52 protein-coding genes and 3 pseudogenes (1 of these 55 only partly in view) are annotated in these 56846 nt (G+C 73.0%); 32 read left to right on the top strand and 23 right to left on the bottom strand.

All coding sequences use genetic code 11. From position 1 onward, the window contains the following. Positions 1–953, top strand: partial view of a winged helix DNA-binding domain-containing protein gene (locus tag ACZ619_RS25330; RefSeq protein ID WP_469603076.1) — the 3' portion only. Its footprint begins 166 nt before the window's first position; 953 of the gene's 1119 nt are visible here — the last part of the coding sequence; its start codon lies beyond the left edge, outside the window; its stop codon occupies positions 951–953. 79 nt (positions 954–1032) lie between these two features. Here the strand turns inward: ACZ619_RS25330 and ACZ619_RS25325 are convergent, their stop codons facing one another. The 3 genes from ACZ619_RS25325 to ACZ619_RS25315 all read right to left on the bottom strand — a co-directional run bounded on the left by ACZ619_RS25325 (position 1033) and on the right by ACZ619_RS25315 (position 5820). Further along, positions 1033–1824 carry a S1 family peptidase gene (locus ACZ619_RS25325; protein WP_469603074.1) on the bottom strand — a complete coding sequence of 264 codons (792 nt, stop codon included), beginning with the start codon at positions 1822–1824 and terminating at the stop codon, positions 1033–1035. 202 nt (positions 1825–2026) lie between these two features. Next, a complete protein-coding gene (locus ACZ619_RS25320; RefSeq protein ID WP_469603071.1) occupies positions 2027–4837 on the bottom strand; it encodes a helix-turn-helix transcriptional regulator in 2811 nt (936 codons plus the stop codon). A 143-nt stretch (positions 4838–4980) separates the two neighbouring features. Further along, positions 4981–5820, bottom strand: coding sequence for a helix-turn-helix transcriptional regulator (locus ACZ619_RS25315; protein ID WP_469603069.1), 840 nt, complete (start codon positions 5818–5820; stop codon positions 4981–4983). 122 nt (positions 5821–5942) lie between these two features. On the opposite strand from ACZ619_RS25315, the gene ACZ619_RS25310 reads away from it, so the two are divergent. Together ACZ619_RS25310 and ACZ619_RS25305 are read left to right on the top strand one after the other, a co-directional pair. Next, a complete protein-coding gene (locus ACZ619_RS25310) occupies positions 5943–7616 on the top strand; it encodes an AMP-binding protein (protein ID WP_469603066.1) in 1674 nt (557 codons plus the stop codon). Continuing rightward, positions 7613–9226, top strand: a complete 1614-nt coding sequence (locus tag ACZ619_RS25305) for an AMP-binding protein (RefSeq protein WP_469603063.1) — start codon at positions 7613–7615, stop codon at positions 9224–9226. The genes ACZ619_RS25310 and ACZ619_RS25305 overlap by 4 nt, the downstream gene beginning before the upstream one ends. An 11-nt stretch (positions 9227–9237) precedes the next feature. On the opposite strand, the gene ACZ619_RS25300 is transcribed toward ACZ619_RS25305, so the two are convergent. Next, positions 9238–10080: a hypothetical protein gene (locus ACZ619_RS25300; protein ID WP_469603061.1), complete on the bottom strand. Its 843-nt coding sequence runs from the start codon at positions 10078–10080 to the stop codon at positions 9238–9240. Between the two features lie 198 nt (positions 10081–10278). Between ACZ619_RS25300 and gcl the strand changes: the two genes are divergently transcribed. Then, the gene (gcl, locus tag ACZ619_RS25295) at positions 10279–12063 is read left to right on the top strand and encodes a glyoxylate carboligase (protein ID WP_469603059.1); all 1785 of its coding nucleotides are present in this window, start codon (positions 10279–10281) and stop codon (positions 12061–12063) included. Positions 12064–12210: 147 nt separating this feature from the next. Here gcl and ACZ619_RS25290 read toward each other — a convergent pair whose 3' ends face one another. The 3 genes from ACZ619_RS25290 to ACZ619_RS25280 all read right to left on the bottom strand — a co-directional run bounded on the left by ACZ619_RS25290 (position 12211) and on the right by ACZ619_RS25280 (position 14706). Further along, positions 12211–12453, bottom strand: a complete 243-nt coding sequence (locus ACZ619_RS25290; RefSeq protein ID WP_469603056.1) for a hypothetical protein — start codon at positions 12451–12453, stop codon at positions 12211–12213. A gap of 493 nt (positions 12454–12946) precedes the next feature. Further along, complete coding sequence (locus ACZ619_RS25285; protein ID WP_469603054.1) at positions 12947–13837, bottom strand: 2-hydroxy-3-oxopropionate reductase; 891 nt, start codon at positions 13835–13837, stop codon at positions 12947–12949. Positions 13838–13875: 38 nt separating this feature from the next. Further along, positions 13876–14706 carry a TIM barrel protein gene (locus ACZ619_RS25280; RefSeq protein ID WP_469603051.1) on the bottom strand — a complete coding sequence of 277 codons (831 nt, stop codon included), beginning with the start codon at positions 14704–14706 and terminating at the stop codon, positions 13876–13878. Positions 14707–14950: 244 nt separating this feature from the next. Here ACZ619_RS25280 and ACZ619_RS25275 point away from each other — a divergent pair, with 244 nt between their 5' ends. The 8 genes from ACZ619_RS25275 to ACZ619_RS25240 all read left to right on the top strand — a co-directional run bounded on the left by ACZ619_RS25275 (position 14951) and on the right by ACZ619_RS25240 (position 21395). Then, on the top strand, positions 14951–15469 hold the full coding sequence (locus ACZ619_RS25275; RefSeq protein ID WP_469603286.1) for an alpha-L-rhamnosidase C-terminal domain-containing protein: 519 nt from the start codon (positions 14951–14953) through the stop codon (positions 15467–15469). Positions 15470–15632: 163 nt separating this feature from the next. Beyond that, the gene (locus ACZ619_RS25270) at positions 15633–15887 is read left to right on the top strand and encodes a YkoF family thiamine-binding protein (protein WP_469603048.1); all 255 of its coding nucleotides are present in this window, start codon (positions 15633–15635) and stop codon (positions 15885–15887) included. Next, complete coding sequence (locus tag ACZ619_RS25265) at positions 15884–16252, top strand: helix-turn-helix domain-containing protein (protein ID WP_469603045.1); 369 nt, start codon at positions 15884–15886, stop codon at positions 16250–16252. Before ACZ619_RS25270 ends, ACZ619_RS25265 begins: the two co-directional genes overlap by 4 nt. Before the next feature lie 170 nt (positions 16253–16422). Next, positions 16423–16932, top strand: a complete 510-nt coding sequence (uraD, locus tag ACZ619_RS25260; RefSeq protein WP_469603042.1) for a 2-oxo-4-hydroxy-4-carboxy-5-ureidoimidazoline decarboxylase — start codon at positions 16423–16425, stop codon at positions 16930–16932. Between the two features lie 40 nt (positions 16933–16972). Then, positions 16973–17365 carry a hydroxyisourate hydrolase gene (gene uraH, locus ACZ619_RS25255; RefSeq protein WP_469603039.1) on the top strand — a complete coding sequence of 131 codons (393 nt, stop codon included), beginning with the start codon at positions 16973–16975 and terminating at the stop codon, positions 17363–17365. A gap of 3 nt (positions 17366–17368) precedes the next feature. Further along, entirely contained in the window at positions 17369–18283 is a 915-nt protein-coding gene (gene pucL / locus ACZ619_RS25250) for a factor-independent urate hydroxylase (RefSeq protein ID WP_469603036.1), read from the top strand. 130 nt (positions 18284–18413) lie between these two features. Beyond that, positions 18414–19790: an 8-oxoguanine deaminase gene (locus tag ACZ619_RS25245; RefSeq protein ID WP_469603033.1), complete on the top strand. Its 1377-nt coding sequence runs from the start codon at positions 18414–18416 to the stop codon at positions 19788–19790. A gap of 276 nt (positions 19791–20066) precedes the next feature. Then, complete coding sequence (locus tag ACZ619_RS25240) at positions 20067–21395, top strand: nucleobase:cation symporter-2 family protein (protein ID WP_469603283.1); 1329 nt, start codon at positions 20067–20069, stop codon at positions 21393–21395. Here ACZ619_RS25240 and ACZ619_RS25235 read toward each other — a convergent pair. The 6 genes and pseudogenes from ACZ619_RS25235 to ACZ619_RS25210 form a co-directional block, all read right to left on the bottom strand. After that, complete coding sequence (locus tag ACZ619_RS25235) at positions 21380–22186, bottom strand: chitosanase (RefSeq protein WP_469603030.1); 807 nt, start codon at positions 22184–22186, stop codon at positions 21380–21382. The genes ACZ619_RS25240 and ACZ619_RS25235 overlap by 16 nt on opposite strands. Positions 22187–22326: 140 nt before the next feature. Next, positions 22327–22503 (bottom strand): annotated as a pseudogene (locus tag ACZ619_RS25230) (thioesterase); the annotation flags it as partial. Between the two features lie 40 nt (positions 22504–22543). After that, a complete protein-coding gene (locus tag ACZ619_RS25225) occupies positions 22544–23182 on the bottom strand; it encodes a hypothetical protein (RefSeq protein ID WP_469603028.1) in 639 nt (212 codons plus the stop codon). Positions 23183–23286: 104 nt separating this feature from the next. Continuing rightward, a complete protein-coding gene (locus ACZ619_RS25220; RefSeq protein WP_469603025.1) occupies positions 23287–23898 on the bottom strand; it encodes a histidine phosphatase family protein in 612 nt (203 codons plus the stop codon). A gap of 3 nt (positions 23899–23901) precedes the next feature. Beyond that, positions 23902–24432 carry an HAD domain-containing protein gene (locus ACZ619_RS25215; protein ID WP_469603023.1) on the bottom strand — a complete coding sequence of 177 codons (531 nt, stop codon included), beginning with the start codon at positions 24430–24432 and terminating at the stop codon, positions 23902–23904. A gap of 48 nt (positions 24433–24480) precedes the next feature. Further along, positions 24481–25689: a pyridoxal phosphate-dependent aminotransferase gene (locus ACZ619_RS25210; RefSeq protein WP_469603021.1), complete on the bottom strand. Its 1209-nt coding sequence runs from the start codon at positions 25687–25689 to the stop codon at positions 24481–24483. Between the two features lie 81 nt (positions 25690–25770). On the opposite strand from ACZ619_RS25210, the gene ACZ619_RS25205 reads away from it, so the two are divergent. Next, positions 25771–26397: a winged helix-turn-helix transcriptional regulator gene (locus tag ACZ619_RS25205; RefSeq protein WP_469603020.1), complete on the top strand. Its 627-nt coding sequence runs from the start codon at positions 25771–25773 to the stop codon at positions 26395–26397. Positions 26398–26457: 60 nt separating this feature from the next. Here ACZ619_RS25205 and ACZ619_RS25200 read toward each other — a convergent pair whose 3' ends face one another. The 3 genes from ACZ619_RS25200 to ACZ619_RS25190 all read right to left on the bottom strand — a co-directional run bounded on the left by ACZ619_RS25200 (position 26458) and on the right by ACZ619_RS25190 (position 30148). Beyond that, the gene (locus tag ACZ619_RS25200) at positions 26458–27267 is read right to left on the bottom strand and encodes a hypothetical protein (RefSeq protein ID WP_469603018.1); all 810 of its coding nucleotides are present in this window, start codon (positions 27265–27267) and stop codon (positions 26458–26460) included. After that, the gene (locus tag ACZ619_RS25195; protein WP_469603015.1) at positions 27267–28538 is read right to left on the bottom strand and encodes a VWA domain-containing protein; all 1272 of its coding nucleotides are present in this window, start codon (positions 28536–28538) and stop codon (positions 27267–27269) included. The genes ACZ619_RS25200 and ACZ619_RS25195 overlap by 1 nt, the downstream gene beginning before the upstream one ends. A gap of 104 nt (positions 28539–28642) precedes the next feature. Beyond that, positions 28643–30148: an IucA/IucC family protein gene (locus tag ACZ619_RS25190; RefSeq protein ID WP_469603013.1), complete on the bottom strand. Its 1506-nt coding sequence runs from the start codon at positions 30146–30148 to the stop codon at positions 28643–28645. A 94-nt stretch (positions 30149–30242) separates the two neighbouring features. On the opposite strand from ACZ619_RS25190, the gene ACZ619_RS25185 reads away from it, so the two are divergent. Both ACZ619_RS25185 and ACZ619_RS25180 read left to right on the top strand, forming a co-directional pair. Further along, on the top strand, positions 30243–31751 hold the full coding sequence (locus ACZ619_RS25185; RefSeq protein ID WP_469603010.1) for an IucA/IucC family protein: 1509 nt from the start codon (positions 30243–30245) through the stop codon (positions 31749–31751). 265 nt (positions 31752–32016) lie between these two features. Next, positions 32017–32577 carry a GbsR/MarR family transcriptional regulator gene (locus ACZ619_RS25180; protein ID WP_469603007.1) on the top strand — a complete coding sequence of 187 codons (561 nt, stop codon included), beginning with the start codon at positions 32017–32019 and terminating at the stop codon, positions 32575–32577. A gap of 7 nt (positions 32578–32584) precedes the next feature. On the opposite strand, the gene ACZ619_RS25175 is transcribed toward ACZ619_RS25180, so the two are convergent. From ACZ619_RS25175 to ACZ619_RS25165, 3 genes are read right to left on the bottom strand one after another with little or no spacing between them, the layout of a single operon-like run. Further along, positions 32585–33649 carry a FecCD family ABC transporter permease gene (locus tag ACZ619_RS25175; RefSeq protein ID WP_469603005.1) on the bottom strand — a complete coding sequence of 355 codons (1065 nt, stop codon included), beginning with the start codon at positions 33647–33649 and terminating at the stop codon, positions 32585–32587. Further along, on the bottom strand, positions 33646–34644 hold the full coding sequence (locus ACZ619_RS25170) for a FecCD family ABC transporter permease (RefSeq protein ID WP_469603002.1): 999 nt from the start codon (positions 34642–34644) through the stop codon (positions 33646–33648). Before ACZ619_RS25170 ends, ACZ619_RS25175 begins: the two co-directional genes overlap by 4 nt. Beyond that, a complete protein-coding gene (locus ACZ619_RS25165; RefSeq protein WP_469602999.1) occupies positions 34641–35678 on the bottom strand; it encodes an iron-siderophore ABC transporter substrate-binding protein in 1038 nt (345 codons plus the stop codon). Before ACZ619_RS25165 ends, ACZ619_RS25170 begins: the two co-directional genes overlap by 4 nt. 81 nt (positions 35679–35759) lie before the next feature. On the opposite strand from ACZ619_RS25165, the gene ACZ619_RS25160 reads away from it, so the two are divergent. Both ACZ619_RS25160 and ACZ619_RS25155 read left to right on the top strand, forming a co-directional pair. Further along, entirely contained in the window at positions 35760–36665 is a 906-nt protein-coding gene (locus ACZ619_RS25160; protein ID WP_469602996.1) for a HipA family kinase, read from the top strand. Next, entirely contained in the window at positions 36662–36946 is a 285-nt protein-coding gene (locus tag ACZ619_RS25155) for an Rdx family protein (protein ID WP_469602994.1), read from the top strand. Before ACZ619_RS25160 ends, ACZ619_RS25155 begins: the two co-directional genes overlap by 4 nt. Here the strand turns inward: ACZ619_RS25155 and aceB are convergent. Both aceB and ACZ619_RS25145 read right to left on the bottom strand, forming a co-directional pair. After that, positions 36943–38565 (bottom strand): malate synthase A, encoded by a 1623-nt coding sequence (aceB, locus tag ACZ619_RS25150; protein WP_469602991.1) that lies wholly within the window; start codon positions 38563–38565, stop codon positions 36943–36945. The two genes, ACZ619_RS25155 and aceB, sit on opposite strands and share 4 nt — an antisense overlap. 184 nt (positions 38566–38749) lie before the next feature. Then, positions 38750–39349, bottom strand: coding sequence for a nucleotidyltransferase family protein (locus tag ACZ619_RS25145; RefSeq protein ID WP_469602988.1), 600 nt, complete (start codon positions 39347–39349; stop codon positions 38750–38752). A 182-nt stretch (positions 39350–39531) separates the two neighbouring features. On the opposite strand from ACZ619_RS25145, the gene ACZ619_RS25140 reads away from it, so the two are divergent. Next, positions 39532–39816 carry a DUF5955 family protein gene (locus tag ACZ619_RS25140; RefSeq protein ID WP_469602985.1) on the top strand — a complete coding sequence of 95 codons (285 nt, stop codon included), beginning with the start codon at positions 39532–39534 and terminating at the stop codon, positions 39814–39816. Between the two features lie 30 nt (positions 39817–39846). Here the strand turns inward: ACZ619_RS25140 and ACZ619_RS25135 are convergent, their stop codons facing one another. Further along, positions 39847–40635 carry an IclR family transcriptional regulator gene (locus tag ACZ619_RS25135; RefSeq protein ID WP_469602982.1) on the bottom strand — a complete coding sequence of 263 codons (789 nt, stop codon included), beginning with the start codon at positions 40633–40635 and terminating at the stop codon, positions 39847–39849. Between the two features lie 272 nt (positions 40636–40907). On the opposite strand from ACZ619_RS25135, the gene allB reads away from it, so the two are divergent. The 6 genes and pseudogenes from allB to ACZ619_RS25105 all read left to right on the top strand — a co-directional run. Next, a complete protein-coding gene (allB, locus tag ACZ619_RS25130) occupies positions 40908–42245 on the top strand; it encodes an allantoinase AllB (RefSeq protein ID WP_469602980.1) in 1338 nt (445 codons plus the stop codon). A gap of 50 nt (positions 42246–42295) precedes the next feature. Further along, positions 42296–43408, top strand: a complete 1113-nt coding sequence (gene alc / locus ACZ619_RS25125) for an allantoicase (RefSeq protein ID WP_469602978.1) — start codon at positions 42296–42298, stop codon at positions 43406–43408. 77 nt (positions 43409–43485) lie between these two features. Then, complete coding sequence (locus tag ACZ619_RS25120; protein WP_469602976.1) at positions 43486–44301, top strand: AIM24 family protein; 816 nt, start codon at positions 43486–43488, stop codon at positions 44299–44301. Between the two features lie 96 nt (positions 44302–44397). Next, positions 44398–45027: a dihydrofolate reductase family protein gene (locus ACZ619_RS25115; RefSeq protein ID WP_469602974.1), complete on the top strand. Its 630-nt coding sequence runs from the start codon at positions 44398–44400 to the stop codon at positions 45025–45027. A gap of 85 nt (positions 45028–45112) precedes the next feature. Then, entirely contained in the window at positions 45113–45508 is a 396-nt protein-coding gene (locus ACZ619_RS25110) for a ribonuclease domain-containing protein (protein ID WP_469602971.1), read from the top strand. A gap of 268 nt (positions 45509–45776) precedes the next feature. Beyond that, positions 45777–45924, top strand: a pseudogene (locus ACZ619_RS25105) (sensor histidine kinase); the annotation flags it as partial. 16 nt (positions 45925–45940) lie between these two features. Here ACZ619_RS25105 and ACZ619_RS25100 read toward each other — a convergent pair. Next, positions 45941–46969 carry a Gfo/Idh/MocA family protein gene (locus tag ACZ619_RS25100; RefSeq protein ID WP_469602969.1) on the bottom strand — a complete coding sequence of 343 codons (1029 nt, stop codon included), beginning with the start codon at positions 46967–46969 and terminating at the stop codon, positions 45941–45943. 130 nt (positions 46970–47099) lie between these two features. Between ACZ619_RS25100 and ACZ619_RS25095 the strand changes: the two genes are divergently transcribed. The 8 genes and pseudogenes from ACZ619_RS25095 to ACZ619_RS25060 all read left to right on the top strand — a co-directional run. After that, complete coding sequence (locus tag ACZ619_RS25095; protein WP_469603280.1) at positions 47100–47837, top strand: GntR family transcriptional regulator; 738 nt, start codon at positions 47100–47102, stop codon at positions 47835–47837. A 199-nt stretch (positions 47838–48036) separates the two neighbouring features. Further along, a complete protein-coding gene (locus ACZ619_RS25090; RefSeq protein ID WP_469602967.1) occupies positions 48037–49041 on the top strand; it encodes a sugar ABC transporter substrate-binding protein in 1005 nt (334 codons plus the stop codon). Continuing rightward, the gene (locus ACZ619_RS25085) at positions 49038–50078 is read left to right on the top strand and encodes an ABC transporter permease (protein ID WP_469602964.1); all 1041 of its coding nucleotides are present in this window, start codon (positions 49038–49040) and stop codon (positions 50076–50078) included. Before ACZ619_RS25090 ends, ACZ619_RS25085 begins: the two co-directional genes overlap by 4 nt. Next, positions 50075–50839, top strand: coding sequence for an ATP-binding cassette domain-containing protein (locus ACZ619_RS25080; protein WP_469602962.1), 765 nt, complete (start codon positions 50075–50077; stop codon positions 50837–50839). The genes ACZ619_RS25085 and ACZ619_RS25080 overlap by 4 nt, the downstream gene beginning before the upstream one ends. Before the next feature lie 112 nt (positions 50840–50951). Further along, positions 50952–52097: an ROK family glucokinase gene (locus tag ACZ619_RS25075; protein ID WP_469602959.1), complete on the top strand. Its 1146-nt coding sequence runs from the start codon at positions 50952–50954 to the stop codon at positions 52095–52097. Further along, positions 52094–52675 carry a sugar kinase gene (locus tag ACZ619_RS25070; RefSeq protein ID WP_469602956.1) on the top strand — a complete coding sequence of 194 codons (582 nt, stop codon included), beginning with the start codon at positions 52094–52096 and terminating at the stop codon, positions 52673–52675. The genes ACZ619_RS25075 and ACZ619_RS25070 overlap by 4 nt, the downstream gene beginning before the upstream one ends. A gap of 97 nt (positions 52676–52772) precedes the next feature. Then, entirely contained in the window at positions 52773–55580 is a 2808-nt protein-coding gene (locus ACZ619_RS25065; protein WP_469602954.1) for a DEAD/DEAH box helicase, read from the top strand. Further along, positions 55577–56846 (top strand): annotated as a pseudogene (locus ACZ619_RS25060) (hypothetical protein); the annotation flags it as partial. The gene ACZ619_RS25065 and the pseudogene ACZ619_RS25060, both read left to right, overlap by 4 nt.

Here is a 56846-nt window from a genome sequence, read left to right as displayed (position 1 = left end):
CCGCCCGCCTCGACGGCTTCGTCCCCGAGGCGCTGTCCCGGAAGACGGCGGACCGGGAGGTGGTCCGCATCGTCACCCTGCGGTCGACCATCCACACCCACACCGCCGACGACGCGCTCACCCTGCGCCCGCTCGTCCAGCCCGCCCGGGAACGCGAGCTGACCGCCTTCCGCAAGGGGCTGGCCGGGGTCGACCTCACCCGCCTCGCCGCGCTCGCCCGGGACCTCGTCGAGGCCGAGCCGCGGACCATGGCCGAGCTGCGCCGCACCCTGCACGCCGAGTGGCCCGGCGCCGACCCGGGGTCCCTCGCCGTCGCCGCCCGCTGCACACTGCCCCTCGTCCAGGTCACCCCGCGCGGCCTGTGGGGCCGGTCCGGGCAGGTCGCCCTCACCACCGCCGAGCACTGGCTCGGCCGCCCCGCCGAACCCGCGCCGTCCCCCGACGCCACGGTCCTGCGCTACCTCGCCGCCTTCGGCCCCGCCTCCGTCAAGGACATGCAGACCTGGGCCGGACTGACCCGCCTGCGCGAGGCCTTCGAACGGCTGCGGCCCCGGCTCCTCACCTTCCGGGACGACCACGGGACCGAGCTGTTCGACCTGCCCGACGCGCCCCGCCCCGACCCCGGCACCCCGGCCCCGCCCCGCTTCCTGCCCGAGTTCGACAACCTGCTGCTCTCCCACGCCGACCGCACCCGCGTCGTCCCGCCCGAGTACCGGGGCCGCGCCTGGCAGGGCAACCAGGCCCACCGCACCCTGCTCGTCGACGGTTTCCTCGCGGGCCTGTGGAAGCTGACGGACGACGCCCTGGTCGTCGAGGTCTTCCGGCGCCCGACCCGCGCCGAGCGGGCCGCCGTCACCGCGGAGGGCGAGCGCATGCTGGCCGTCCTGCACCCCGGGACGCCGTACGACATCCGCTTCGGGGCCGTGGCCACGGGGGGCGCCGCACATGGATAGGGGGCGCTGCGGGCTGCTCGTGGAAGCCCGCAACGCCCCCTGGTTACTCACCTGAGTCGTGCTCAGGAGACCTTCCGGGTCACGAGTTGACCTGCGCGGTCACCAGGTCCGAGAAGGTGGTCAGCCGGGTGTAGACACCCGGGTAACCCGCCTCCGCGCACCCCTCGCCCCATGAAGTGATCCCTGCCAGGACGCCCCCGATGAGCAGGGGACCGCCGCTGTCGCCCTGGCAGGTGTCTGTGCCGCCGGAGGTGTATCCGGCGCAAACCATGTCGGTCTGGACGAAGTCCGAACCGTAGGAGCTCTTGCAGCTGGAGTCGGACACGATCGGGACGGTCGCGGTCCGCAGCTGGTTGGAGGAGCTGCCGTTCTCCGAGGTGGTGCCCCAGCCGAGGATGCGGGCCGTGGTGCCGGCCGCGTACACCGAGGTGTCGGAGGAGCTGACGTACGACGCCGGGGTGTACGACATCGACGTCGACAGGGTCAGGACGGCCACGTCGTCGCCGTTGGTGGCGTCCGTGTAGTCCGGGTTGATCCAGATCTTGCTGACCCGGCTGACCGTGCCGTTGGTGCCGTTCAGGTAGGTGCGGCCACCGACCACGCGGACGCTGCTGGTGGACTCGCCCTCCATACAGTGCGCGGCGGTCACCACCTTCGTGGCGGACACCAGGGTGCCGCCGCAGAACTGGCTGCCCGACGCGTCCGTGATCTGCATCATGAACGGGTACGCGGTCGTGGTGGTCGTGGTGCCGCCGACGATCGGCTGGGGAGCGGCTGACGCGGTGGGGGACGCGATCAGCGCGGTCGCTGCGGCGGCTGCGGTCGCCACGAGGACGGCGGCCGCCTTTCTTGCGCGGTTGTGCCCGAACATGAGTCTCCTCAGTGGGGGTTGCCGGTGGGGGGTCGCGCGGGTGTGGGGGGTGCACGGGGGTCGCGGGACCGACCCCCGTATGCCCGGGCGAGCGGCACATTCATAAGCTAGGACCCGGAACCCCACCCTCCCAATGAGGGAACCCCCTAGGGGGATGGGGGAGGGAAAACCCTCGGTCCGGCTCAGTTAACCGGGAGCGCTCTCACTTCGCGCGCCGCCCTGCGGCCAAACGGACTATGTCCACGCGCGATCGGATGCCCAGCTTGCGGTAGACGCGGGTGAGCGTCGCCTCCACCGTCTTGACACTGATGAACAGCCGTGCGGCGATCTCCCGGTTGGTGGCTCCCTCCATGACCAGCGCGGCCACCTGACGCTCCATCGTGGCCAGCCCCTCCAGGACGGCCGGCTCGGCCGGCTCGGCCGGTGCCCGGACCGCGGGCTCCGGCGCCGAGACGGCCTCGTCCACCTGCCGCAGCCACGGCAGCGCCCGGCACCGCCGGAACAGCCGGGTCGCCTCGTCGTACACCGTCGGGGAGCGCTGGTCGCCCAACGAGGCCAGCGCGAACGCGGCCCGGGCCTCCTCCAGGCCGTAGCCCAGTTTGGCGAACCGGTCCTGAGCGGAGGTCAGCTGGGCGACCGCCGCCTCGTGGTTCCCGTGCGCCGCGCGGACGAGCGCCTCGGCCCGGTCGAGGGCGGCGAGGACACTCTCCCGGCCGAGCCGGAGCGCGTGCTCCCGGGTGACGTCGATGACGTCCTGCGCCTCGGCCGGTTCACCCACCCGTACGAGTGCCTCCGCGAGGTCGCCCTGCCACCGGCCGCGCGCCGGGTCGGTGATGCCGAGGCTCTGCTCCAGCTCCCGCACCCGGCGCAGCGAGCGGACGGTGCCCGCCGGGTCGCCCGCCACCAACTGGGCGTGCCCGAGGGCGCCCAGCGCCCGGGACAGATACATGGTGTCGCCGTCCTGCTCGGCGTGCTCCACCGCCTCCCGGGCCAGCACCAGGCCCCGGTCCACGTCGCCGCCGGAGGCCTCCGCCAAAGAGGTGAGCATCGCGGAGGCGGTCTCGCCGATCCCGCAGTCGTGGGCGAGGTGCAGGCCCTCCCGGGCCAGGTCGAGCGCGCGGCCGCAGTGCCCGGAGCGCAGCTCGGTCTCGGCCAGCCCGCGCAGGAAGTGCACCTCGGACTCCAGCTGGCCGCGCCGGCGCACCTCGCGCAGCAGCGCGGTGACGGTGGTCCGCGCCTCGGCCAGCTGGTCGCCCATCACCAGCCAGCGGAACCGGGCGCTGCCCGCCCCGTTGTGGTGGCAGGAGACGTCCGGGTCCTGCGGCTCCTTGAGCGCACGCTTGATGGTGACCGGCGCGGCCGGATGGCCCATCAGCGTCTCGACCTGGGCCTGGAGGGAGAGGGCGAGCAGTTCGGTGCGCCGGTCGCCGCCCTGCGCCGCGAGGTCGGCGGAGTGCCCCGCCGCCTGCCGGGCCTCGGTGAAGTCGCCCTCCACGATCAGTGCCCGCCAGGCCAGCTGGTAGTGGACCTTGCCGAGCAGCTCCGGGTCGTCGCCGGCGTCGGCGAGGGCGTGCGGGAAGGCCGCGTCGACCTCGGTCATGGTGTGGCCCGCGGAGTCGATCACCAGGATCCAGGCCCGCACCCGGTCCACCGGACGGGTGGCCCGGGTGAGCACCTCGCGGGCGATGTCCTGGGCGAGGTCGATCTCGCCGGCGCTGATCGCGTCCTCGGCGGCCAGCAGCCGCCGTTCGTCCGGGGTGGGCGCGTTGTCGCCGGGGGTGTGCCGGGCGGCGAGCAGCCCGATCTGCGCGGCCACCGAGGGCGCGCCCCGGTCGCGGGCCTGGGCGGCGGCCTCGGCGAGCTGCGCGGCGACCCCGGGGTCGGTGCCGGTGGTGGCCAGGGCCAGATGCCGGGCCCGTTCGATCGGGTCGGAGGCGGCCGTCGACAGTGCCGCGTGCGCGGCCCGGCGCTCCTGCGCGGGCGCCTCGGCGTACAGCGCGGCGGATATCAGGGGGTGCGCGAACCGTACGGCCGGCCCCTCCGGCTCGGTGGCCAGCAGCCCGAGTTCGGCCGCCTGGGCGCACTCGGCCTCGGCGCTCTCCCGGCCGGCCGCGTGCAGCAGGGCATGGGTGGGGCGGGCCCCGGCGCTGGCGACCAGCAGGGTGCGGCGGGCCTCGACGGAGAGCATGTCGAGCCGGCTGAGCACCAGGGCGCGCAGCGAGGTCGGCACCGGCAGCGGCTCGCCCGGCCGGGGCGGGGTCGGGTTCTCGGCGAGGGCGCGGCCCAGTTCCAGGGCGAACAGCGGGTTGCCGCCGCTGGTGCGGTGGATCTCCCGGACCGCGGCCCGGGTCAGTCCGGCGTGCCCGCGGTGGTCGAGCAGTTCGGAGACCTGCCTGCGGGAGAGCGGTCCGAGGCGTACGGCGACGGTGTCCGGCGGCGACGAGCGCAGGTGGCGGTCGTACTCCTGGCCCTCCGTGCGGACCGCGCACAGCAGCTGGACCGGGGTGCCGCCGAGGCGGCGGGCGGCGAAGCCGAGGAGTTCGGCGCTGGCCGGATCCAGCCACTGGAGGTCGTCGGCGATGATGAGCACCGGGCCCTCGGCGGCCAGCGCGCGCAGCGCGGACAGCACCGCCAGCCGCAGGGCGAGGCCGTCGCGCTGGAGGGTGGACTCGCCGCGGCCGGTGAGCGCGGACTCCAGGGCGGTGCGCTGGGCGCCGGGCAGCCGCGGGGCCACCTGGTCGAGGACCAGGCCGAAGAGGTCGGCGAGCGCGAGGAAGGGAAGGTGGGATTCGGACTCGGTCGCCGAGCAGCGCAGGACGGTGCGGGCGGCGCCGGAGTATTCCGCGTCCAGCGCCCTCAGAACGGTCGACTTGCCTATTCCGGCGGGCCCGTGCAGGAGCACACTGCCCCCCGAGGCGAGCTGCTCCCGGGCGGCCGTGACCAGCTCCGCCCGGCCGATGACCAGGTCGGGACGGCATCTGGCAGGCTCCTGGAAGTCCCGTCGCACGGTCACCGCTCCCCTCCTGAGTCGTGTCCAGGCCAAATTCTAGGCAATGAACCCTGAAATTCGGACGGACACAGTGGTGAGGCACATAACAGCGGTCCGGCAGAAGGAAATTCACAGCGCGTCCGCATGAATGGAATGGGTCCCCTCCGCTACGGCAACAACCCCGTCCGACGAGCCGCCGACACCGCCTCCCCCCGCGTGTGCGCGCCCAGTTTCCGCATCGCCGAGCGCAGATAGCCCTTGACCGTCTCCGGCCGCAGCCCCAGCCGTTCGGCCACCGCCGCGTTGGTCGCGCCGGCCGCCACCCAGGACAGCACGTCCAGCTCCCGCGGGGCCAGGGCCGTCCGGGCCTGGGGCGCCGGCGTGGTCAGCAGGCCGCAGGCGGCGAGCAGTTCGGCGCGCAGCCCGGGGTCGGTGATGCGCGGCGCCAGCGCCCGCAGCGCGGCGTGCGCCTCCCGCACCTGCTCCCAGGCGGCCCCCGGGTCGGACACGGCGGCGGGCTCCGGCCGCGCCGCGGCCAGCAGCCCGCGGGCCTCGTCCTGGACGACCAGGGCCTGTTCCACGTCCCGGGCCGCCGCGACCGCCGCGCCGAGCGTGCGGTCGCCCAGCTGCTGGGCGGAGCGCAGCGCGGCGTAGAGCACGCCCCGCACCCGGCGCCGGACCACCACCGGCACCGCGAGCACCGAGCGGATGCCCTCGGCCGCCACCGGGACGTCGTACTCGTGGCTGATCTGCCGGGAGACGGAGTAGTCGGTGACCGCGCACGGGCGGGCCAGCGCGACCGCCTTGCCGCCCAGACCGTTCCCCGAGGTCACCGCGAGCGAGCGCAGCGCGGCCGTGTGGGTGCCGCTCAGCTCGCTGATCCGCACCTGGGTGCGGCCCGCCTCGACCAGCCCGCCGAAGGCGATCGGGAGCCCGGTGGTGCGCCGGAGTCTGGCCAGCGCACCGTGAATCTCCACCGCCCCCGCGACCTCTGCTGCCACCTGCATTGCCCCTTCGAACCCGGCTCTGTGCTGCCCACACCCCCGTTCGGGGGTAGTGAGACCTGCATCACGGATTACACGATGCCAGAGAGCCGCCCGGCAATGGTCCGGTACTGAGGAGGACGCTGATGACAGGGGCGACGGAGGAATTCCGCAGGGCACGGGACTTCCTGCTGGAACACCGCACGGACTACGCCACCGCCTACCAGGGTTTCGCATGGCCGCGTCCGGACCGCTTCAACTGGGCACTGGACTGGTTCGACGTCATCGCCGAGGGCAACGACCGCACCGCCCTGCACATCGTCGAGGAGGACGGCTCGGAGACGAAGCTGTCCTTCGCCCGGCTGGCCGAGCGCTCCGACCGGGTCGCGAACCACCTGCGCGCGCGGGGCGTGCGCGCGGAGGACCGCATCCTCGTCATGCTCGGCAACCAGGCCGAGCTGTGGGAGACCGCGCTGGCCGCGATGAAGCTGCGCGCGGTCGTCATCCCGGCGACCCCGCTGCTCGGCCCCGCCGACCTGCGCGACCGCGTCGAACGGGGCCGGGTCAGGCACGTGATCGTGCGCGCCGAGGACGCCGCCAAGTTCGCCGAGGTGCCCGGGAGGTACACCCGGATCGCGGTGGGCGGGACACCGGTGGCCGGCTGGCAGGCGTACGAGGACGCGTACACCGCTCCCGCCGGGTTCCGGCCGGACGGGCCGACGCTCGCCGACGACCCGCTGATGCTCTACTTCACCTCGGGCACCACCGCCCACCCCAAGCTCGTCGAGCACACCCACACCTCGTACCCCATCGGGCATCTGGCCACCATGTACTGGATCGGCCTCAAGCCCGGTGACGTGCACCTCAACATCTCCTCGCCGGGCTGGGCCAAGCACGCCTGGTCCAACCTGTTCGCGCCGTGGAACGCGCAGGCCACGGTCTTCATCCACAACTACGCGCGCTTCGACGCGGGCCGTCTGATGGCCGAGATGGACCGGGCCGGGGTGACCTCCTTCTGCGCCCCGCCGACCGTCTGGCGGATGCTGATCCAGGCCGATCTGACGCAGCTGCGGACCCCGCCCCGCGAGGTCGTGGCGGCCGGCGAGCCGCTCAACCCCGAGGTGATCGAGCAGGTCCGGCGGGCCTGGGGGGTGACCATCCGGGACGGCTTCGGGCAGACGGAGACCGCCGTACAGGTCTCCAACAGCCCCGGGCAGTCGCTGAAGACCGGGTCGATGGGACGGCCGAGCCCCGGCTACCGGGTGGAGCTGCTGGACCCGGTCTCGGGCGCGCCGGGGGCGGCGGAGGGCGAGATCGCCCTCGACCTGTCGGCGCGGCCGGTGGGCCTGATGACCGGCTACCACGGGGACGCGGACCGTACGGCGGAGGCGATGGCCGGCGGCTACTACCGCACCGGTGACATCGGCTCCCGGGACGAGGACGGCTACATCACCTACGTCGGCCGCGCCGACGACGTGTTCAAGGCGTCCGACTACAAGATCAGCCCCTTCGAGCTGGAGAGCGCGCTCCTGGAGCACGAGGCGGTGGCCGAGGCGGCCGTCGTCCCGGCGCCGGACGAGCTGCGTCTGGCCGTACCCAAGGCGTACATCGTGCTGGCGGCGGGCTGGGAGCCGGGCCCGGACACCGCGAAGGTGCTCTTCGAGCACTCCCGGAAGGTCCTGGCGCCGTACAAGCGTGTCCGCCGGCTGGAGTTCGCCCCGCTGCCCAAGACCGTGTCCGGCAAGATCCGGCGGATCGAGCTGCGCGAGGCCACGGCCGGGGGTTCGGCGGACGAGTACCGAGAGGAGGACTTCCGGTGACCGCGGAGTCCTCGTACGCGCACGGCGTCGGCGGCACCGCCCTGCTCGGCGACACGATCGGCGCCAACCTCGACCGGGCCGTGGCCGCCTGGCCGGACCGCGAGGCGCTCGTGGACGTGGCGTCCGGGCGGCGCTGGACGTACGCTCGATTCGCCGCCGACGTCGACCGGCTGGCGTGCGCGCTGCTCGCCGGCGGGGTCGCCAAGGGCGACCGGGTGGGCATCTGGGCGGTCAACTGCGCGGAGTGGGTGCTGGTCCAGTACGCCACCGCCCGGATCGGTGCCGTGATGGTCAACATCAACCCGGCCTACCGCACCCATGAGGTCGAGTACGTCCTCAACCAGGCCGGCATCTCGCTGCTGTTCGCGTCCGTCGCGCACAAGAGCAGCGACTACCGGGCGATGGTGGAGGAAGTGCGGGGCCGGTGCCCCGAGTTGCGGGAGACCGTCTACATCGGGGACCCGGGCTGGGACGCGTTCACGGCCCGCGGTACGGACGAGCTGCGCGCGCAACTCCTCGCGCGGTCGGCCGAGTTGTCCTGCGACGACCCGATCAACATCCAGTACACCTCGGGCACGACCGGCTTCCCGAAGGGGGCCACCCTCTCCCATCACAACATCCTCAACAACGGCTATTTCGTGGGAGAGCTGGTCGCCTACGGCGAGCAGGACCGGATCTGCATCCCGGTCCCCTTCTACCACTGCTTCGGCATGGTGATGGGGAACCTGGCCGCCACCTCGCACGGGGCCTGCATGGTCATCCCGGCGCCGTCCTTCGAACCGAGGGCCACCCTGGCGGCGGTCCAGCAGGAGCGGTGCACCTCGCTGTACGGCGTGCCGACCATGTTCATCGCGGAGCTGAACCTCCCCGACTTCGCGTCGTACGACCTCTCCACGCTGCGCACCGGCATCATGGCGGGCTCGCCCTGCCCGGTGGAGGTGATGAAGCGGGTGGTCGCCGAGATGCACATGGCGGAGGTCTCCATCTGCTACGGCATGACCGAGACCAGCCCGGTCTCGCTCCAGACCCGGATCGAGGACGACCTGGAGCACCGCACCGGCACGGTCGGCCGGGTGCTGCCGCACCTGGAGGTCAAGGTCGTCGACCCGGCCACCGGGGTCACCCTGCCGCGCGGTACGGCGGGTGAGCTGTGCACCCGGGGCTACAGCGTGATGCTCGGCTACTGGAACGAACCCGGGAAGACGGCGGAGGCGGTCGACCCCGGGCGCTGGATGCACACCGGGGACCTGGCGCTGATGCGCGAGGACGGGTACGTGGAGATCGTCGGCCGGATCAAGGACATGATCATCCGGGGTGGCGAGAACGTCTACCCGCGCGAGATCGAGGAGTTCCTCTACGGCCACCCGAAGATCCGTGACGTCCAGGTCGTCGGGGTGCCGCACGAGCGGTACGGCGAGGAGGTCCTCGCCTGTGTCGTCCCGCACGATCCGGCGGACCCGCTCACCCTGGAGGAGCTCCGCGCGTTCTGCGAGGGCCGGCTGGCGCACTACAAGGTGCCGAGCCGTGTCCAGATCCTGGAGGCGTTCCCGATGACGGTGTCGGGGAAGGTGCGGAAGATCGAACTGAGGGAGCGGTACCGGGCGCGGTAGCGCGAAGCGCCCTACCCGCCCCTCGCGTCCATCTCGCCGGCCGCCCCGTTCACGGGCTCCGGCGTCCCCGTGAGGTCCAGCACGAACAGCGGTATCCCGAGGGCGTCCGCGCAGGCGCGGGCGTCCTCGGCGTATCCGGCCAGCGAGAAGTAGACGCAGCCGGAGTCCTCGGTCATCGCCGTCAGCCACAGGCACTCCACGTCCCGCCGCGAGGCCTGCCGGACGGCGGGGTCCACCTGGGCGACGAGCCCGCGCGCGGCCAGTCCGACGCCGGACGGCGGCCGCTGGTCGGCGCGGCGGATGTCCCGGTAGCCCAGCCAGCGCAGATAGAGCGCGGCGGCGGTGACCGCGTCCCGGCCGCTACGAATGACAACGGACCGGAACCCCACCCGCCCACCTCCACCCCGCCCCTCGACCCCACCCGCCGCTCCCGCCCCGGCCTCGGCCTCTGCCTCGACCCCGGCCTCGACCCCGGCCTCCGTGCCCGGCGCGGAGCCGGGGCCGGACCCTGGTTCGGCCGGTGTCCCTGAATCGGCCCGTGTCCCTGATTCGGCCGGTGTCCCTGAACCGGCCGTGGCACCGTCCGGTGTCGCCGTGTCGGTGATCGGGATGCGCAGGGTCGCGCCGCAGGGGCAGCCGAGTTCCGGGTGCGGCCACTGGTCCTGGCGGGGGCAGGACGTGCAGCTGACGGTGACCCAGTCCTCGTCCCAGGCGCGGTGGGCCACGACGGTCGGCTCGGCCGTGCCGTCCAGCCGCGGGGTGACCGGCGCGCCGCAGGCGCAGGGGTAGGACGGCGCGATGTAGACGTGCTCGCGCCGACAGGCCGGACAGCGCACCGGCACGCTCTCGGACATGGCCACCCCAGCCGTCGCATCGGTTCAGCCGTCCCATCGTGCTCCTGTCGGTGGCCGGTTGTCCGTCCCTTGACGACGTTCGCCGCCACACCTACATTGATTTCAGATAATAGAAGTTAGTTTCCGCAATGTGGAATCTTTGCTCACCGCGGGGCGCGCCGGGAGCAGGCATCCGACAGCCGAAAGCAGGAGTTCTCGATGGCTCGTATGACCGCTGCCCGCGCGGCAGTTGAGATCCTCAAGCGCGAGGGCGTCACCGACGCGTTCGGTGTGCCCGGCGCGGCGATCAACCCCTTCTACGCGGCACTCAAAGCCTCCGGCGGCATCCACCACACCCTCGCCCGCCACGTCGAGGGCGCCTCGCACATGGCCGAGGGCTACACCCGTACACGCGCCGGCAACATCGGCGTCTGCATCGGCACTTCCGGCCCCGCGGGCACCGACATGATCACCGGCCTCTACTCGGCCACCGGCGACTCCGTCCCGATCCTCTGCATCACCGGCCAGGCCCCGACCGCGGTGATCCACAAGGAGGACTTCCAGGCCGTCGACATCGCCGCGATCGCCGGACCGGTGACGAAGATGGCGGTCACCGTGCTGGAGGCCGCCCAGGTCCCGGGCGTCTTCCAGCAGGCCTTCCACCTGATGCGCTCCGGCCGCCCCGGTCCGGTCCTGGTCGACCTGCCCGTCGACGTCCAGCTCACCGAGATCGAGTTCGACCCCGAGACGTACGAGCCCCTGCCCGTCTACAAGCCGGCCGCCACCCGCGCCCAGGTCGAGAAGGCGATCGGGATGCTGAACGCGTCCGAGCGCCCCCTGATCGTCGCCGGCGGCGGGGTCATCAACGCCGATGCCGCGGAACTCCTCGTGGAGTTCGCCGAGTTGACCGGCATTCCGGTCGTCCCGACCCTGATGGGCTGGGGCGTCCTGCCCGACGACCACGAGCTGAACGCCGGCATGGTGGGCCTGCAGACCTCGCACCGCTACGGCAACGCGACCTTCCTGGAGTCCGACTTCGTCCTCGGTATCGGCAACCGCTGGGCCAACCGCCACACCGGCAGGCTGGACGTCTACACGGCCGGCCGGACGTTCGTGCACGTCGACGTCGAGCCGACCCAGATCGGCAGGATCTTCGCGCCCGACTACGGCATCGCCTCCGACGCCCGGGCCGCGCTGGAGCTGTTCGTCGAGGTGGCGGTGGAGCTGAAGGCGGCCGGCGGGCTGCCCGACCGCTCCGCCTGGGCCGCCGCCGCGCAGGAGAGGAGGGCGACCCTCCAGCGCCGTACCCACTTCGACGACGTCCCGATCAAGCCGCAGCGCGTCTACGAGGAGATGAACAAGGCCTTCGGCCCGGAGACCCGGTACGTCTCCACGATCGGTCTGTCACAGATCGCCGGCGCCCAGTTGCTGCACGTCTTCCGGCCCCGGCACTGGATCAACTGCGGCCAGGCGGGCCCGCTCGGCTGGACGATCCCGGCCGCGCTGGGCGTGGCGAAGGCCGATCCGGAGGCGTCGGTGGTCGCCCTCTCCGGCGACTACGACTTCCAGTTCATGCTGGAGGAGCTGGCGGTCGGCGCGCAGCACCGGATCCCGTACGTCCATGTGCTGGTCAACAACTCCTACCTGGGCCTGATCCGCCAGGCGCAGCGGGCGTTCGACATCGACTTCCAGGTCAACCTGGAGTTCGAGAACATCAACTCGCCCGAGCTCGGCGTCTACGGCGTCGACCACGTCAAGGTCGCCGAGGGGCTGGGCTGCAAGGCGATCCGGGTGACCGACCCGGCGGAGCTGGGCGCGGCCTTCGAGCGGGCCCGGAAGCTGGCCGCGGAGCACCGGGTGCCGGTCGTGGTGGAGGCGATCCTGGAGCGCGTCACCGACATCTCCATGTCGACCACCAACGACATCTCCGCCGTCGTCGAGTTCGAGGAGACCGCGACCGAGCCCGGCCACGCGCCGACGTCCGTCAGGACGCTGAAGGTCTGACCCCGGGAGTCCGTACACGGAGCCCGCCGCCCCCGTGCCGGCGGGCTCCGTGCGCTGTGAATATGCCCGCCGAATACCGCGGTCGAAGCGCCCTGAACAGAGTTCAGAGGATAATTTGAGGTTCGGCCGCCGCCTTCGGGCGGTTCGTCAGCTTTCGGGGTACTCGGTCAGCCCCGGCCAGTCGTCGGGCCCGCCGCCCTGCCACTCGATGAGGTCGCTCTCCTCGACCTCGATCCGGTCCAGGTCGGCCATGCGCAGGATCTCGACCACGTCGTCCAGGTGCGAGGCGATCCCCAGGGTCACGTCCCCCTCGGTGACCCGCCGGGACCCGTCCAGGGCCGGTGCGTGCACCACGATGTGCGGGAACTGCGTCGGTGGATGTGCTGTCATGCCTCAAGACTCCTGCCCGGACAGCGGACGCGCACGCCGGACACGGCGCCGTCGCACTCCGGCGTCATCGGGCTCCGGCGCCGTAGCACTCCGGCGTCATCGGGCTTCGGCGGCTTCGGGTTGCGGCCCGGGGCAGCGCTGAGCGCTCCCTCGCCGGGGCCGGCCCGGCAGGGGAGCGCTCGGTGTGCTGTGGGGTATGGGCTGGGACCGCGGCGGGTGCGACGGAAGCCGGGGCGTCCTTCCCTCTGGCCGGAAAGGGCGCCGGGTTCCTTCACCACCGCACTGGCTCGCACGCCGCCGCGGTCCTCGCCCCGCCCGCGCCGCCGTCGGCCGGCCATTCCTCATCCGGGCCGTCCGGTGGTCGCGGGCCGCTCATCGGTCCGGGTCTTCGTCCGGGTCTTCGTCCGGGTCTTCCTGGGCGAAGTGGATTCCGGGCCGCGGCGCCGCCTGGGCGCGACAGGACAGATGTCGGCGCCGCCGCGGCCCGGAGGTCTCAGGCGCGCGCGCCGGACAGGCGCTCGACCGAGCGCAGCAGCGCGGAGTGGTCCAGGCCCCCGTCGCCCTGCGCGCGCAGGGAGGCGACCAGCTGGGCGACCACGGCGCCGACGGGCAGCGCGGCGCCCACGGTGCGGGCCGCGTCGGTCACGATGCCCATGTCCTTGTGGTGCAGGTCGATCCGGAAGCCCGGCCTGAAGTCGCGGTTCAGGAAGTTGTCCTTCTTCCGCGCCAGCACGGTCGACCCGGCCAGCCCGCCGCCCAGCACGTCCAGCGCGGCCGCGAGGTCCACGCCCGACTTCTCCAGGAAGACCACGGCCTCGGCGCACGCCTGGATGTTGACGGCGACGATCAGCTGGTTGGCGGCCTTCACGGTCTGTCCGGAGCCGTGCGGACCGCACAGCACGACGGTCCTGCCCAGCACCTCGAAGACCGGCTTCGCGGCGTCGAAGTCGGCCTGTTCGCCGCCGACCATGATGGACAGCACGGCCTCCACGGCGCCGGCCTCGCCGCCGGAGACCGGGGCGTCCAGGACGCGGATGCCCCTGGCCCCGGCGGCCTCGGCCAGGTCCACCGAGGTCTGCGGGGTGATGGAGGACATGTCGACGAGCAGCGCACCGGGCCTGGCGTTCTCCAGGATGCCGTCCGGGCCGTAGGCGACCGCCTCGACCTGCGGCGACGCGGGCACCATCGTGACGATCAGGTCGGCGTCCCGGACCGCCTCGGCGATCGAGGAGGCCGCGGTGCCGCCGGCGGCGGCCAGCCGGTCCAGCTTGTCCTGCTCCAGGGTGAAGCCCGTGACGTCGTAACCCGCCTTGAGCAGGTTCTCGGACATGGGGGAGCCCATGATGCCGAGGCCTATCCAGGCGATCTTGGGAAGGGTGCTCATATCGGGGTGCCTCTCTGGCAGCTCTGCCGGGTCGTAGGTCAGCGCGCCGCGCGCGGGAGCCACTCGAAGGCCTCGGAGCTGGGCCGGTCGCCCGGCTTGTACTCCAGACCGATCCAGCCGTCGTACCCCGCCTTCCGCAGTCGGTCTAGGAGGTCCTCCAGGGGGAGGGTTCCGGTGCCGGGGGCGCCGCGGCCGGGGTTGTCGGCGATCTGGACGTGGCCGGTGCTCGACGTGTGGCGCTCGATCACCGACGGCAGGTCCTCGCCGTTCATGGACAGGTGGTAGAGGTCCATCAGGAAGCGCGCGTTGCCCAGTCCCGTCGCCTCGTTCACCCGGTCGACGACGGCGACGGCGGCCGGTGCCGACACCAGCGGGTAGTGCGGCGACTCGGGCCGGTTCAGCGCCTCGATCAGCAGCACCGCGCCGATCCCGTCGGCCGCCCGCGCCGCGAGGACGAGGTTCTCCAGTGCCAGCGCGTCCTGCTCGGCCGGGTCCACGCCGTCGACGCGGTTGCCGTACAGGGCGTTGAGCGCCGTGCAGCCCAGGGAGTGCGCGAAGCCGGCGGCCACGTCGATGTTGGCGCGGAACCGCTCCGACTCCTCGCCGGGGATCGACAGGGCGCCCCGGTCGGGTCCGGGCAGTTGCCCGGCGTAGAAGTTCAGCCCGGTGAGCCGGACCCCGGCGTCCTCGATCGCCCGCCTCAGGGCGTCCAGCCGGGACCGCTCGGGGGTGGGGGAGTCGACCCAGGGCCACCACAGCTCGACCGCGCCGAAGCCGGCCGCCGCGGCGGCCGCGGGGCGTTCCAGGAGCGGGAGTTCGGTGAAGAGGATCGACAGGTTGACGTTGAAGCGCTGCGCTGCGAATCCCATCGGGGCCGGCGCTCCCTTCCGTGGCAGGTGTTTCCGTATTGCGGAAGTTCATTTCGGCTCAATGGAAGAGTGCCTGTGGTCGGGGAAGGCTGTCAAGTGCTGCCGACGTCGCGGGACTCGGCCTCGAAGAGCTCCAGGAGATCCCGGGCGTCGGGAAGTCCATCGCCCAGAAGGTCTGTGAGTACGTCGACACCGGCAAGGTCCGTGCCGTCGGGGAACTGCGCGCGAGGATCCCGGACGGGGTCTGACCCACGCCCGCAGCGAACGGCTCACGCCCTACGGCAGGGCGAGCGTCGAGTGGACCGTCGCCGACGGCAGCCTCGTGGTCTCGGCCCAGGTCCCGCCCAACACCACCGCCGAGGTCGTCCTGCCCGACGCGCCACGCCCGGACGCGGGTCCGGGCCGGCACACCTGGACGCTGCCCTACGCCGAGGCGGTGCACCCCGTCTGGACGCTGCCCTACGCCGAGGCGGTGCACCCCGTCGCCGAGCTCGGCCACGGCCTCGACACCGACCTGGCCCACCTCGTCGACGACCCGGAGGCGCTGCGAGCGGTGCGGGAGGTCATCGGGGAACGGGACCCCGACCGGGCCCGTGCCTTCGACGGCGCGATCCGCTACGAGGCGGGCTCGACGCTGCGGACGGCCCTGCTGTTCGCGGAGCCCGCCCTGCTCGCGGCGGTCGAACAGGTGCTCACCACCCTCCTCCACCGCCGCGGCCGGGCCGGTGGTCGGAGCCGCCGGGGCACACCAGCACCGCGATAACCTTGTATGTTTACGCCATCTCTTCCCTGAGCCGACGGAACGGGCAAGGGCGGCGGTGGACCGGGCGCTCCGTGCGGTGACCGGGGAATACGGCCCCCCGATGTGCCCTCTCCGTCGAAGGGCTGAGGGAACGCGCAGGTCAGAGCCTTGCCATGGGGGTACAGTGCGATTGAGAGTGGAGTTCACGACCGAGCCCTTCGACCTCGACGAGGCCCCCGCGCACGCGCTGGTCGCCCGTGAGGTGGTCGAGGGGGCGCAGCTGGACGCGGTGGACGTCGGGCCGTTCGGGAACACGGCGGAAGGCGGCGCCGACGCCGTGCTCGCCGCCGTGGAGGCGCTGCTGCGCAGGACCCTGGAGGCCGGCGCGACCCGGATCTCGCTCCAGGTCAACGTGGTCGGGGAGGGCGGCGACAAGTGACCGGACGCGCGGACGAGCCCTTCATCACGGCCGTGAAGCCGCTGGTCGACGCCATGGGCGGGGAGATGCTGCCGCCCGACGAGGCCGGCCCCGACGACGTGGTGCTCGCCTGGCAGGGCGTCGACGCGGTCGCCGTACGGCTGCCGCAGCTCGCCGACTCGCTCGACCACATCCTGGCCGCCATGGAGCGCAAGCGGGGCAGGCCGCTGGCCGACCTGGACCGCAAGGCCAAGCAGGAGGTCGTCCGGGTCCTGGAGGCGCGGGGCGCCTTCTCGGTGCGGCACGGGGTGGAGACCGTGGCGAGCGCGCTCGGGGTGAGCCGCTTCACCGTCTACAACTACCTCAACCGCGACAAGGAGAGCTGACCGGAGCGGGTGTCCGGAGAGGCTGTCCGGAGCGGGTGGCCGAGGGCTCGGGCGGGGCCCGGGGGTTGTTACGCGGAATTTTCAACAAAGTGTTGACGCGGTGTTCCGGAGGGCGTTAGCTAACGGCAGCCCGTTCAGCACGAAGGCCGCCCACGGCCACGGAGGCTCCCGTGACGTCGACTTCCACGCCCCCGGGCCTGGCCCGGTTCAACGCTCTGGAGGAGCACGCGGCGCTCGCCGCCCTCCACGAGGCGTGCGCCTCCACCGCATGGGGCGGGCGCCTGCTCGCCGCCCGCCCCTACGCCACCCCCGACGACCTCTACTCGGCCAGTGACACGGCGACGGCCGAACTGACCCCCGCCGACCTGGCGGAGGCCATGGCCGGACACCCGCCGATCGGCCGTCCCGAACCGGGCGACACGACCTCGGCCCGCGAACAGGCCGGCATGTCCGGCGCCGACGCGGCACTCAAGGCCGAGATGCTCGAACTCAACCTGGCCTACCAGGAGCGGTTCGGCCATGTCTTCCTCATCTGCGCCACCGGCCGCACCGGCGAGGAGATGCGGGACGCGGCCAGGGAGCGGATCGGCAACCCGCCCGGACGGGAACGGGAGATCGTCCGCACCGAACTGGGCAGGATCAACCGCATCCGGCTGGCCCGGCTCGTCGAAGCGGACTGAACCGACCGGTCACCGCCGACTGAAGAGGACGCCTGACACCATGAGCACCAGCACCACCGCCTCCGTGTCCACGCACATCCTGGACACCTCGCTCGGCCGTCCCGCGGCGGGCGTCGCCGTCCGGCTCAGCGCCCGTGCCGGCGCGGCGGCCGACTGGCGGGCGCTCGGCGCCGGCGCGACCGACGCGGACGGCCGGTGCAAGGACCTGCCGGCGCTGCCGGAGGGCACCACCCACGTACGGCTCGACTTCGCGGTGGAGCCGTACCTCGAGAAGAAGCAAGCCGATGCGCAGCAGGACGCCCCCGCGAACCGGGACAGCGGATCCGTGTTCTTCCCGGAGGTGGCGGTCACCTTCGCCGTGAACCCCGGGGAGCACTACCACGTACCGCTGCTGCTCAACCCGTTCGGCTACTCCGTTTACCGAGGGAGCTAGCTAATGACCGACAATTCCCGCCCTGCCCGCCCTGCCGTCCTGGGACAGAACCAGTACGGCAAGGCCGAGAACCGGGTCGTGAAGATCACGCGGGACGGCGCCACCCACCACATCAGGGACCTCAACGTGTCGGTGTCGCTGAGCGGTGACATGGAGGAGGTCCACTACTCCGGCTCCAACGCCAACGTGCTGCCGACCGACACCACGAAGAACACGGTGTACGCGTTCGCCAAGGAGCACGGCATCGAGTCCGCCGAGCAGTTCGGCATCCACCTGGCCCGCCACTTCGTGGACTCGCAGGAACCGATCCACCGGGCCCGGATACGCGTCGAGGAGTACGATTGGGACCGCATGGGGGCCCACTCGTTCGTGCGCAAGGGCCAGGAGACCAGGCTCACCCAGATCACCTACGACGGTGAGTCGTGGGAGGTCGTCTCCGGGCTGAAGGACCTGGTCGTGATGAACTCGACCGACTCGGAGTTCTGGGGCTACGTCAAGGACAAGTACACGACGCTCCCCGAGGCCCACGACCGCATCCTGGCCACCGAGGTCTCCGCCCGCTGGCGGTTCAACTGGACCGACGACGAGCGGCAGATGCCCGACTGGGACCGGTCCTACGAGCAGACGAGGAAGCACCTGCTCCAGGCCTTCGCCGAGACGTACTCGCTCTCGCTCCAGCAGACCCTCTACCAGATGGGTTCGCGGATCATCGACCACCGCGGCGAGATAGACGAGGTCCGCTTCTCGCTCCCGAACAAGCACCACTTCCTGGTGGACCTGGAGCCGTTCGGCCTGAAGAACGCCACCGAGGACGGTGCCGTGTACTACGCGGCCGACCGGCCCTACGGGCTGATCGAGGCGACCGTCCTGCGCGACGGCTGCGAGGCGCGGATCCCGGTGGACCTCACCAACCTCTGAGCAACTCCATACTCGGCACCCGCGGCCGGTGACCTTCCGGACCCGACCTTCCGGACCGGCCGCGGCACTCAAATCCCCCGGGGTCCTGCCGTGCCCTCCTTCCCAGTCCACTGAGCGAAAAGGACGCATCATGGCAGCCGACCGGCGCACCGTCATCGAGAACTGTTCGATCGCGACCGTCGACGCCCACGACACCGAGTACGCCGACGGGTACGTCGTCATCGCCGGAAACCGCATCGAGTCGCTCGGCGCGGGCAGGGCACCCGAGGGCCTGGAGAACGTCGAGCGGCGCATCGACGCCACCGGACACCTGGTCACCCCCGGCCTGGTCAACACCCACCACCACTACTACCAGTGGATCACCCGGGGCCTGGCCACCGACCACAACCTCTTCGACTGGCTGGTCGCGCTCTACCCGACGTGGGCCCGCATCGACGAGCCGATGGTGTACGCGGCCGCGCAGGGCTCGCTCGCGATGATGGCCCGCGGCGGAGTGACCACCGCCATGGACCACCACTACGTCTTCCCGAAGGGCTCCGGCGACCTCTCCGGCGCGATCATCCGCGCCGCCCGCGAGACGGGTGTCCGCTTCACCCTCGCCCGCGGCTCCATGGACCGCAGCGAGAAGGACGGCGGCCTGCCCCCGGACTTCGCCGTCGAGACCCTCGAAGGCGCCCTCGCCGCCACCGAGGCCACCGTCAAGGAGCACCACGACGCCTCCTTCGACGCGATGACCCAGGTGGCCGTGGCACCCTGCTCTCCCTTCTCCGTCTCCACCGAACTCCTGCGCGAGGGAGCCGAGTTGGCCCGCCGTCTCGGCGTGCGCCTGCACACGCACGGCTCCGAGACGGTCGAGGAGGAGAAGTTCTGCCACGAACTGTTCGGCATGGGCCCCACCGACTACTTCGAGTCCACCGGCTGGCTCGGCGAGGACGTGTGGATGGCGCACTGCGTCCACATGAACGACGCCGACATCGCCGCGTTCGCCCGCACCGGGACCGGCGTGGCGCACTGCCCCTCGTCCAACGCCCGGCTCGCCGCCGGCATCGCCCGCGTCCCCGACATGCTCGCCGCCGGCGTCCCGGTCGGCCTCGGCGTCGACGGCACCGCGTCCAACGAGTCCGGCGAACTCCACACCGAACTGCGCAACGCGCTCCTCATCAACCGCCTCGGCGCACACCGGGAAGCGGCCCTCGACGCCCGCCGGGCGCTGCGCCTGGGCACCTACGGCGGCGCCCAGGTCCTCGGCCGGGCGAGCCAGATCGGCTCCCTGGAACCGGGCAAGCTGGCCGACCTGGTGCTCTGGCGGCTGGACACCCTCGCCCACGCCTCCATCGCCGACCCGGTGACCGCCCTGGTCCTCGGCGCGGCCGCCCCGGTCACGGCCTCCTTCGTGAACGGCCGTCAGATCGTCGAGGACAACCGCCTGTCGCACGTCGACGAGGACGCGATCGCGCGCTCCACCCGGGCCGAGGCACAGCGCCTGGCGCGGCTCTCCGCCCGGTAACGCCTCTCCTGCGCGAGGCACACGAGTTCCGGTCGGGAGGGACGGCTCCCGGCCGGTGGCCGTGCACCCCTGCCGGGGTCCACGGCGGCCGTCCCCCGGGCGCGCACGCCGGTCGTGCGCGCCCGGGAACGGTCACCGTCCTCCTCGGGTCCCGCACGACCTGGATCACCCGCACCACCTCCCAGACACCCGTGTCAGAGCCGACGCGTAACCGACCGGAGGAGAGCCGCAGTGCAACGAGTGCATCCCGTCGACGAGAAACTCCCGCCCCTGAAGATGGCGACCACCGGCCTCCAGCACGTGGCCGCCATGTACGCCGGGGTCGTCGCCCCGCCCCTGATCGTCGGCGCCGCCATCGGTCTGTCCGGCACCGAACTGACCTTCCTCACCGGCGCCTGCCTCTTCACCGCGGGCCTCGCCACCTTCCTCCAGACCCTCGGCGTCTGGAGGATCGGCGCCCGGTTGCCCTTCGTCAACGGCGTCACCTTCGCCGGGGTCGCCCCGATGACCGCGATAGCCGCCGCCACCCACGACCGCTCCGACGCCCTGCCCGTCATCTTCGGCGCGGTGATCGTCGCCGGCCTCCTCGGCTTCCTCGCCGCCCCCTTCTTCGGCAAGGCCGTCCGCTTCTTCCCGCCCGTCGTCACGGGTACGGTCATCACCCTCATCGGCGTCTCTCTGCTCCCGGTCGCCTTCGGCTGGGCCCAGGGCCCCGACCCGGCGGCGGCCGACTACGGTTCGGCGACGTATCTGGGCCTGGCCGCCGCGACCCTCCTGATCGTGCTGCTCCTGCGCCGCCTCACCCGGGGCTTCGCCCGGCAGATCGCCGTCCTGATCGGCATGGGCGCGGGCACGCTCGTCGCGATCCCGTTCGGCGTCACGGACTTCGGGCCGGTCGCCGACGCGGACCTCGTCGGCTTCCCGACCCCGTTCCACTTCGGGGCCCCGCAGTTCCAGATCGCCGCGATCCTGTCCATGTGCGTGGTGATGGTGGTGTCGATGACCGAGTCGACCGCGGACATGCTGGCGCTCGGCGAGATCGTCGAACGGCCCGCCGACGAACGGACGATCGCGGCCGGGCTGCGCGCCGACACCCTCGGCTCGGCGATCAGCCCGCTCTTCAACGGGTTCATGTGCAGCGCCTTCGCCCAGAACATCGGCCTGGTCGCGATGACCCGCATCCGCAGCCGGTTCGTGGTCGCGGCAGGCGGCGGGTTCCTGCTGCTGATGGGGCTGTGCCCGGCGGCGGCCTCGCTGATCGCCGTCGTACCCCGGCCGGTGCTGGGCGGCGCCGGTGTGGTGCTGTTCGGCTCGGTGGCGGCCAGCGGCATCCAGACCCTCGTCAAGGCCGGTCTGGACAAGGGCGACAACGTCCTGGTCGTGGCCGTCTCGCTGGCCGTCGGCATCGTCCCGATCACCGAGCCGGACTTCTACCACGCCTTCCCGCAGACCGCCCGCATCGTCCTCGACTCGGGCATCTCCACGGGCTGCGTGACGGCCGTCCTGCTCAACCTGGTCTTCAACCACCTGGGCCGGCGGCACGCGGAGGGGAGGGGTACGGCGGAGGCGGCCGTACCCCTGGTGTCCCCTCAGTCGATCTCGTAACCGTCGCCGTACACCTTCCACTTGAGCGGGGCGTCCAGGTCGAGGTTGCCCGCGTCCAGGAAGACCCGCTGGGCGGTCTCGACCCGGCTGACGTCGCTGTGGGCGGCCTCCTGCTTCATCGCCCACACCCGGGCGTCCAGGAAGGCGTCCAGGTAGGCGCGCTCGCTCCCGCCGTCGGCCGGGGTGTCCGCGGTGCCGCGGGCCCGCCGGCGGATGCCGCCGAAGCTGACGGCGTCCGTGCCGGGGCCGTGCATCACCATCGCGTCGTAGTAGACGAACTGGCCGAGCGTGCCGAGACCGTCCTTCTTGGCACGCCCGACCGCCGGGTCGAAGTAGACCCGGTCCCGCTCGTGGCGCTGCGCCCTGCGGAAGGCCGCCGTCCGCGCCGCCTCGCGCCACGCGGCGGGAAAGCCCGGATCCAGTCCCTCGTGGCTGTCGCTGCCGTCGACCGCCCGCAGCGCGGTGAGGTAGGGCGCGAGAGGGTTGTCCGCGTGCCACTCGGTGTACAGCCCGACGAGGGCCAGCATGTCGCTCGTGCCGGAGCAGAACCCGATGATCCCGCCGGTGTAGCCGCGCCCGTCCCCGATGTCCTCGATGTACTCGTACTGCGCCCGCCAGTCGAGGGAGGAGTTCTCCGCGCTGCTCACCAGCCGCATCGCGATGTCCTTCTTCAGCGGGTCGTCGAGCCCGGCGTCGGCGGCCTGTGCCGCGGGCCACCACGAGGTCAGCACCCCCGCCCCCAGCACGGCGAGCAGACTGCGACGGGCGGCTCTTCTGGACAGGATCGGCACGGCATCTCCCTGGCGACGGGCTGTCAAAGGCAGTTGAGACTGGCGCGGCACCTTGGGAAAGCCGTGGGACGCCGGTAGGAAGTCACTGTGACTCGGCGGACGGCCCGCGCCCGCACGGGCCCGTGCGGTCCACGGCCCCCTCAGAATCCGAACAGCTCGGGTTCCGCGGTGAGTTCCTCGAAGATCTCCCGCGGAACGGCGACCAGCCTGCGGGCCGTCAGGTCCAGCAGCCCGCCGACCGCCTCGACCTCGGCGGCCGGCGTGCCGTCCGCCTTCGTGATCGACTGGAGCACCCGGTACGTCTTGCCCCCGCCCCACACCACGCACTGATCCTCTTCCGGCATCCTGGCACGCCCGTCACACCCGGCGCGGGGATGCCAGCAGATAGCGCGTTCCGGTCCGCGGCTCCGTGTACTCACCGGTCTGCCACCCCGCCCGCTCCAGCGTGGCCGCGCAGGCGGCCAGCGGCCCGCCGCCGGGCGCGTAGACGGCGACCGCCTCCGGCTGCGGGGTGGCCCGTACCCGGTAGCCCGGGGTGCCCGGTCCCTCGGGCGGATGCCCGGCCGCCTCCAGGGCGAGCGCGGCGGCCCGCACGAGGTGCGTACGCTCCCAGCCGCACGGCCGGTCCACGGACCCGTCGGGACCGGTCATCCGGCGCAGCTCCAGCAGCCCCTGCCAGGCACTGTGCACCTCGCGCGCCCGCGCGGGTCCGCTGTCGGCGCGCTCCTCCCCGCCGACGCGCGCGGCGAACACGCCGTCCGGCTCGGCGGACACCCCGTCGGGCCCGTGCGCGCCCGGTGGCGCGGGCTGCGGTGCCTCCCGCACCCGGTGCCCCGCGGGCGTCAGGAAGTGGTCGTGCGGCGGCCTCGGGTGCCGGAAGGCTAGCCCCCGTCTCACCAGCGCCGCCAACTGCGCCGGGGTCCCGCGCAGCCGCCCGGTGACCGGATCGGCGGCACCGATCACCCGCAGCTGCGCGGCACTGAGCCCTCGGACCACGGCAGACACCTCCCCGGTACGGATTCGCCCCGTCCCCTGCCTCGAAGGTTACGGCCGGGTACCGACAACGGACGGGACGGGGACGGGCGGCGGGCAGGGCCGGCTCAGCATCCCCCCGGTTCGCCCGGACGGATGTTCCAGCCCGCGATCACCGGGCGGGCGTGCTCCGTGCCGAGCCGGCTCAGTGTTCCGGTCGCGAGCTGGAAGAGGGCTCCGGCGGCGGGGGGCAGGCCGAGCCGACGGGCGGTCAGGACGCGGAGGAAGTGGCCGTGGGCCACCAGCAGGACGACCCCGTCGGGGCCGGTGAGGGCGGCCTCGGCCCTGGCCAGCACGCGGTCGGCGCGTGCGCCGACCTGTTCCGGGGTCTCGCCGGGATGCTCCGGCGGCCCGGGCGCGACCCCGTCCGTGAACAGGAACCAGTCCGGCCGGGTGCGCTGGATCTCCGCTGTGGTCACGCCCTCGTAGCCGCCGTAGTCCCACTCGCGCAGGTCGCCGTCGACCCGGGCGTCCGGCACGCCGATCAGCTCGGCGGTCTCCCGGGCCCGTCGCAGCGGGCTGACGAACGCGGCGTCGATCCGCCGCGCACGGATCAGGGGCGCCAGCCCCCGTGCCTCGGCCCGGCCGTGCCCGGTCAGCGGTACGTCGGTCCAGCCCGTGTGCCGCCCGGACCGTGACCACTCGGTCTCACCGTGCCGGACGAGAAGGAGATCACCCATGCCTCAGAGGCTATGGGCCCACCGCTCCAGTTCGGCGAAGTCACGCGCCCGCAGTCCGTGCCGGGCATCGACCGGAAGGAGCAGCGCCGGGCCGCCGTGCCGGTCCGCGACATGGCGTACGTCGCGTTCGGTGACCATGTCGTCCACCCACACGAACGGCCGCCCGGCCGCCCACTCCACCACCGTCCGCGTCTTCCAGTACAGCCCGTCCGGGTCCTTGGCGAACAGCTCCGGCCACTCGATGACGGGCAGCTCGGGCAGCCCGACGACCGGCCCGATCACCTCGTTGGCCTGGTGCATCCAGGTGGTGGCCCACACCAGTTCGTACGGCAGTGCGAGCAGCCGCGGCCCGTGCCCCGGGCACAGCCTCACCCGCAGTCCCCGGCCCGGCCGCCGGAAGCCGCGCCCGCGCGGTGGCGACCAGCCCTGCGGGCACAGCCTGCGGGTGACGTACCCGCGATGCCGCAGGAACGGGGCCCGGAAGGGGTTGAGCGGGCCGTCGACGTCGAGGAGGAGCAGCGGACGCTGGGTCATGGGAAGGGCATACCCGGTGGAGCCGGGTGTCCGGCCCGGTTCCGGGTACTACTGCCGATAACCGCTCAGGAACCGCCCGATCCGCCCGATCGCCGTCTCCAGGTCGTCCGCGTGGGGGAGGGTGAGGATGCGGAAGTGGTCGGGGGCGGGCCAGTTGAAGCCGGTCCCCTGGACGACCTGGATCTTCTCCTGGAGGAGGAGGTCCAGCACGAACTTCTCGTCGTCGTGGATCGGGTGGACCTTGGGGTCGATGCGGGCGAAGGCGTAGAGGGCGCCCTTCGGCTTGACGCAGGAGACGCCCGGGATCTCGTTGAGCTTCTCCCAGGCCACGTTGCGCTGTTCGTACAGTCGGCCGCCGGGTACGACCAGTTCGCGGATGGACTGGCGGCCGCCGAGCGCGGCCTGGATGGCGTACTGGGCGGGGGCGTTGGGGCACAGCCGCATGGAGGCCAGCATGGTCAGGCCCTCCAGGTAGTCGCGCGCGTGCTGCCTGGGTCCGGTGACGACCAGCCAGCCGGAGCGGAAGCCCGCCACCCGGTAGGTCTTCGACAGCCCGCAGAAGGTCAGCACCACCAGGTCGGGGGCGAGGGCGGCGAGCGAGTGGTGGACGGCGTCGTCGTAGAGGATCTGGTCGTAGATCTCGTCGGCGAAGACCATCAGCCCGTGCCGGCGGGCCAGGTCGAGGATGCCCTCCAGGATCTCCCTCGGGTAGACGGCGCCGGTGGGGTTGTTGGGGTTGATGACGACCACGGCCTTGGTGCGGTCCGTGATCTTCGACTCCATGTCGGCCAGGTCCGGGTACCACTCGGCCTGCTCGTCGCAGAGGTAGTGCACCGCCTTGCCGCCGGCGAGGGTGGTGACCGCCGTCCACAGCGGGAAGTCGGGGGCGGGGATCAGGATCTCGTCGCCGTCCTCGACCAGTGCCTGTACGGCCATGGAGACCAGCTCCGAGACGCCGTTGCCGAGGAAGACGTCGTCGACGTCCACCTCCAGGCCGAGCGTCTGGTAGCGCTGGGCGACGGCCCGGCGGGCGGAGAGGACGCCGCGCGAGTCCGTGTAGCCGTGCGCCTGCGGGAGCATCCGGATCATGTCCTGGAGGATCTCCTCCGGCGCTTCGAAGCCGAACAGCGCGGGGTTGCCGGTGTTCAGGCGCAGCACGCTGTGGCCCGCCTCCTCCAGCGCGTTGGCGTGCTCGATCACCGGTCCGCGGATCTCGTAACAGACCTCGCTGAGCTTGTTGGACTGCCGGAACTCCATGCGCCCCTCCGGAAACTCGTGTTGCTTGGTTTTACCAAGTAGAAGCTTGGAAAGTCCAACATCATGTCTAGACTGCGTCGCATGTCACCTAGCCGAAGCTACGACCAGTTCTGCTCCGCGGCCCGCGCCCTCGACGCCGTCGGCGACCGCTGGACGCTGCTGATCGTCCGTGAACTGCTGGCGGGGCCGCGACGCTACACGGACCTGCACGCGGACCTGCCCGGGGTCAGCACGGACGTCCTCGCCTCCCGGCTGAAGGACATGGAACGCGACGGGCTCACCGGCAGGCGCCGGCTGCCGCCGCCCGGCGCGGCCTACGTGTACGAACTCACCCCGCGCGGGCGGGAACTGCTCCCCGTGCTCCAGGCGCTGGGCGGCTGGGGACAGGCGGAACTGGGCGAGCGCAGGCCGACCGACGCGGTCCGCGCGCACTGGTTCGCGCTGCCGCTGCTGCGGGCCCTTCGGGGCGAGGGGCTCGTCGAGGTCCGGGCCGACGAGGGCGAGTTCCACCTGCACGTCGGCGCCGAGGACGGCCCGGTGTACGGCGACGGTCCCGCGCCGCGCGAGCCGGACGCCCGGCTGGTGCTCGACACACGGACCTGTACGGCGCTGGCCCGGGGCGAACTCGGCCTCGACGAGGCGGTACGCGCCGGACGGGTGACGGTGACCGGGGACGGGGCGCTGGCCAAGGGGCTGCGCGAGGCCTGAGAACGGCGACCGGGCCCGCCGTGGACGGCGGGCCCGGTCGAAGGACGGTTCCGGGTCGGGTCAGGCGCCCGGCGGCACCCGTCCGGGCCGTCCCGACCCCCGGGTCAGCGCGTACCCGCCGATGCCCGCCAGCGCGGCCAGCACACCGCCGATCCCGGTCCACACCCAGCGGTCCGTCCACCAGCCGGAGGACCATCCGTCGTCGGGCTCGATGCTGGACAGCACCGCCGACTTCACGGACGAGGAACTGTCCTCGTCCGACGCGGACTCGACCGCGATGCCCGGCACCAGCGGCTTCGCCAGCGAGCCGTCCACCGCCGCGGAGCCGCCGATGTCCTTGGAGCCCACCTCGACCTCGGCGCTCACCGGCTGGCCCAGGTCGGCCGAGCTGAGGTCCACCACCGTCAGCCGGATGTAGTACGTGCCCGGCAGCGGGTCGTTCGCCCACGGCTCCGACCAGGCCCGCACGGTCCGCAGGACACAGGCCAGCTCCACCGAGGAGGTGCCCTGCGCGGCGGTGCGGGTCTGCGCGCCGTACTGGCAGGACTGGCGGCGCCGCAGACCGTCGTACACGTCGATCTGCCACCTCTGCGCCGCGTGCGAGTCGGGCAGCTTCACCGTCGCCCTGACGTCGGGACGCTGGCCGGTGTCGGCCGGGAACGACCAGTACAGGTAGTCACCCGTGGAGCCGCTGGCCGTGGCCTGCTGACCCTGGTCGATCTCCGTCGCGGTGCGGAAGGAGGTGCCCGCCGTCGTCGGCGCGGCGCCGTCCTCCGAGGCGCTCGGAGAGGGCGAGGAGTCGGCGGCCGCCGGACCCGCCGCCAGTCCCACCGCCAGCAGGGCGGCGCTCAGCACACGTGTGATCCCCATCAGTTGGTCCTCCAGACCGCGACCCGCCAACGAGACACCCAGCCCCACACCAGACCGGCGAGGAAGCCGGTCAGCACCAGCGCGCCGAGCAGCCACCAGCCGCGCCCGAGACCGAAGGAGGCCACGTCGCTCGCCTGCGAGGGGCCGTCCACCACGTCCACCGTCAGCTCGACGGGCAGACCGGGGCTGGTCTTCACACCGGCCGCGGCCGAGAAGGAGTTGGTCACCTGGAGGCAGACCGTCTCGGCGGTGGCGGCCGTGTCGGAATCGTCGTCGCTCTCCGCCTTCGGGTACCGCAGCCCGGTCGAGACGACGTCCGTGCGGCCCGTGCCCGACGCCTCGCCGCGCACGATCTCCCGCCCGTGCACCGTCACCGCGCGCAGCAGCACACCGTAGTTGGCGTTGACCGCCCGGTCGGCGGAGACGCTCACCGAGGCGCGCAGCTCCTTGCCCGGCGCGACGTCCACCTTGTACCAGCGCTGCTGCCCGAACTCCTCGCGGTCGGTGTACAGGCCCGACTTGAGCGCGGGCGCCGACGAGCACTGGTTCGTGCCCTCGGTCGCCACCGGCGTCACCACGGGGTCCGCGGCCCGGTCGACCAACTGGCCGACCCGGTCCGTCAGTTCCTCCTTGTGCTGCACGGAGGTGTAGGTGCCGCCGGTCGCGTCCGCGATGCAGCTCAGCTGTTCACGGGTCTTGGCGTCCGGCACCAGGCCGAGGGTGTCGATGGTCAGCCCGACGCCCTTGGCGGCTATCTCGCGGGCCACCTCGCACGGGTCCAGCGGCGGGCAGGTGTCCTCGCCGTCGCTGATCAGGACGATCCGGCGGGTCCCGTCGCCGCCTTCGAGATCGTCGGCGGCCTTCAGCAGCGCCGGGCCGATCGGGGTCCACCCGGTCGGCTGGAGCGTGGCGACGGCGGTCTTCGCCTCGGTGCGGTCCAGGGTGCTGACCGGGTAGAGCTGCGCGGTGTCCTTGCAGCCCGTCTTGCGGTCGTTTCCGTGGTAGTTGGCGCCGAGCGTGCGGATGCCGAGCTGGACCTCCTCGGGGGTCGCGTCCAGCACCTCGTTGAACGCCTGCTTGGCCGCGGCCATCCGCGTCCCGCCGTCGATGTCCGCCGTCCGCATGGACCCGCTGACGTCCAGCACGAGCTCCACCTTGGGAGCGGCCTGGTCGGTCTCGTCGGCGGCCGCTACCCCGGGGAACGCGATCCCGGCCGCCATGGCGGCGAGCAGAGCGCAGACTCCTGCCGCCAGCCGTTGTGTTCTGATCATCGGCGGATCCTATTGATCCCGGGCGCCGGTCTCCAAAACGAGGTCCGGGCCCGGAAAGGAGAGTGGCCGGCAGACCAACGCGGCGCGGCGGGCGGGCCGTCGGGTCACAGACCTCCGGTGAACGGGTTCGGCAGCGCCGCCCACTGGTCCCCCGGCGTCCCGGGAGAGAGCCGCATCAGCGTCAACGCCTTTGCGGGCAGCGGGCCTTGACGAAGTGCCGTCAGGTCGGGGGTGACCGGCAGGTCCGGTACGGCCGCCTCCAGGGCCGCCGCCAGCACCGGGCCCGAACCCGCCGTGCCCGCCAGCGCGCCCGCGACCAGCGAGCCGAACAGCTTGCGGCGCAGCGTCGTTTCGTCATCGGTGACCAGCCGGCCGCCGAGGCCGGGCCGGGCGATGTTGTGCCGGGCCAGCCGGACCGGGCTCAGACGGATGTCGGCCAGGTCGCGGTAGACCAGGCGCCGGGGCGCGCCGGTCCCGGAGAGCACCACCAGCAGGTTCTGGCCGTGCGCCTCCAGGGCCACGCCCAGGTCCAGCAGGCGCAGGCCCACGGTCAGCGCGAGACGGGTGAAGTCGGCGAGCCAGGAAGGCGATCCGGGCAGCCCGGTGGTGGCCAGGGCGGCCACCGGCAGGACCCGTTCGCCCGGCGCCGCGAACACCTCGGGCGACTCCCGCAGCACCGCCGCGAGATCGGGGGAGTCGGCGGTCGCGGCACCCAGCGTGCGGGTGATGTGCAGCAGCCCGTCGGTGCGGGACGCCAGGTCCGTGGCGAACGACGACAGGGTCATCGCCGCGTCGATCGAGTACGCGGAGATGTCCCGCACGGACGAGGTCAGCCGGGCGCTCAGCGCGGTCTTGACGTGCGGTCCGCCCGGCAGCGCCAGCGTGCGCAGGGACATCAGCGGATGCGCGGTCCGCCAGGGCGAGGCGCCGGCGCCCTTGAGGACATGGGTGCTCTGCCAGGGGTGCACCGGCATCAACAGCCGCTCACCGTCACGCAGTTCCTCCGGCCACTCGCCGGTCAGCAGACACGAACCGGCCGCGACCGGCACCGTCTCCAGCCGTACCGCCGGCCGGTGCTCCGGCCCGTACGCGAGCTGCTCCGCCACCGAGAAGCCGGGCCGGGAACGGCAGTTGGGGTGGAAGGGGTGCCCGTCGACCACCCGCTGCTCCCACTCCCAGTCCCGCGCGGGCCACTCCTTCGGGGGAAACTCCCGGTTGGCCCGCGACAGCGCCAACGAGACAGCGCTGTGCCCGAGTTCGGCGGCGAAACCCGCCGAGTTCGGCCACCCCAGCTCCGTCATCAGCCGCGCCGGATCGTCGTACGCCACCCCGTCCAGACGTACCGCGGTCACCCGGTCACCGGTGGCGTACGGATCCGCCGGCGGGCCGTGCAGCGCGCGCCCGTCGGCCAGCCGCAGGGCCAGGCTGTGCGCCCCGCGCACCCGGCCCGCCACCCACGGCAGCGGCTCGTGCGCCAGCGCCCGCCACAGCCGGGTCAGCACCGCCGCCCGCGCGCCGGGAAGCTCGGCCCGGTACCGGTCGACGAGATCCGGCCGCGCCTCGGCCAGCTCCGCGGCGAGCCGGTTTTCGATGGGGGAGGGACGGTGCACGGGAGGGCTCCTCGGGGACGGGTACGACGGTCATGATGACCGTTGACGACAGACATACTGATCACGATCGGACTGTGTGGACGTCAGAGAACGAATGGAACGCGTGGACCCCATGCCCCCCTGCGACGCCGTCGGAGAGCGCGCCGACGCGTACGCTGCCGCGCCCCTGCTCAACTGCCTGCTGCGGGAGGTGGCCCAGCCGCTCCCGGACGCGGGGGAGGGCGGGAGCCGGGTCTACCGGCTGCCCGGCGGCGGGCGGCTGCTGAGGGTCCGCGGCGAGCGCAGGCCGGCCGCCCCCGAGGTGTACGTCCGCGGAGCCTGGCACCGCCTCGGCCACACCGAGCTGGTGAAACTGGTCGCCGAGGAACTGCGCAGGCACACCGGGCTGTCCAACGGCGACCTGCCGGCCGAGATGATCGACAGCCGGGACGCGGTCGCCGCGCTGCTCACGGCACGCGCCCGGGCGACGGCGCCCGACGACCCGTATCTGCGCTCGGAACAGTCCCTCATCACCGGCCATCCGTACCACCCCGCCCCCAAGGCGCGCGGCGGCGGCCCCGTCACCGCCTGGCTGCCGTACGCCCCCGAGGCGTACGCCCGCTTCCCGCTGGTGCTGCTCGGGGTGCGCGAGGACGAGGTGGTGGAGGAGGGCGACACCACCGCGCTGGACGGGCTGGCCGCCGTACCGCCCGGCTACCGGCTGCTGCCCGCGCACCCCTGGCAGCTCGACCTGGTCGGCCGCGACCTCGCCCCGGCCTTCGCGGACGGGCGGCTGGTCCGGCTCGGCGAGAGCGCGTTCACGGCCTGGCCCACGGCCGCGATCCGCACCGTCTACGAGCCGGTGCGCGACCTCTTCCTGAAGTTCAGCCTGGACGTCCGGATCACCAACGACATCCGCCGGCTCTGGGCCCACGACCTGCGCGGGCTGCGCCGCACCGACGCCGCCGCGACCGCCGCCTTCGCGGCGATGGACGGGCCCGCGGCCTGGCTCGGCGACCGCGGCTACCGCACCGCCCGCTTCGCCTTCGAGGAACTCGCCGTCCTGGTCCGGGACGGACTGCGCGGCGCGCTGTCGGCGGGGGCGACGCCGCTGCTCGCGGCCGGGCTGGTGGAGGGCTTCGACGGCAGCCCGCCGGCCGCCGCCGCGGATCCCGGGGCCTGGTGGGAGGCGTACCTGCGGGCGGTCGTCCCGCCCGCGCTGACGGCGTTCGCCGAGCACGGCGTGGTGATCGAGGCGCACCTGCAGAACACGCTGGTGGCCGTCGACGCGGACGGCACGCCGGTGCAGGCGCTGTTCCGGGACGCCGAGGGGGTCAAACTGCTGGCCGACGTGGAGCGGGCCGCCGGCTGGGAGCGGCTGGTGTACTGCCTGGTCGTCAACCACCTGACGGAGGTCGCCGCCGTGCTCGCCGAACGCCACGCCGGGTTCGACCCGTGGCCCGCGGCCCGGCGGGAGCTGGCCCGGCACCCGCTGCCGGAGGTGGCCGAGCTGCTCACGGCGCCGACCCTGCCGGGCAAGACGAACCTGCTGCTGCGCTGGACGGGCGCGGACGGCGCCGACGCCCGCTACCTCCCGCTGCCCAACCCGCTGTCGGACCGGTAGCCCGACCTTCTGTCCGACCAGTAGCGCCACCGCTGCCTCACCGCTGTCCGACCCGTAGCCCGACCCGCTGTCCGACCAGTAGCCCCACCGCTGCCTCACCGCTGTCCGCCCCGTAGTCCGTAGCCCGACCCGCGGTCCGACCCGCAGCCCCACCACTGCCCGACCCGCGGTCCTGAGCCCCGGCCGTCCGGCCGGGCCGGCGTTTGCCTCGCCGGGGCGGCTTCCCTAGGCTCCCTTGAAGATCGGGAAGCAGGGAGGCAGCGCGGTGGAGCCGCAGGACGGCGGGCCCGAGGGCACGGGGGCGGCGGAGGACGCGGCGGCCGGGGCGTCGGATGCGCCGGGGGCGTCCGGGGAGCCGTTTCCCGACTGGTTCATCGAGAGCTTCGCCGACTACTGGCAGAGCATGGGGTCCTCGCGCATCGAGGGCCGGATCGCCGCGTACCTGATGGCCAGCGACGCCGCCGAAGGAGTGTCGGCGGAGGAGCTCGCGGAGGCCGTCGGGGCCAGCCGCGGTTCGGTCTCGACGTACACCCGCAGCCTGATCGCGGCCGGGTTCGTCCGGCTGGTGCGCCGCCCCGACGACCGCGCCCACTACTACGTCATGGACGAGGACGTCTGGGCCGGCTTCCTGGACAAGGAACAGGGCTATCTGCGCAGCCAGCGGGCGCTCGCGGCCCGGGCGCTCGCCGCCGCCACCCCCGGCGGGCCCGCCCACGCCCGCATCCGCAACATGCGCGACTACCTGGGCTGGCTCCTGGACGTCCAGCAACTCCCCACGGCCTGGCGCCGGTTCAAGCAGGAGCGGGACGCCGGGGAGCTTCCGTAGCCGAGGGCTACAGCGCTCCCCGGACACGGCGGGAGCGGACCAGCAGCCACAGCAGGCAGGGGGCGCCGAGGGCCGCGGTGACGACGCCGACCGGGAAGCGGGTGTCGAACGCGAACTGGCCGATCAGGTCGGCGGCCAGGACGAGGCCCGCGCCGGTCAGCGCGGCGGGCAGCAGAGGTGTGCCGTAGCCGCCGGTCAGCCGGTGGGCCACGGGCGCGGACAGGAAGGCGACGAACGCGATGGGGCCGGTCGCGGCGGTGGCGAGGGCGGTCAGCCCGACCGCGCACAGCACCAGTCCCAGCCGGCTCGCCTCGACCCTGACGCCCAGCGACCGGGCGCTGTCGTCGCCGAGCTGGAGCGCGGTCAGCGGCCGGTCGAGCGCCAGCAGCACGGCCGACAGGGGGAGCACCCCCGCGGCGAGCGGCCCCACCCCGTCCCAGAAGGCGGCGCCCAGGCTGCCGGTGAGCCAGCGCATCGCCTCCTGCACGTCCCACGCCGGGGCGCGCAGCAGCAGGTAGGAGACCAGGCTGTTGAGCAGCGCGCCGACGCCGATGCCGACCAGTACGAGCCGGGCGCCGAGCACGCCCTGACGGTAGGTCAGCAGATAGATCACGAGCGCGACCGCGACACCGGCCGGGACCGCGATCAGGAAGACCGCCGTCCCGGAGAGGCCGAGGACGACGATCGCGAACACCGCGGCGGCGCTCGCGCCCGAGGTGATGCCGATGACGTCGGGACTGGCCAGCATGTTCCGCAGCAGCGTCTGGAAGGCGGCCCCGGCCAGCCCGAACGCGAACCCGGCGAGCAGCCCGGTGAGCGCGCGCGGCAGCCGCAGCCTGCCCACCGTGAAGGAGGCGCCGGGCACGCTGTCGCCGAGGACGACGCGCAGGGCCTCGGACGGCGAGTACACCGTGTGCCCGACGCAGAGGCTGAGCAGGAAGAGCGCGGCGAGGAGCAGCGCGAGGCCGGCGAGCACCAGCCGTCTGCGCCGGATCCGGCGCGACCGCCCCCGGCCGACCGGTACGGGCGGGGCCGCGTCCGGGGCCCCGGCGGGCTTCGCGGGTGCGCTCACAGCTCCCGTACCTTCCGTCCGCGGGCGACGGCGACGAACACCGGCGCGCCGATCGCGGCTGTCACGATGCCGACCTGCATGTCGCCGGGGCGGGCCACCAGGCGGCCCGTCACGTCGGCGAGGGTGACCAGCGCCGCGCCGGTCAGCGCGGACAGCGGCAGCAGCAGGCGGTTGTCCGGACCGGTGAGCAGGCGGACCGTGTGCGGCACGACCAGGCCGACGAAGCCGATGGGCCCCGCCGCGGCGGTCGCGGCCCCGCACAGCAGGACGGCCCCGGTGGCGGCGACCAGCCGGGTGCGGGCGATGCGCGTGCCGAGCCCGGTGGCGAGGTCGTCGCCCAGGGCCAGCGCGTTCAGCCCGCGCGCCGAGGCCAGGCTGAGCAGGAAGCCGGCGGCCAGCAGCGGCAGCACCTGGAGGATGCCCTCCGCCGAGGCGCCGCCCACCCCGCCGATCTGCCAGAACCGGAAGGTGTCCACCACCTCGAGGCGCGGCAGCAGCACCGCGCTGACCAGGGCGGACAGCGCGGCCGTCACCATCGTGCCGACCAGCGCCAGCTTGGCCGGGGTGGCTCCCTCGCGACCGCGCGAGCCGATGACGTACACCAGGGCGGCGGCGGTTCCCGCCCCGGCGACCGCGAGCCACATGTACTGCCCCGGTGTGCTGATGCCGAGGTAGGCGATGCCGCAGACGACGGCCAGCGCCGCCCCGGCGTTGACGCCGAGGATGCCGGGGTCGGCCAGCGGGTTGCGGGTCAGGCTCTGCATCACCGCGCCCGCGGTGCCGAGGGCCGCGCCGACGAGCAGCGCCAGCTCCGTGCGGGGCACGCGCTGCCGGACGGCGGCCCGGGCGAGGGTCCCGTCCTCGCCGTGGACCAGGGCGGCGAAGGCGTCGCCGGGGGCGACCGTGCGGGCGCCGAGGAGCACGGACAGGACCGCGGCCAGGGCGACCAGGAGCACGCAGGCCGGCAGCCACAGCAGCACGGGGCGGGTCCTCACGTCAGCTTGGCGGCCGCGTCGGCGAGCAGCCCGGCGTACTCGTCGGTGGTGGCGGGGATGGTGAGCGCGGTGGGCGGGGAGAGCGCGGCGGCGAGTTCGGAGCCCTGCGGGATCACCACGACGGCGCCCTCGGCGATGGCCGGGATCTTGCCGAGCAGCGGGTCCTTCTGGAGCCGGCCGAGGAGCTTGCCGTCGCCGTAGGTGACGATGATGTCGACGTCGTCGAAGGTGTCGGCCTTCTCCGCGCTGAGCGTGGCGTAGAACTCGTCGGTCTTCGCGGACAGCCGCTTCAGGCTCGCCGGTAGCTTCATGCCGAGGTCGAGGGAGAACTGGTTGCGGACGTCGTGGCTGGTGTAGTAGCCGACGGTGCTGAAGTCCTTGGGGTCGAAGTAGCCGACCATCGCGGTGCGTCCGGCGATCTCCGGGTGGCTGTCGGCGGCCTCGCCGATCGTCTTCTCCAGGCCGGTCACGAGCGCTTCGCCCTCGGCGGCCAGGCCGAGTGCCTTCGCGTCCAGCTCGATGGTGTCCCGCCAGCTCGTGCCGAACGCGGTGCCGGGGTAGGCGACGGTGGGGGCGATCTCGCTGAGGGTGGTGTAGTCGGCCTTGGAGAGGCCGGAGTACGCGGCCAGGATCACGTCGGGCCGGGTGTCGGCGATCGCCTCGAAGTCCAGCCCGTCGGACTCGTCGAACAGCTCGGGGGTGTCCGCCTTCAGCGCGGTGAGCCGGTCGGCGGTCCAGGACAGCACGCCGTCGCCGTCCTGGTCGCCGTAGGTCTGCTTCGGGATGCCGACGGGGACCACGCCGAGGGCGAGGGCGGCGTCGTGGTTGCTCCACACGACGGCGGCGACCCGCTCGGGCTTCTTCTCGATCGTGGTGGTGCCGAGGGCGTGCTCGATGGTGACCGGGAAGGAGCCGCCGGTGCCGGAGGCCTTCGCGGTGGTGGCGGCTTCGTCGCTCGCGGCGCAGCCCGTGAGGGCGAGCAGGGCGGCGGCGACGCCCACGGCGAGGGTTCTGAGGGAGGGGAGGTGTCTCACAAAGGTGAGGCTAGCCTTACTTGCCCCGAGCTTTCAAATTTTTTGAAAGATGCCGGCCGTCGCGCTGGTTACTCTTGGCGGGTGCTGAGAGAGGTCACCGCCACCCGCTACGTCGAGCCCCTGACGTCGGGCGGCTCCGTCCCCGGGGTCGTCGAGGCCGACGACCTCGGTACGTACGTCGTGAAGTTCACCGGCTCCGCGCAGGGCCGCAAGGCGCTGGTCGCCGAGGTGGTGGTGGGGGAGCTGGCCCGGGCCCTCGGGCTGCGCTTCCCCGAACTGGTCCTGGTGCACTTCGACCCGGCGATCGCCGACCACGAACCGCACCAGGAGGTGCGCGAACTGCACGCGGCCAGCGGCGGGATCAACCTCGGCATGGACCACCTGCCGGGAGCGAAGGACCTCACCCCCGAGATCGCCGAGGTCTTCCCCGTCGGCCCCCTGGAGGCCGGCCGGATCGTCTGGCTGGACGCGCTCACCGTCAACGTCGACCGGACGGTGCACAGTTCCAACCTCATGGTCTGGCCCACCTTCGGCACCGCGCCCGCCCGCCTCTGGCTCATCGACCACGGCGCCGCCCTCGTCTTCCACCACCGCTGGGACACCTCGGTGCCCGAGAAGGCGTACGACTTCCGGCACCACGCCCTCGGCCGGTACGGCCCCGACACCCGGGCCGCCGACGCCGAGCTGGCCCCGAAGGTCACCGAGGAACTGCTGCGCCGGATCCTCGCCGAGGTCCCGGACGCCTGGCTCACCGACTTCGGCACGCCCGACGAGATGCGGGACGCCTACGTCCGCTATCTGCTGGCGCGGGTGCGGGCGTCGCGGCGGTGGCTCCCCACCGACTTTCCCGGCCGCGACCAGCTCGTGGCCGAGGAGGCCGCCCGCGCGGCCAGATCGCAGCAAGGACGCCCGGACTGGCTGAAGCAGGTGCCCGACCTGCACGGCAAGCCCGCGGCCCGACAGGATGGGGCGGTGCACCTCGGATGAGTGACATCCAGCGCGTCGAGATCGAGTACTGCACCCAGTGCCGCTGGCTGCCCCGCGCGGCCTGGCTGGCGCAGGAGCTGCTGACCACCTTCGAGGCCGAGCTGACCGAACTGGCCCTGAAGCCGGGCCGGGGCGGGGTCTTCGTGGTCCGCGTCAACGACGAGGTCGTCTGGGACCGGCGGGAGCAGGGCTTCCCGGAGCCGACGGCCGTGAAGCAGGCCGTACGCGACCGAGTGGCCCCGGGCAGAGCCCTGGGCCACTCGGACAAGCCCGCCTCCTAGCCCCTGAGCTGCTGGTACGCGGGCAGCGTCAGGAAGTCCGCGTAGTCGTCGTCCAGGGAGACCTGCAACAGCAGGTCGTGGGCCTGCTGCCAGTGGCCGGCCGCGAAGGCCTCCTCGCCGATCTCCGCGCGGACGGCGGCGAGTTCGGCGGCGGCGATCTCGCGGGCCAGTTCCGGCGTGGCCTTCGCGCCGTTCTCGAACTCGACGCCCGCGTTGATCCACTGCCAGATCTGCGAGCGGGAGATCTCGGCGGTCGCCGCGTCCTCCATGAGGTTGAAGATGGCCACCGCGCCCAGGCCGCGCAGCCATGCCTCGATGTAACGGATGCCCACCTGGACGGCGTTGACCAGACCGGCGTAGGTCGGCTCGGCCTCCAGCGAGTCGACCGCGATCAGGTCGGCGGCCTCGACGCGGACGTCCTCGCGCAGCCGGTCCTTCTGGTTCGGCCGGTCGCCGAGCACCCGGTCGAAGGACTCCATGGCGATCGGCACCAGGTCGGGGTGGGCGACCCAGGAGCCGTCGAAGCCGTCGTTCGCCTCGCGGTCCTTGTCGGCCCGGACCTTCTCGAACGCGACCCTGTTGACCTCGGGGTCCCGGCGGGACGGGATGAAGGCCGCCATGCCGCCGATCGCGTGCGCCCCGCGCCTGTGGCAGGTGCGGACGAGGAGTTCGGTGTAGGCCCGCATGAACGGGGCGGTCATCGTCACGGCGTTGCGGTCCGGCAGTACGAACCGGGGCCCGCCGTCACGGAAGTTCTTGACGATGGAGAACAGGTAGTCCCAGCGCCCGGCGTTCAACCCGGAGGCGTGGTCGCGGAGTTCGTAGAGGATCTCCTCCATCTCGTACGCGGCCGTGATCGTCTCGATCAGCACGGTGGCCCGCACGGTGCCCTGCGGGACGCCGACGTGGTCCTGCGCGAACACGAACACGTCGTTCCACAGCCGGGCTTCGAGGTGCGACTCGGTCTTCGGCAGGTAGAAGTACGGCCCCTTGCCGAGGTCGAGCAGCCGCTGCGCGTTGTGGAAGAAGTAGAGCCCGAAGTCGACGAGGGCGCCGGGGACCTGCTCGCCGTCGACGACCATGTGCCGCTCGTCCAGATGCCACCCGCGGGGCCGCATGACGACCGTTGCCAGCTCCTCGGCCGGGCGCAGGGCGTACGACTTCCCCGAAGCGGCGTCCGTGAAGTCGATGGTCCGGGTGTAGGCGTCGATCAGGTTCAGCTGGCCCAGGACCACGTTCTCCCAGGTCGGCGCGGAGGCGTCCTCGAAGTCCGCGAGCCACACCCGGGCGCCCGAGTTGAGCGCGTTGATGGTCATCTTGCGGTCGGTGGGGCCGGTGATCTCGACCCGGCGGTCGTTCAGGGCCGCGGGGCAGGGGGCCACCCTCCAGGAGTCGTCGGCGCGGATCGCGGCGGTCTCCGGGAGGAAGTCCAGGGTCGAGGTGCGGGCGATCTCGGCACGGCGCTCGGCGCGGCGGGCGAGGAGTTCGGCGCGGCGCGGCGTGAACCGCCGGTGCAGCTCGGCCACGAAGGCGAGCGCCGCGTCGGTGAGGACCTCCTCCTGCCGGGGCAGGGGCTCGGCGTCGACGATGGCCAGCGGAGACGGCGCTGGTGCGGACATGAGCTGTCACTTCCTTCGGCGGTGGCACCGGGTGCCAGTCGTTCCGGGTAGAGCGGAGCACGCCCGGTCAACGGCCGGGAGCTTCTGAACAGTGGATACTAGTTTCCTCATCGTGGAAGTTCAATGGATTGTTGATGTCGAGATTCTCCGGGTCGAGCCAGGATGGCGCTCAGTGCCATCCCGCTCACTCAAGGTGGCCCAGATCGGCTTCGGTGTCGATGTCGTACGGCTCGGCCACGTCCCCGCACTCGACGAGCGTGATCGCGTCCGCGTGGGCCCCGAGGTAGCCGCGGGCGCCCTGGTCCCCGACCGCGCCGGCGGCGATCCCCGCCCAGTGCCGGGCGCCGAACAGCACCGGATGCCCGCGCACACCGCCGTAGGCGGCCGACACCAGCGAGTCCTCGTCCCGGTATCCGCCCAGCACCCGCGCCACGGCCGCGCCCCCGATCCCCGGCTGGTCCACCAGCGAGACGACCGCGGCCCGCACCCCCGCCCCCGCCAGCGAATCGAGGCCCACCCGCAGCGAGGACCCCATGCCCGTGGCCCAGGCCGGGTTCTCGACGACCACGCAGCCGTCCAGCCGGGCCCGCTCGCGCACCTCGCCGGCGCCGGCCCCCAGCACCACGTGGACCGGCCCGCAGCCGCCCGCGCGCAGTACCGAGACCGCGTACTCCACCAGGGGCCGCCCCCGGTGCGTCAGCAGCGCCTTGGGCCGCCCGCCGAGCCGTCTGCCGCCGCCGGCCGCGAGCAGCAGCCCGGCGATCGGGTCCTGTGTGTCCGTCATGCGTCCTGCATACCCGACACCGGGGCGGGCGGCCGGTTCCGCAGGGCTGAATTTCGGTCCGCGCTGTAGCGCTTTCCGTACGGAAGGGCGTTTACTGACCCGCGTCCCCAGGCGCCCGACCAACGCCGCGGGACACCTGGCGAGGGGGGAGAGCTGTGTTGCGGAGCTTGGGACAGAGGCCAGTGACCGGCAGTAACGATGATCCGAGAGTCACCGAACTACGCACGGCGGTCTCCCGGCTGCGCCGTGAACTGGCCGCCCATCCGGCCGAGTTCCCGGACCGCGCGATAGCGGAGGACGAACTGGCGGCCCTGGCCGCCATGGCCACCGGCGGCATGCCGGAAATCCCCCGCCTGCGCCGCTCGTTGCTGCTGATCGCGGGGGCGATCGGCTCGGTGAGCGCGCTGTCCCGCGGACTCTCGGACGTGCGCGAGGCGGTGGACCTGTTCGGGGAGCCGAGGCGGTGAGGCACCGCCGGGCCCGCGCGTCCGCGGGGTTCAGACGCCTGAGCTCGCCAGTGCCTCGGACAGTTCGACGGCCACCTGCCGGAGCACCGGCACGATCTTCTCGGTGGCCGCCTCGGTGACCCGTCCCGCCGGTCCGGAGATCGAGATGGCCGCGGCGGTGGGCGAGTCGGGCACGGACACGGCGAGGCAGCGCACCCCGACCTCCTGCTCGTTGTCGTCCACCGCGTACCCCAGCTGCCGTACCTCCGCCAGGGCGCTCAGGAAGCCGTCCGGCGTCGTGATCGTCCGCTCCGTCGCCGCGGGCATCCCCGTCCGCCCCAGCAGGGCCCGTACCTCGGCGTCGGGCACGTTCGCCAGCAGGGCCTTGCCCACGCCGGTGGAGTGCGGCAGGACCCGGCGGCCCACCTCGGTGAACATCCTCATCGAGTGCTTCGACGGCACCTGGGCCACGTACACGATCTCGTCGCCGTCGAGCAGCGCCATGTTCGCCGTCTCCCCGGTCTCCTCGACCAGCCGCGCCAGATACGGCCGCGCCCAGGTGCCCAGCAGCCGGGACGCCGACTCGCCGAGCCGGATCAGCCGCGGCCCGAGCGCGTACCGCCGGTTGGGCTGCTGGCGTACGTAACCGCAGGCCACGAGCGTGCGCATCAGCCGGTGGATCGTCGGCAGCGGCAGCCCGCTGCTCGCGGACAGCTCGCTGAGCCCGACCTCGCCGCCCGCGTCCGCCATCCGCTCCAGCAGATCGAAGGCGCGCTCTAGGGACTGGACCCCGCCGCCGGACCTGGCGGAGTCGGGGGTGCTGGCGCTGGACGTCGGCACGGCGCGTTCCTTTCGGGGCGGGCGGAAGGGCAGAAGCCTACCCGGCGGTCGGTTGACTCCCCGCTTGTGCGTAGCTACGTTCTGCTTGCCGGAAGTCTAATTCCGCTTTGTGGAAACGTCCAGAGTGGGCGCCCGTGGTGCCCCGGGAATCAGTGTGCCCTTGACGGCGTGCGGGCGGGAGTGAAGACTCCTTCAACAGAACGTTGAATTCCGTTACATGGGTGTAAATCCCGTTTCCCGGAAGTAAAACGGCGGCAGAGAGAGGGGTCCGGGTGTCCGACGCTGAACTGGTGCTGCGCTCGACGCGCGTCATCACCCCGGAGGGGACACGGGCCGCCTCGGTCACCGTGTCCGCCGGGACGATCACGGCCGTACTGCCCCACGACGCTCCCGTCCCGGAGGGCGCCGCGCTGGAGGACCTCGGCGACGACGTCCTGCTGCCCGGCCTGGTCGACACCCACGTGCACGTGAACGACCCGGGCCGCACCGAGTGGGAGGGCTTCTGGACGGCCACCCGCGCGGCGGCGGCCGGCGGCATCACGGCCCTCGTCGACATGCCGCTCAACTCCCTCCCGCCGACCACCACCGTCGACAACCTCCGGGTCAAGCGCGAGGTCGCCGCCGACAAGGCGCACGTCGACGTCGGCTTCTGGGGCGGCGCGCTGCCCGACAACGTCAAGGACCTGCGCCCGCTGCACGAGGCCGGCGTCTTCGGCTTCAAGGCGTTCCTGTCGCCCTCCGGCGTGGACGAGTTCCCGCATCTCGACCAGGAGCGGCTGGCCCGGTCCCTGGCGGAGATCTCCGCCTTCGGCGGCCTGCTGATCGTGCACGCCGAGGACCCGCACCACCTGGACGCCGCCCCGCAGCACGGCGGCCCGAAGTACGCCGACTTCCTCGCCTCCCGCCCCCGCGACGCCGAGGACACCGCGATCGCCCAGCTGATCGCCCAGGCGAAACGCCTCCACGCGCGCGTGCACATCCTGCACCTGTCCTCCTCCGACGCGCTGCCCCTGATCGCCGAGGCCAGGCGGGACGGCGTCCGGCTCACCGTCGAGACCTGCCCGCACTACCTCACCCTCACCGCCGAGGAAGTCCCGGACGGCGCCAGCGAGTTCAAGTGCTGCCCGCCGATCCGTGAGGCGGCCAACCAGGACCTGCTCTGGCAGGCGCTGGCCGACGGCACCGTCGACTGCGTGGTCACCGACCACTCGCCCTCCACGGCCGACCTCAAGACCCCGGACTTCGCGACCGCGTGGGGCGGCATCTCCGGCCTCCAGCTGAGCCTCCCCGCCGTGTGGACGGAAGCCCGCAGACGCGGTCACGGCCTCGACGACGTGGTCCGCTGGATGTCCGCGCGCACGGCCGCGCTCGTCGGCCTCGACGACCGCAAGGGCGCCATCGCACCGGGCCGGGACGCCGACTTCGCCGTCCTCGCGCCCGACGAGACCTTCACCGTCGACCCGGCCGGCCTCCAGCACCGCAACCGGGTCACCGCCTACGCCGGGCGGACCCTGCACGGCGTCGTGCGGTCCACCTGGCTGCGCGGCGAACGCGTCTTCGCGGACGGCGTGTTCACGCCTCCGCGCGGCCGGCTCCTGACCCGCCCCTGAACCCCGCTTCCCCTCCGCACCCGCAGCGGCCGACACCGAAAGGAAGACCTTTGACGGCGATCCCGACCTTCACCGGCGACGCGCACCCCTACCCCGGCGGCGACCCGTACGCGGACTACCGCACCGCCGACTTCCCCTTCACCCGGTACGCCGACCTCGCCGGCCGGCAGCTCGGCGCCGGAGTCATCGCCGCCAACGACGAGTTCTTCGCCCAGCGGGAGAACCTGCTGGTGCCCGGACGGGCCGAGTTCGACCCCGAGCACTTCGGGCACAAGGGCAAGGTCATGGACGGGTGGGAGACGCGCCGCCGCCGCGGCGCCTCGGCCGGGCACCCGTGGCCGACGGCCGAGGACCACGACTGGGCGCTGGTCCGCCTCGGCGCGCCCGGGGTGGTCCGCGGGATCGTCGTCGACACGGCCCACTTCCGCGGCAACCACCCGCAGGCCGTGTCCGTCGAGGGCACGTCCGTACCCGGCTCGCCCTCCCCGCAGGACCTGCTGGCCGACGACGTCAAGTGGACGACGCTCGTCCCGCGCACGCCGGTCGGCGGCCACGCGGCCAACGGCTTCGCCGTCTCCGTCGAACAGCGCTTCACCCACCTCCGCGTCAACCAGCACCCCGACGGCGGCATCGCCCGCCTGCGCGTGTACGGCGAGGTTGTCCCGGACCCGCAGTGGCTGGCGGCGCTGGGCACCTTCGACGTGGCCGCCCTGGAGAACGGCGGCCGGGTCGAGGACGCGTCGGACCTCTTCTACTCGCCGGCCACCAACACCATCCAGCCGGGCCGTTCCCGCAAGATGGACGACGGCTGGGAGACGCGCCGCCGCCGCGACCGGGGCAACGACTGGATCCGCTACCGCCTGACCGCCCAGTCCCAGATCCGCGCCGTCGAGATCGACACGGCGTACCTGAAGGGCAACAGCGCGGGCTGGGCGTCGGTGTCGGTGCAGGACGGCGAGGACGGCGAGTGGCGCGAGATCCTGCCGCGCACCCGCCTCCAGCCGGACACGAACCACCGCTTCGTGCTGCCCGCCCCCGCGGTCGGCACGCACGCGCGCGTGGACATCTTCCCCGACGGCGGCATCTCCCGGCTCCGCCTGCACGGCTCCCCGACGGAGGCGGGGGCGGCGGCCCTGACGACGAGGCACCGCGAACTCTCCTGACCCCCGCCGCCCGTCCGTCCGCCCGCCTGGGTGGGCGGACGGTGGAACCCGCGGGCCGCCCGCTACGTTGTTCTCCCGTGACCCTTCAGCAAGAGATCGTCGGCAACGCCATGCAGATGGCGGTCGTCAACCTGCACCCCGGCCAGACCGTGTACTGCGAAGCCGGCAAGTTCCTGTTCAAGACGACGAACGTGACCATGGAGACCCGGCTCGGCGGACCGTCGGGCAACGGCGGCCGGCAGCAGGGCGGCGCGGGCGGCGGCATGGGCGGCATGCTGCGCCAGGCCATGGGCACCGCCATGCAGGTCGGCCAGCGCATGCTCGCGGGCGAGTCGCTGGCGTTCCAGTACTTCACCTCCCAGGGCGGCCAGGGCACCGTCGGCTTCGCGGGCGTCCTGCCCGGCGAGATGCGCGCCCTGGAACTGACCGGCACGCGCGCGTGGTTCGCGGAGAAGGACGCGTTCGTCGCCGCCGAGTCCACCGTCGAGTTCGGCATCGCCTTCCAGGGCGGCCGCACCGGCATGAGCGGCGGCGAGGGCTTCATCCTGGAGAAGTTCACCGGCCACGGCACGGTGATCATCGCCGGCGCGGGCAACTTCATCGACCTCAACCCCGCCGACTTCGGCGGCCGTATCGAGGTCGACACGGGCTGTGTCGTCGCCTTCGAGGAGGGTATCGAGTACGGCGTCCAGCGCGTCGGCGGCCTCAACCGCCAGGGCGTCATGAACGCCGTCTTCGGCGGCGAGGGGCTCTCCCTGGCCACCCTGGAGGGCAACGGCCGGGTGATCCTCCAGTCGCTCACCATCGAGAGCCTCGCCAACGCCCTGAAGAAGGCCCAGGGCGGCGACAAGCAGGGCCCGACCGGCGGACTGTTCTCCACGCACACGGGGTGACGCGCGAGGTGCCGGGGCGGCCACCGATGAGTTGCGGGCGGCCGCGGGGTCTGAGCTGATGACAGACAGCCCCCACCCCAGGAAGAGGCACCCCTCATGGGCAAGCTCGTCTCCACCCTGTTCGTCACCCTCGACGGCGTCTACCAGGCGCCCGGCGGCCCCGAGGAGGACCCCGGCGGCGGCTTCACGCACGGCGGCTGGACCCATCCGTTCGGCGACGAGGACTTCGGCGGGTTCGTCGTCGAGAGCTTCGCCCGGGCCGGGGCGTTCCTGCTCGGCCGCCGTACCTACGACATCTTCGCCTCGTACTGGCCGAAGGTGACCGACCCGGCCGACCCGGTCGCGAGCAGGCTGAACGCGCTGCCCAAGTACGTGCCGTCGGCGACCCTGACCGACCCCGCGTGGTCCGGCACCACCGTGCTCGGCGGCGACCTCGCCAAGGAGGTCACGGCCCTCAAGGAGCGCACCGACGGCGAACTCCAGGTGCACGGCAGCGGCGCGCTGGTCGGCTCCCTGCTGGACCTGGGCCTCGTGGACACCCTCCACCTGCTGACGTTCCCGGTCGTCCTGGGCTCGGGACGCCGTTTCCTCCGGGAGGGCGCGGTGCCGACCAGGTTCCGGCACACCGGCGGACTGATCACCACGACGGGCGTCTCCGTCCAGTCGTACGACCTCGACGGCCGCCCCACGTACGGCTCGTTCGCCGCCGACGGGAACGTAGGTTAACTCCCTGAAAACTCCGGCGACTTGGCGGGAAATTCTTCGGGCTTGTCATTGACATGCCACTGTCTACGCGCGTCATCATGGAGGCATGAGATTCCCCCCACGAATCACCCGCATCGGCGCCGCGGGCGCCCTGCTCTCCGCGCTCCTCGTCGGCGGCGCCGTCTCCGCCACCACGGCTGACGCGGCCGCCGCCTCGGTCGGCAGCATCTGCTACAGCGATCTGCCGTCGCAGGCCTACGACACGCTCGACCTGATCGCGTCGGACGGTCCGTTCCCGTACTCGCAGGACGGGACCGTCTTCCGCAACGCGGAAGGCATCCTGCCCTCCGAGGCCACCGGTTACTACCACGAGTACACGGTCATCACGCCCGGCTCCTCCACGCGCGGGGCGCGACGCATCGTGACCGGCGAGGAGTACCAGGAGGACTACTACACGTCGGACCACTACGCCTCGTTCGACCTGATCGACTTCGACTGCTGAGTCGTCGATCGGGCCGGCCGGTCCGGCGCCGGGGAACGGCGCGACCAGCCGGAGGTCCGGTCCGCGTTCAGCCGGACCTCCGGCTCCGATGAGCTCCACCAGCCGTCGCACACCACGGCTCTCGCCCCGCGGCCTTCCCCCACGCCGGCCGCGGGGCGAGTCGTACCCGCCGCCGCGGACTGCCGCCACGCGCGCGTGGGCCCTGGGACGGCGGCCACGCGCGTGTGGACCTTGGGACCGTGCCGCCAGGTGCCCGGGGGCCCTGGGGCGGCGGCAGCTGATGCTGACCCTGCGCGACCGGGCCCGGCGCGCCGAGACCGAGGCCGGGCTGCGGGCCGAACGGGCCCAGCGGCTGCCCCCGGAGGCGATCGCCCGCGAGATGCACGACGTCCTCGCGCACCGGCTGACCCTGCGCGCCGGTGGTGAGGGCCGTCAGCCGGCCGAGGGCCCCCAGGCGAGCCGGTCCGGGATCTCCGCGAGCGCCACCGGCCTGCGTTCGTGCCGGGACAGCTCGCAGGCCTCCGCGATCCTGAGCGCCTGGAGCGCCTCGCGCCCGTCGCAGGGGTTGGCCAGCTCGCCGCGGACCACGTCGACGAAGGCGCACAGCTCGGCCTCGTAGGCGGGCCCGAACCGCTCCAGGAAGCCGGGCCAGGGCTTGTCCGCGGGAGGCGGCCCGGTCGGCTCGGTGGAGGCCACCGGCGTCCGGTCGTCCAGGCCGACCACGACGGTGTCCCGCTCCCCGGAGAGCTCCATGCGCACGTCGTACCCGGCGCCGTTGAGCCGGGCCGCCGTGGCCGTGGCCAGCGTGCCGTCGTCCAGGGTGAGCACCGCCGCGCCCGTGTCGACGTCCCCGGCCTCGCGGAACATCGCGGGCCCCGCGTCCGAACCGGTCGCGTACACGTCGACGACCTCGCGGCCGGTCACCCAGCGCAGCACGTCGAAGTCGTGGATCAGCGTGTCCCGGAACAGCCCGCCGGACAGCGGCAGCCACTCCGGCGGGGGCGGGGACTGGTCGGAGGTCAGCGCCCGTACGGTGTGCAGCCGCCCGAGCCGGCCCGAGCGCACCGCCTCCCGGGCGCCCACGTAGCCCCTGTCGAAGCGCCGCTGGAAGCCCATCTGGAGCACCGTCCCGGCCTTCTCCACCTCGGCCAGGGCGTGCAGCGTGCCCGGCAGGTCCAGGGCGATCGGCTTCTCGCAGAAGACCGGCAGCCCGGACCGGGCCGCCCGGCCGATCAGATCGGCGTGCGCCGAGGTCGCGGTGGTGATCACCACGGCGTCCACGCCCCACCTGAAGATCTCGTCCGTCCCGGGCGCCGCCGTCTCCCCGAGGCGATGCGCCAGATCCTGGGCCCGTGCCGGATCCACGTCCGTGAGGATCAAGGACCCGACCTCACGATTGCGGCTGAGCGTGTTCGCGTGGATGGCGCCGATGCGACCCGTACCGATGACCCCGATGCGCATGGGAACAAGGTGCTGGTGCACCCCGTGCGCTGTCAATCCGCATGTCCGGACAACCGAACTACACAACTTCCCGTCAACCCGGCACGGGGATACGCTCGGGCCCGTGCCGAAACCAGAAGTGGACCCGACCGTGACGCTCGACCTCAGCGTGGACCGGAGCTCGCCGGTCCCGTTGTACTTCCAGCTGGCCCAGCAGCTGGAGGCCGCGATCGAGCACGGCTCGCTCACCCCCGGCAGCCTGCTGGGCAACGAGATCGAGCTGGCCGCGCGGCTCGGCCTGTCCCGCCCGACCGTCCGCCAGGCCATCCAGTCCCTGGTCGACAAGGGTCTGCTCGTCCGCCGCCGGGGCGTCGGCACCCAGGTCGTGCACAGCCAGGTCAAACGCCCGCTGGAGCTCAGCAGCCTCTACGACGACCTGGAGTCGGCCGGCCAGCGCCCCGCGACGACGGTGCTGGTCAACACCGTCGTCCCGGCGTCGGCGGAAGTCGCGGCGGCGCTCGGGGTCGCCGAGGACACCGAGGTGCACCGGATCGAGCGGCTCCGTCTGGCACACGGCGAGCCGATGGCGTACCTGATCAACCACCTGCCGCCCGGTCTGCTCGACCTCGACACCGGGCAGCTGGAGGCGACCGGCCTGTACCGCCTGATGCGGTCCGCGGGCATCACCCTGCACAGCGCCCGCCAGTCCATCGGCGCGCGCGGCGCCACCGCCGTCGAGGCCGAGCGGCTGGCCGAGGCGGAGGGCGCCCCGCTGCTCACCATGCAGCGCACCACGTACGACGACACCGGCCGCGCCGTCGAGTTCGGCGACCACATCTACCGGCCGACCCGCTACTCCTTCGAGTTCCAACTGCTCGTACGGGCCTGAGCGCCGCCCCTGGGAGCGCTGCGCCGGTCATAATGTCCGGACAATGTGACCCGTGTCCGGCCCCCGCCTCTGTAAGGCGTGTACCCCGTGTTCGATACTGAAGTGTTTGGGGCAGGTGAGGTCGCCGCCGGTGGTCACCGACGGTGAGCGCGCCCGCCCCTCTCGCATGTGAAGAGCACGGCAAGAAGGGCACGGCCTCGTGGCACGGTTTCGGACCTGGGTGGGCATCGCGGTGGCGGGGACGCTGAGTCTCTGCCTCGCCGGGTGCAGCAGTACCGGCGGCAAGCGGGCGGAGGACGCCCGGGCGGCAGCGGCGGCCCAGGGCGAGGCGGCGGTGAGCACCCCCCGCTGGACCTTCGCGATGATCAGCCACTCGGGCGACGGCGACACCTTCTGGGACATCGTGCAGAACGGCGCGGAGCAGGCCGCCCGCAAGGACAACGTCAACTTCCTCTACTCGCACGACGACGAGGCCCAGCAGCAGGCGCAGCTGGTGGACGCGGCGGTCGACAAGAAGGTCGACGGGATCATCGTCACCCTCGCCAAGCCCGACGCCCTCAAGGCGGCCGTGGCCCGCGCCGAGAAGGCCGGCATCCCGGTGATCACCGTGAACTCCGGCTCCGCGGAGTCCAGGGCCTTCGGTGCCCTCGCGCACATCGGCCAGGACGAGAAGGTGGCGGGCCGGGCGGTCGGCGAGGAGCTGAACGAGCGCGGCCGCAAGAAGGTCCTGTGCGTCCTGCACGAGCAGGGCAACGTCGGCCACGAGCAGCGCTGCGCCGGAGTCGCCGAGAAGTTCGACGGCACCGTCGAGAACCTCTACGTCAACGGCACCAGCATGCCCGACGTGCAGTCCTCCATCGAGGCGAAGCTCCAGGCCGACAGGTCCGTCGACGCGGTCGTCACGCTCGGCGCGCCCTACGCCGACACCGCCGTCAAGGCACGGACGGAGGCCGGCAGCAAGGCCGAGGTCGACACCTTCGACCTCAACGCCAAGGTCGCCGCCGGGCTGAAGGACGGCACCCTCGGCTTCGCCGTGGACCAGCAGCCGTACCTCCAGGGCTACCAGGCGGTCGACCTGCTCTGGCTCTACAAGTACAACGGCGACGTCCTCGGCGGCGGGCAGCCGGTGCTCACCGGCCCGCAGATCGTCACCAAGGACCAGGCGGCCGCCCTGGAGAAGTACACCGAGCGGGGCACCCGATGAGCGCGGCGCTGGACAAAGCGGTTGATGAAAGGATTCTGCGGACCTCTCCGCTGCGGAAGCTGCTCACCCGCCCCGAACTCGGCTCGGTCGTCGGCGCCCTCGCCGTCTTCCTCTTCTTCGCCCTGGCCGCCGACGGCTTCCTGCGCCCGTCGAGCCTCAGCACGGTCCTCTACGCCTCCTCGACGATCGGCATCATGGCCGTCCCGGTGGCGCTGCTGATGATCGGCGGCGAGTTCGACCTCTCGGCCGGCGTCCTGGTCACGTCCTCCGCGCTGGTCTCCTCGATGTTCAGCTACCAGCTGACGGCGAACACCTGGGTGGGCGTCGCGGTCTCCCTCGTCGTCACCCTGGCCGTCGGCGCCTTCAACGGCTTCGTGCTCACCCGCACCAGGCTGCCCAGCTTCATCGTCACCCTGGGCACCTTCCTGATGCTGACCGGCGCGAACCTCGGCCTCACCAAGCTGATCGACGGCACGGTCTCCACCAAGTCCGTCGCCGACATGGAGGGCTTCGCGTCCGCCCGCGCGGTCTTCGCCTCGACCCTGACCGTCGGCGGGGTCGACGTCAGGATCACGATCCTGTGGTGGCTCGCCCTGGTCGCGGCCGCCTCCTGGATCCTGCTGCGCACCCGCGCCGGCAACTGGATCTTCGCGGTCGGCGGCAACCAGGACGCGGCCCGCGCGGTCGGCGTCCCCGTCGCGAGGACCAGGATCGGCCTCTACACGGGCGTGGCGTTCGGCGCCTGGGTCTGCGGCCAGCACCTGCTCTTCTCGTACGACGCCGTCCAGTCCGGCGAGGGCGTCGGCAACGAGCTGATCTACATCATCGCGGCCGTCATCGGCGGCTGCCTGATCACCGGCGGCCACGGCAGCGCGGCCGGCTCGGCGGTCGGGGCGCTCATCTTCGGCATGACCAGCAAGGGCATCGTCTTCGCCGAGTGGAACCCCGACTGGTTCAAGTTCTTCCTCGGGGCGATGCTGCTCCTCGCGACCCTGCTCAACACCTGGGTCCGCAAGCGCGCGGAGGCCACCGCATGACCCTCGTCCAGCTGTCCGGCGTCAGCAAGCACTACGGCACCGTCCGCGCCCTGGAAGGGGTCTCCCTGGAGGTCCACGCGGGCCGGATCACCTGCGTCCTCGGGGACAACGGCGCCGGCAAGTCCACCCTCATCAAGATCGTCGCGGGCCTGCACCGGCACGACGGCGGCACCCTGCGCATCGACGGCGAGGAGACGGTCCTCACCTCCCCGCGCGACGCCCTGGACCGCGGCATCGCCACCGTCCACCAGGACCTGGCGGTGGTCCCGCTCATGCCGGTGTGGCGCAACTTCTTCCTCGGCTCGGAACCCCGCAAGGGCGTGCTCAGGCGCCTGGACGTCGACTTCATGCGCCGCACCACGCACGCCGAACTCCTCCGCATGGGCATCGACCTGCGCGACGTCGACCAGCCCATCGGCACCCTGTCGGGCGGCGAACGCCAGTGCGTGGCCATCGCCCGGGCCGTGTACTTCGGCGCGAAGGTCCTGATCCTGGACGAGCCGACGGCCGCACTCGGAGTGAAGCAGTCCGGCGTGGTCCTCACATACGTGGCGGCCGCCCGTGACCGGGGACTCGGTGTTGTGTTGATCACCCACAACCCGCATCACGCGTACCTGGTGGGGGACAGTTTCGTGCTGCTCAGGCGCGGCGAGCTGGTGGCCGCCCGGACACGTGACGAGATCACGCTGGAGGAGCTGACGCGCCAGATGGCGGGCGGCAGCGACCTGGACGCGCTCCGCCACGAACTGCGGCGCCCCTGAAAAGGGCGCGGGAAACGGCGCGACCGGCCCCACACGCCGCGTCCGGCAGCGCACCGGTTCCTTATCTCCCCCAAACGGCGCCGCCCCTTTCGGTGAGGCACAATCAAGCCCGATGAGCACCTACCGCGACCTCACCGCCCCCATCGGCTCCCGCCGAGCCCCGGTCCTGCGCACCGTCGGCACCCGGGAACGCCGGTCACACCTGACGGCGCCCCGCGTGCCCACCGTCGGTATCGACATCGGCGGCACCAAGGTGATGGCGGGTGTCGTGGACGCCGACGGCAACATCCTGGAGAAGCTCCGCACGGAGACCCCGGACAAGTCCAAGAGCCCGAAGGTCGTCGAGGACACGATCGTCGAACTGGTCCTGGACCTCTCCGACCGGCACGACGTGCACGCGGTCGGCATCGGCGCCGCCGGCTGGGTCGACGCGGACCGCAACCGCGTCCTGTTCGCCCCCCACCTGTCCTGGCGGAACGAACCGCTGCGCGACCGCCTCTCCGGCCGCCTCTCGGTGCCCGTGCTCGTCGACAACGACGCCAACACCGCCGCCTGGGCCGAGTGGCGGTTCGGCGCCGGCCGCGGCGAGGACCACCTGGTCATGATCACCCTCGGCACCGGCATCGGCGGCGCGATCCTGGAGGACGGCCAGGTCAAGCGCGGCAAGTACGGCGTCGCCGGCGAGTTCGGCCACATGCAGGTCGTCCCCGGCGGCCACCGCTGCCCGTGCGGCAACCGCGGCTGCTGGGAGCAGTACAGCTCCGGCAACGCGCTGGTCCGCGAGGCCAAGGAGCTGGCCCTGGCCGACTCCCCGGTGGCCTACGGGATCATCGAGCACGTCAAGGGCAACATCGACGACATCACCGGCCCGATGATCACGGAGCTGGCCCGCGAGGGCGACGCCATGTGCATCGAGCTGCTCCAGGACATCGGCCAGTGGCTCGGTGTCGGCATCGCCAACCTCGCCGCCGCCCTCGACCCCTCCTGCTTCGTCATCGGCGGTGGCGTCAGCGCCGCCGACGACCTGCTGATCGGCCCCGCGCGGGACGCGTTCAAGCGCCAGCTCACCGGCCGCGGCTACCGCCCCGAGGCCCGCATCGCCCGCGCCCAGCTGGGCCCCGAGGCCGGCATGGTCGGCGCCGCCGACCTCGCCCGGCTCGTCGCCCGCCGCTTCCGGCGCGCCAAGCGGCGCCGGGTCGAGCGTTACGAGCGCTACGAGCGGTACGCGGAGGCCCGCCGTACCCAGGACTCCGCATGATCGCGTCGCTGCCCCACCAGGCCGCGCCCCCGGACGAACCGAGGCGCCCGGCCGAGACCCCCGGCCACCGGGCCCGGCGCCGGACGCTGACCCTGCTGATCATCGTGCTGCTCATCGGCGTACCGGCCGGCTACCTGGTGATCTCCGCCAACCAGAGCCGCAACAGCGGCAAGGACAAGGAGGCCAAGTACTCGGCGACCGGCCTCAGCGCGGGCTGGCCGTCCAAGGTGCAGCGGCGCCTCTACCAGGTGCCCGTCCCGCATCCGGCCGACACGATCGCGTACTACGAGACGAACAACTGGAAGACCAGCCGTCTCTACGTCCAGTTCCGCACCAACAGCGCCGGCCTGGACAGCTTCCTGGCGGGCATCGGCGTCGACCGGGACGCCCTCAGGAAGGACGACATCACCATCGGCGCCCGCGACCAGAAGGTCACCGGCTGGGACTTCACCGGCCCGGGCACCTGGTCGGGCCTGACGCACACCCAGAAGAACCCGGAGCCCACCCAGGACGTGGTCGTGAACACGGCCGACCCCAACTACCCGATGATCTACGTCGTCTCGCGCACCGTGCCCTAGCGACCGGGCCCGGCCGGTCGCCGGGGCCGATTGTCAGACCCCGCCCGTACAGTCGGAGACATTCGATCCGACAGGCGGGCGGGAGGTGGCAGAACGTATGAGCGGCGCGGTGTCCGAGACCCAGACCGACGTGCCGGTGCGCCTGGCCGCCGTCTACCTCCCCGCCGACCTGCCCCGCCACGGCCGGATCGCCTTCTGGGACCCCGACGGGCACCCCCTGCCCACCCCCGGGACCGAGGAACTGACGGTCGTACGACGCCACGGGACCGGGGTCCGCCGCCGGCAGGTGCCCGCGCTCACCCTGCCGCTCGCCCAGGCGCTCCCGCTGCTCGTCCACGCCCGCCGCGACCCCGCCGCCCATCCCGCCACCGCCTGCTGGGGCGCCGCCGCCCTGCACGCGCTGCGGCTCGCCGCCCGCGGCCGGCTGCTGCCGGGCCTGACCCCCACCGGACACGACGCCTGGCGGGCCGGCCCCCTGGAGCCCGCCGACATCGCCCACGTCCGCGCGGTCGCCGCCGCCCTGCCCGCCGAGGGCCACGCCGTCCCGCTGCCCGGACCCGGCCCGCTCCGGCTGCCCCGGCCCGAGGCGCTGATCCGCTCCTTCCTGGACGCCGTCGCCGACACCCTGCCCCGCACCCCGGCCGCCCCGCACACCTCCGGCAGGCCCTTCGCCGCCCGCGAGGCCCAGCGCCTCCCCGACGCCCACGAGTGGGCCGCCGAGGTCGCCGCCGGCATGGACGCGGGCGTGCGCGTCTCGCTGCGCCTGGACCTGGCGGCGTACGACCTGTTCGACGACGGCGAGGGCGCCCACCGCGCGGGAGCGGCCGTCGTCCAGGTGCACAGCCTCGCCGACCCCACCCTGATGACCGACGCCGCCGCCCTGTGGGCGGGGCTGTCGGACGCCGGGTTCGGGCCCCGCGCGCGCGTGGACGCGGCGCTGGCCGTGCGCCGGGCCGCGCGTGTGTGGCCGCCGCTGGACCGCCTGGCCGAACAGGACACGCCCGACGTCCTCGCCCTGTCCGAGGAGGAGCTGGGGGAGCTCCTCGGGGTGGCCGCGACCAGGCTCGCGGCGGCCGGGGTCGCCGTCCACTGGCCCCGGGACCTGGCACAGGACCTGACCGCCGCCGCGGTGGTCCGGCCCGCCCCCGGCTCGGCCACCGACGGCACCGGCTTCTTCGAGAGCGAGGAACTGCTCCAGTTCCGCTGGCAGCTGGCGCTCGGCGGGGACCCGCTCAGCGACGCCGAGATGGACGCCCTCGCGGAGGCCCACCGCCCCGTCGTACGGCTGCGGGACCGGTGGGTGCTCGTCGACCCGGCCCTGGTCCGCAAGGCCCGCAAGCGCGAACTGGGCCTGCTCGACCCGGTCGACGCGCTGTCCGTGGCCCTCACCGGCGAGGCCGAGATCGACGGCGAGAAGGTCGAGGCGGTCCCCGTCGGCCTCCTCGCGGCCCTGCGCGACCGCCTCACCGCAGGCGTCCACCCCGCCGAACCGCCCGCAGGACTGCACGCCACCCTGCGCGACTACCAGCTCCGGGGCCTGGCCTGGCTCGACCTCATGACCTCCCTCGGCCTCGGCGGCTGCCTCGCCGACGACATGGGCCTCGGCAAGACGATCACCGTCATCGCCCTCCACCTCAAGCGGGCCCGCAGCGAACCGACCCTGGTGGTCTGCCCCGCCTCGCTGCTCGGCAACTGGCAGCGGGAGATCGCCCGCTTCGCCCCCGGCGTCCCCGTCCGCCGCTTCCACGGCCCCGACCGCTCCCTCGACGGCCTCGACGGCGGCTTCGTCCTCACCACGTACGGCACCATGCGCGCCGCCGCGGCCCGTCTCGCCGAACAGACCTGGGGCATGGTCGTCGCCGACGAGGCGCAGCACGTCAAGAACCCCTACTCGGCGACCGCCAAGGCGCTGCGCACCATCCCGACCCCCGCGCGCGTGGCCCTCACCGGCACCCCGGTCGAGAACAACCTCTCCGAACTGTGGGCCCTGCTCGACTGGACCACCCCCGGACTCCTCGGCCCGCTCAAGTCGTTCCGCGCCCGCCACGCGCGCGCGGTCGAGAACGGCGAGGACGAAGAGGCGCTGACCAGGCTCGCCCGCCTCGTCCGCCCCTTCCTCCTGCGCCGCCGGAAGTCCGACCCGGGCATCGTCCCCGAGCTGCCGCCCAAGACGGAGACCGACCACCCGGTCCCGCTCACCCGCGAACAGGCCGCGCTGTACGAGGCGGTGGTGCGCGAGTCGCTGCTCGCCATCGAGACGGCGGACGGCATCGCCCGCCGGGGCCTGGTGCTCAAGCTCCTCGGCGCCCTGAAGCAGATCTGCGACCACCCCGCGCTGTACCTGAAGGAGGAGTCCGGCGCCGAGGGCCTGGCCGTCCGCTCCGGCAAACTCACCCTGCTCGACGAGCTGTTGGACACCGTCCTCGCGGAGGACGGCTCGGTGCTGGTCTTCACCCAGTACGTCGGCATGGCCCGCATGATCACCGCGCACCTGCGGGCCCGCGCGGTCCCCGTCGACCTCCTGCACGGCGGCACACCGGTCCCGGAGCGGGAGCGCATGGTCGACCGCTTCCAGGCCGGGGCCACCCCGGTCCTCGTGCTGTCCCTGAAGGCCGCGGGCACCGGCCTCAACCTCACCCGCGCCGGCCATGTCGTCCACTTCGACCGCTGGTGGAACCCGGCGGTGGAGGAACAGGCCACCGACCGCGCCTACCGCATCGGCCAGACCCAGCCCGTCCAGGTCCACCGCCTGGTCACCGAGGGCACCGTCGAGGACCGCATCGCCGAGATGCTGGAGTCCAAGCGCGCCCTAGCCGACGCGATCCTCGGCTCCGGCGAGGCCGCCCTGACCGAACTGACGGACCGCGAGCTGTCCGACCTGGTGTCGTTGCGGAGGACGTCATGAACGAGGACGGACAGCGCCCCGCCGACGCCGCCCGCCGAGCGCTGCGCGCGGCACGGGGGCGCGGGGCGGAGACCGGGGGCGGGTGCGGCGAGGAGGCGGCTCCGGCGGAGGAGGCGGTGGCCGCCGTCGCCGGTACGACGGCGTCCGCGGCCGAGGACGAAGGCGGGCCGGGACGCGGGACGGGAGGCGAGGCGGGAGGCGGGACGGAGGACCCGGCCGTGGGCGCGGCTGTGGGCGCGGCCGAGCAGGTGGAGCGGACGTGGGGCGCGGCCGGGGCGGGGGAGCGGACGCCGGAGGCCGACTCGCGGGCGAGTGGAGCCGGGGTCCGGGCCGGGTCCGGGTCCGGAGCCGGGGACCGTACGTCGAGGCCGGGTGACGTTGCTCGGCTGGCGCTGCGGGCCGCCTTCGCCGCGAGGAACGCGGAGGGTGCGCAGCGCGTGCGGGGCGGAGCGGACACGGCGGGCAACGGGGACACGGCGGGCCGAGCCGACGCGGTGGGCAAGGGGGACGCGGAGGGACGGGCCGACGCGCTGGGCAACGGGGACACGGCGGGCCGAGCCGACGCGGTGGGCAAGGGGGACGCGGAGGGACGGGCCGACGCGGTGGGCAACGGGAACACGGAGGGCCGAGCCGGCGCGGCGGGCCATGGGGACGCGGAGGGACGGGCGGGTGCGCGGGGCCGGCCGGACCCGGCCGATGCGGAGGGCCGCGAGAAACGGGGCGACGAGGCCGATGCCGCCGTCCGCCCCCGCCCCGCGGCCTCGCCCGCTGCCGGGGTCCAGGCCCGCTCGGACACCGCTGCCCCGCCGCGCCCCGGAGACGTCGCCAGGGAGGCCCTGCATGCCGCGCGCGAGAAGCGGCGCCTGGCCGAGGCCGCCGCGGCGGCCGAAACCGCACCCGCGCCCGCACCGGCTCCGGCCGCAGAGCCCCGGCAGCGCACGGCCCGCGACCTGAAGCAGTTCCTGGCCACCGCCTTCCGCATGCCTCCGAACCAGGACGAGCCGGAGGGCCCAGAGCAGGCCGACCCGCCCGCCGACGGCGCCCCCACCGCCGACACCGCGACCACACACGCCTCCCACCCCGACGAGCCGTCACCCTCCACACCCGACGCCTTCCGTCGTCCCCGGACCCTGGCCGCCTCCCACCCCGACGAGCCGTCACCCTCCACAGCCGACGCCTTCCGTCGTCCCCGGACCCTGGCCGCCTCCCACCCCGACGAGCCGTCACCCTCCACAGCCGACGCCTTCCGTCGTCCCCGGACCCTGG

This window comes from Streptomyces sp. NPDC104367, from assembly GCF_055583825.1.
Note: the sequence above shows the minus strand (reverse complement) of the source record. Positions and strands in the feature narration are given on the sequence as shown.

Excerpts from the sequence above, each read along its gene's own strand:
- ACZ619_RS25325 (WP_469603074.1), bottom strand. The coding sequence starts at position 1,824 with ATGTTCGGGCACAACCGCGCAAGAAAGGCGGCCGCCGTCCTCGTGGCG.
- ACZ619_RS25315 (WP_469603069.1), bottom strand. The coding sequence starts at position 5,820 with ATGCAGGTGGCAGCAGAGGTCGCGGGGGCGGTGGAGATTCACGGTGCG.
- ACZ619_RS25310 (WP_469603066.1), top strand. The coding sequence starts at position 5,943 with ATGACAGGGGCGACGGAGGAATTCCGCAGGGCACGGGACTTCCTGCTG.
- ACZ619_RS25300 (WP_469603061.1), bottom strand. The coding sequence starts at position 10,080 with ATGTCCGAGAGCGTGCCGGTGCGCTGTCCGGCCTGTCGGCGCGAGCAC.
- gcl (WP_469603059.1), top strand. The coding sequence starts at position 10,279 with ATGGCTCGTATGACCGCTGCCCGCGCGGCAGTTGAGATCCTCAAGCGC.
- ACZ619_RS25290 (WP_469603056.1), bottom strand. The coding sequence starts at position 12,453 with ATGACAGCACATCCACCGACGCAGTTCCCGCACATCGTGGTGCACGCA.
- ACZ619_RS25285 (WP_469603054.1), bottom strand. The coding sequence starts at position 13,837 with ATGAGCACCCTTCCCAAGATCGCCTGGATAGGCCTCGGCATCATGGGC.
- ACZ619_RS25280 (WP_469603051.1), bottom strand. The coding sequence starts at position 14,706 with ATGGGATTCGCAGCGCAGCGCTTCAACGTCAACCTGTCGATCCTCTTC.
- uraH (WP_469603039.1), top strand. The coding sequence starts at position 16,973 with ATGAGCACCAGCACCACCGCCTCCGTGTCCACGCACATCCTGGACACC.
- pucL (WP_469603036.1), top strand. The coding sequence starts at position 17,369 with ATGACCGACAATTCCCGCCCTGCCCGCCCTGCCGTCCTGGGACAGAAC.
- ACZ619_RS25245 (WP_469603033.1), top strand. The coding sequence starts at position 18,414 with ATGGCAGCCGACCGGCGCACCGTCATCGAGAACTGTTCGATCGCGACC.
- ACZ619_RS25240 (WP_469603283.1), top strand. The coding sequence starts at position 20,067 with ATGGCGACCACCGGCCTCCAGCACGTGGCCGCCATGTACGCCGGGGTC.
- ACZ619_RS25220 (WP_469603025.1), bottom strand. The coding sequence starts at position 23,898 with ATGGGTGATCTCCTTCTCGTCCGGCACGGTGAGACCGAGTGGTCACGG.
- ACZ619_RS25215 (WP_469603023.1), bottom strand. The coding sequence starts at position 24,432 with ATGACCCAGCGTCCGCTGCTCCTCCTCGACGTCGACGGCCCGCTCAAC.
- ACZ619_RS25210 (WP_469603021.1), bottom strand. The coding sequence starts at position 25,689 with ATGGAGTTCCGGCAGTCCAACAAGCTCAGCGAGGTCTGTTACGAGATC.
- ACZ619_RS25205 (WP_469603020.1), top strand. The coding sequence starts at position 25,771 with ATGTCACCTAGCCGAAGCTACGACCAGTTCTGCTCCGCGGCCCGCGCC.
- ACZ619_RS25200 (WP_469603018.1), bottom strand. The coding sequence starts at position 27,267 with ATGGGGATCACACGTGTGCTGAGCGCCGCCCTGCTGGCGGTGGGACTG.
- ACZ619_RS25195 (WP_469603015.1), bottom strand. The coding sequence starts at position 28,538 with ATGATCAGAACACAACGGCTGGCGGCAGGAGTCTGCGCTCTGCTCGCC.
- ACZ619_RS25185 (WP_469603010.1), top strand. The coding sequence starts at position 30,243 with ATGGAACGCGTGGACCCCATGCCCCCCTGCGACGCCGTCGGAGAGCGC.
- ACZ619_RS25155 (WP_469602994.1), top strand. The coding sequence starts at position 36,662 with ATGAGTGACATCCAGCGCGTCGAGATCGAGTACTGCACCCAGTGCCGC.
- aceB (WP_469602991.1), bottom strand. The coding sequence starts at position 38,565 with ATGTCCGCACCAGCGCCGTCTCCGCTGGCCATCGTCGACGCCGAGCCC.
- ACZ619_RS25145 (WP_469602988.1), bottom strand. The coding sequence starts at position 39,349 with ATGACGGACACACAGGACCCGATCGCCGGGCTGCTGCTCGCGGCCGGC.
- ACZ619_RS25115 (WP_469602974.1), top strand. The coding sequence starts at position 44,398 with ATGGGCAAGCTCGTCTCCACCCTGTTCGTCACCCTCGACGGCGTCTAC.
- ACZ619_RS25110 (WP_469602971.1), top strand. The coding sequence starts at position 45,113 with ATGAGATTCCCCCCACGAATCACCCGCATCGGCGCCGCGGGCGCCCTG.
- ACZ619_RS25100 (WP_469602969.1), bottom strand. The coding sequence starts at position 46,969 with ATGCGCATCGGGGTCATCGGTACGGGTCGCATCGGCGCCATCCACGCG.
- ACZ619_RS25085 (WP_469602964.1), top strand. The coding sequence starts at position 49,038 with ATGAGCGCGGCGCTGGACAAAGCGGTTGATGAAAGGATTCTGCGGACC.
- ACZ619_RS25080 (WP_469602962.1), top strand. The coding sequence starts at position 50,075 with ATGACCCTCGTCCAGCTGTCCGGCGTCAGCAAGCACTACGGCACCGTC.
- ACZ619_RS25075 (WP_469602959.1), top strand. The coding sequence starts at position 50,952 with ATGAGCACCTACCGCGACCTCACCGCCCCCATCGGCTCCCGCCGAGCC.
- ACZ619_RS25070 (WP_469602956.1), top strand. The coding sequence starts at position 52,094 with ATGATCGCGTCGCTGCCCCACCAGGCCGCGCCCCCGGACGAACCGAGG.
- ACZ619_RS25065 (WP_469602954.1), top strand. The coding sequence starts at position 52,773 with ATGAGCGGCGCGGTGTCCGAGACCCAGACCGACGTGCCGGTGCGCCTG.